Origin of the sequence: Streptomyces sp. NPDC046881 (assembly GCF_040645015.1) — a bacterium.
GTDB lineage: Bacteria > Actinomycetota > Actinomycetes > Streptomycetales > Streptomycetaceae > Streptomyces.
In genome coordinates, this window is the sequence record NZ_JBEYXJ010000038.1 from 1 (window position 1) to 57,671 (window position 57,671).

A 57,671-nucleotide genomic window follows, 5' to 3' on the forward strand; every position below is an offset into this window, starting at 1 on the left:
CTCGGCAGCGGGCTCCTCCGGGGCCTGCTCCAGGATCAGGTGGGCGTTGGTGCCGCTGACGCCGAACCCGGAGACGCCCACCCGGCGCGGCCGGTCGATCTCCGGCCAGAGGCTGGTGTGGTGGAGGAGCCGGACGGCGCCGGCGTCCCAGTCGACGCGGGTGCTGGGCTCGTCGGCGTGCAGGGTGGCGGGCAGGATGCCGTGGCGCAGGGCCTGGACCATCTTGATGACACCGGAAACGCCCGCGGCGGCCTGGGTGTGGCCGACGTTGGACTTCAACGAGCCGAGCCACAGCGGCTGTTCGCGATCCTGGCCGTAGGTAGCCAGCAGGGCCTGGGCCTCGATCGGGTCACCCAGGACCGTACCCGTGCCGTGGCCCTCCACGGCGTCCACGTCGGCCGGGGTGAGGCCGGCCGCGGCCAGGGCCTTGCGGATGACGCGCTGCTGCGAGGGGCCGTTCGGAGCGGTCAGGCCGTTCGAGGCACCGTCCTGGTTGACCGCGCTGCCCCGGATGACCGCCAGCACCCGGTGGCCCTTGCGCTGGGCCTCCGACAGCCGTTCCAGGACGACCACACCGGCGCCCTCGGCCCAGCCTGTGCCGTCGGCCGTGTCGGCGTACGACTTGCAGCGGCCGTCGGCGGCGAGGCCGCGCTGGCGGGAGAAGTCCACGAAGGTGTGGGGGGTCGCCATGACGGTGGCGCCGCCGGCGAGCGCCATGGAGCACTCGCCGCGCCGCAGGGCCTGGGCGGCGAGGTGGATGGCGACCAGGGACGAGGAGCAGGCGGTGTCCACGGTCACGGCCGGGCCCTCGAAGCCGAACACGTAGGAGATGCGGCCGGAGGCGACGCTGCCCGCGCCGCCGGTGCCGGCGTAGCCCTCCAGTTCCGGCGGGAGGTTGCCGCCGAAGAAGTAGTCGACGCCCATGATGCCGTTGAAGACGCCGACGTCCGCGCCCTTCAGGGAGAGCGGGTCGATGCCGGCCTGTTCGAGGGCCTCCCACGAGGTTTCCAGCAGCAGGCGCTGCTGCGGGTCCATCGCGAGCGCCTCACGCGGGGAGATGCCGAAGAACTCGGCGTCGAACAGGCCGGCGTCGCGCAGGAAGCCGCCCTGGCGGGCATAGGTGGTGCCCGTCGTGTCCGGGTCGTCGTCGAACAGTGCGTCCAGGTCCCAGCCGCGGTCGGCGGGGAAGTCGGACACGGCGTCCCGGCCCTCGGCGACCAGGCGCCACAGCTCCTCCGGCGTCGTCACACCGCCGGGCAGCCGGCAGGCCATGCCGACGATCGCGACCGGCTCGTCCGCGTTCCGCCGGACCTGCCGGCGCAGGTCGTGCAGTTCGGTCGTGACGCGCTTGAGGTACTTGAGGAGTTCCTGCTCTGTGGCCATCTTCCATTCCTCACCGAGGGTTTGACGGTCCGCGAAGGGGGGTCGGTCAGACGATTCCGAGTTCGTCGTTGATGAAGTCGAGGACTTCATCGGCGGAGGCGGATTCCAGTTGGTCCGCCACGGCGGAACCCTCTGTCTCCTCGACCGCTCCGTTGCACTTCGCGACCAGGCCCTGGAGACGAAGCACGATGTCGGCCTTCTTGGACTCGTCGGAAAGCAGTCCGGCGATCAGCGACTCGATGTCCTCGATCTTTTCGTGCACCAGCGACAGGGCGTCGTTGGTGGTGCCCAGTTCCGCGTGGAGGTGGCGGGCCAGAGCGAGCGGGTTCGGGTAGTCGAACACGACGGTGGCGGCGAGCTTGAGTCCGGTGGTCTCGCGGAGCCGGTTGCGCAGTTCGACGGAGGTGAGCGAGTCGAATCCGGCGTCCTTGAACGCCGTCTCGGGGCCGACGTGCTCCGCCCCGGCGTGGCCGAGGACGGTCGCGACGTGCCCGCGGACGAGGTCCAGGAGCAGGTTCTCCTGCTCGGCCGGGGCGAGTCCGGCGAGCCGGCGGGTGAGTCCGCCGGTGCTGTCCCCGGCCGTGGCGCGGGCCGGCTGGCGGCCGGTGCGGACCAGGCCGCGCAGCAGGGGCTGCACGGCGCGTCCCGCTGTCGCGTCGGCGCGCAGGGCCCTCAGGTCCAGCTTGATGGGGACCAGGAGCGCCTCGCCGGTGTCCAGGGCCGCGTCGAGGAGCCGCATGCCCTCGGCGGGGCCGATGGGCAGGACACCGCCCCGGCTCATCCGGGCCTGGTCGGCGGCGCCCAGGTGGGCGGTCATGCCGCTGGTCTGCTCCCACAGGCCCCAGGCGAGGGAGGTGGCGGGCAGGCCGGCCGCCCGGCGCCGGGTGGCGACCGCGTCGAGGTAGGCGTTGGCGGCCGCGTAGTTGCCCTGGCCGGCCGAGCCGAACAGGCCGGACGCCGAGGAGAAGACGGCGAACACCGTCAGGTCCCGGGTGCGGGTCAGTTCGTCCAGGTGCCGTACGGCGCTCACCTTGGGGGCGAAGACCGTGGCGAGGCGTTCGGGCGTCAACGCGCCGATCACGCCGTCGTCGAGGACACCGGCCGTGTGGATCACGCCCGTCAGCTCCGGGACGGAGTCCAGCAGCCGTGCCACCGCGGTGCGGTCGGACACGTCCGCGGCCACCAGGTCCACCGACTCCGCTCCCAGCTCGGCCAGTTCGGCCGCCAGCTCGGTGGCGCCCTCGGCCTCGGCACCGCGCCGGCCGGCCAGCACCAGGTGCCGTACGCCGTGGCGCTCGACCAGGTGCCGGGCCACCAGCGCGCCCAGCGAGCCGGTACCGCCGGTGACGAGCACCGTGCCCTCGGGCCGGAATGCGACGGCCGGCTCGCTCTCCGGCGCCCGGACCAGCCGCGGCACCGACAGCACCGGGCCGCGCACGGCCACCTGGGGCTCACCGGAGGCGAGGACCGCGGCGAGGAGGTCGTCGACGGGGGTGTCGGTGGCCGGGTCCAGGTCGAGCAGGACGATCCGGCCGGGGTTCTCGGCCTGGGCGGCGCGGACCAGGCCCCAGACGGCCGCGCCGGCCCCGTCGGTCAGCGTGGCGGCGTCGCCCGCGGGCACCGCGCCCCGGGTCACCACCAGCAGCCGCGCGTCCTCGAACTCGGGGTCGGCGAGCCAGGCCTGGACGACCTCCAGTGCGGCGGTGGTCCGGGCGAGCGCCTCCTCGTCGCCGTCGCCGGAGCCCTGGAGGTCCAGGACGGCGGCCTCGGGCACCTCGCCCTTCAGCGCGGTGACCTCGGCGGCGCCGGCGACCCGCGTCCAGGCGGGGGCCGTCGTCGGGGCCGGTGCCGCGAGTTGGGTCCAGGCGACGCCGAACAGGGCGTCGCGGCCCTGGTCCGCCGTCGCGGCGGCGTCGAGCTGGTCGACGTCCACCGGGCGGAAGGTGACCGAGTCGACGGTCAGGACGAGGCCGCCGTTCTCGTCGGTGGCGACGAGGGACAGCACGTCGGTTCCGCGCGGTGTGATCCGCACCCGCAGGGCGGCGGCGCCGGCGGCGTGCAGGGCCAGGCCGTTCCAGGAGAACGGCAGGACGTTGTGTCCGTCGTCGGGCTGGGCGAAGGCGTCGGTGTGCAGGGCCGCGTCCAGCAGGGCGGGGTGCAGGCCGAACCGGGCGGCCTCGTCGCGCTGCTCGTCGGGCAGGGCGACCTCGGCGTAGATCTCCTCGCCGCGCCGCCACACCGCGCGCAGCCCCTGGAAGGCGGGGCCGTAGGCGTAGCCGTGGCTCGCCAGGTCGGCGTAGAAGGCGGCGGGGTCGAGGTCGACCGGTTCGGCGCCGGCCGGCGGCCAGACCGTGGTGTCGAGGGCGGGGGTGTCCGCCGCCGACGTGGTCAGGGTGCCGGTGGCGTGGCGGTTCCAGGCGCCGGTGCCGATCTCGCCGGCGGTGTTCTCCCGGGCCGAGTAGACGGCCACGCTGCGCAGGCCGTCGTCGTCCGGTCCGCCGACGGCGACCTGGACGCGGACCCCGCCCTGCTCGGGAACGACGAGGGGGGCCTCGATGACGAGTTCGTCCAGCACTCCGCAGCCGGCCTCGTCACCGGCGCGTACGGCGAGTTCGACCAGGCCGGTGCCGGGTACCAGGACGACTCCGCCGACGGCGTGGTCGGCGAGCCAGGGGTGGGTGCGCAGGGACAGCCGGGAGGTGCAGAGCACCCCGCCGGTCTCGGGGACCTCCACGACCGCGCCGAGCAGCGGGTGGTCGGCCGTGCTCTGGCCGAGGGCGACCGCGTCGGTGGCGGGCGCCATGTGCAGCCAGTAGTGCTGGTGCTCGAAGGCGTACGTCGGCAGGTCCACGCGGGCCTCGGTGGCGCCCTCGGGCAGGGCGGCCGCCCAGTCGACCCGCGCGCCGCGGACGAACAGCTCGGCGACGGACAGCAGGAGCGTCTGGACCTCGCCGCGTTCGTCGCGCAGTGCGGGCACGCTCACCGCGTCCTCGCCCGCCGACTCGGCGATGGCGCCGGTCAGCGCGCCGCCGGGGCCCAGTTCCACGAACACCTGGCCGCCGGAAGCGGCGATCCCCTCGGCGAACCGCACGGGGCGGCGGACGTGGTCGACCCAGTAGGCCGGGTCCGTCAGGCGGCCCGGTTCGGCGATCCGGCCGGTCACGTTGGACACCACCGGGATAGTCGGCTCGTTCCAGGTCAGTCCGGACAGGGCCTGGGCGAAGCCGGCCAGCATCGGCTCCATCAGCGCCGAGTGGAAGGCGTGCGAGACGGTGAGCCGCTTGGTACGGCGGCCCTGCTCGCGCAGCTTCTCCACCACGGCCACGACGGCTCCCTCGTCACCGGAGAGGACCACCGAGCCGGGCGCGTTGACCGCGGCGAGGTCGACGCCCGCGCCGAGGTAGTCCTCGATCTCCGCCTCGGTGGCGGCGACCGCGACCATCGCGCCGCCCGGCGCCAGGGCCTGCATCAGCCGGCCGCGGGCCGCGACGAGCGCCGCCGCGTCCCGGAGCGACAGCACGCCGGCCACATGGGCCGCGACGACCTCGCCGATGGAGTGCCCGGCGACCACGTCGGGGCGTACGCCCCAGGACTCCACGAGCCGGAACAGGGCCGTCTCCAGCGCGAAGAGGCCGGCCTGGGTGAACACCGTCTGGTCCAGCAGGCCGCCGCCCGCGTTGCCGACCTCGCCGAAGACGACGTCCTTGACGGGGTGGTCCGCCCAGCCGGTGAGCTGCGCGTCCAGGGCGGCGCAGGCCTCGTCGAGGGCGTCGGCGAAGACCGGGTAGCGGTCGTACAACTCGCGGCCCATGCCGAGGCGTTGCGAGCCCTGGCCGGGGAAGACGAAGACCGTGCCGCCGGTGCTCTCGGAGCCGGTGACCACGGTCGGCGAGGGCTCGCCGGCGGCGAGCGCCGCCAGACCGGACACCGCCTCCTCGCGCGAGCCGGCGACGACCACCGCGCGTTCGGACAGCACCGCCCGCCGGGCGACGAGCGCTCCGGCGACGGCCGCCGGCGCGGCCTCGGTGTCCCGGACGAACGCGGCGAGCCGGGCGGCCTGTCCGGCGAGTGCGGCGGCGCTGCGGGCGGAGACCACCACCGGCAGCACGCCGTCGGCCGGCGCCGCGGGTGCCGCGGCCGGCTCCTCGGGGGCCTGCTCCAGGATGACGTGGGCGTTGGTGCCGCTGACGCCGAACGCGGAGACGCCGGCCCGGCGCGGGCGGCCGGTCTCGGGCCAGTCGCGTGCCGCGGTGAGCACCTCGACCGCGCCCGTCGACCAGTCCACCTCGGTGGACGGCCGGTCGACGTGCAGGGTGGGGGGCAGCACCGCGTGGCGCAGCGCCTCGACGGTCTTGATGACGCCGGCGACGCCGGCGGCGGCCTGGGCGTGGCCGATGTTGGACTTCACCGAGCCGATCCACAGCGGCTCGTCGCGGTCCTGGCCGTAGGTGGCGAGCAGGGCCTGCGCCTCGATCGGGTCGCCGAGGACGGTGCCCGTGCCGTGTGCCTCGACCGCGTCCACCTCGGACACCGACAGTCCGGCGCCGGCCAGCGCCTTGCGGATGACGCGCTGCTGCGAGGGACCGTTCGGGGCGGTCAGGCCGTTGGACGCGCCGTCCTGGTTGACGGCGCTGCCCCGGAGCACCGCGAGGACCCGGTGGCCCTTGCGGCGTGCCTCGGAGAGGCGTTCCAGGACGATGACGCCCGCGCCCTCGGCCCAGCCGGTGCCGTCGGCGGAGGAGGAGAAGGCCTTGCACCGGCCGTCGGGCGAGAGGGCCTGCTGACGGGAGAACTCCACGAAGGTGTACGGGTTGGCGAGGACGGTGGCGCCGCCGGCCAGGGCCATCGAGCACTCGCCGTTGCGCAGGGCCTGCGCGGCGAGGTGGATGGCGACCAGCGAGGAGGAGCAGGCGGTGTCCACGGTCACCGCGGGGCCTTCCAGGCCGAAGACGTAGGACACCCGGCCGGAGGCCACGCTGCCCGCGGAGCCGGTGGCGGTGAACCCGGCGAGTTCCGGCGGGAGTTCGCCGCCGAAGCCGTAGCCCTGGGTCATCACGCCGGAGAACACGCCGACGTCCGTGCCCTTCAGGGAGAGCGGGTCGATGCCGGCCCGCTCCAGCGCCTCCCAGGAGGTTTCCAGGAGCAGCCGCTGCTGCGGGTCCATGGCCAGCGCCTCGCGCGGGGAGATGCCGAAGAAGCCCGCGTCGAAGAGGCCGGCGTCGTAGAGGAAGCCGCCCTGGTCGACGTACGACGTCCCGACGCGTCCAGGGTCGGAGTCGAACAGGCCCTCCAGGTCCCAGCCGCGGTCGGACGGGAAGCCGGACATGGCGTCCCGGCCCTCGGCCACCAGCCGCCAGAGGTCCTCGGGGCTGCTGACACCGCCGGGCAGCCGGCAGGCCATGCCGACGATGGCGATCGGCTCGCCGGGGTCGGCCGCCGCGACGGCCGGTTCCGGGGCGGCCGGGACGGCGGTGACGTGCCCGAAGTGGCTGTGCAGGTGGCGGGCGAGGGCGAGCGGGGTCGGGTAGTCGAAGACGACGGTCGTCGGCAGGCTGAGGCCGGTGGCCTCACGGATGCGGTTGCGCAGTTCGACGGAGGTGAGGGAGTCGAAGCCGGCGTCCTTGAACGCCTTCTCCGCCCTGACCTGGTCGGCCCCGGCGTGGCCGAGGACGGTGGCGACCTGGCCGCGGACCACGTCCAGCAGCAGTGCCTCCTGCTCGTCCGGGGTGAGTCCGGCGAGCCGGTCGGCCAGGCCGCCGCCGCTGCGGTCCGCGGCGGCCGTCCGGGCGGCCTGCCGGGTGACCCGGATCAGGCCGCGCATCAGGGGCTGGACCGTGCCGCCGGAGGCGGCGTCGGCGCGGGCGGCCCGCAGGTCCAGCTTGATCGGGACGACGAGGGCCTGTTCGGCGCCGAGGGAGGTGTCGAAGAGGGCCAGGCCCTCCTCGGGGGTGAGGGCGCGGACCCCGCCCCGGCCCATGCGGGCCTGGTCGGCTGCGCTCAGGTGGGCGGTGAGGCCGGTGCTCTGCTCCCACAGGCCCCAGGCCAGCGACACGGCCGGGAGTCCGGCGGCGCGGCGGCGGGCCATGAGGCCGTCGAGGTAGGCGTTGGCGGCCGCGTAGTTGCCCTGGCCGGCCGAGCCGAACAGGCCGGCGCCGGAGGAGTAGACGGCGAACACCGTCAGGTCCCGGGTGCGGGTCAGTTCGTCCAGGTGGGCGGCGGCGTGGGCCTTCGGGCCGAAGACGTCCGCCATCCGTTCGGGGGTGAGGGCGCTGATGACGCCGTCGTCGAGGACACCGGCCGTGTGGATCACGCCCGTCAGCTCCGGGACGGAGTCCAGCAGCCGTGCCACCGCGGCGCGGTCGGACACGTCCACGGCCACCAGGTCCACCGACTCCGCTCCCAGCTCCGCCAGTTCGGCCGCCAGCTCGGTGGCACCCTCGGCCTCGGCACCGCGCCGGCCGGCCAGCACCAGGTGCCGTACGCCGTGGCGCTCGACCAGGTGCCGGGCCACCAGCGCGCCCAGCGAGCCGGTACCGCCGGTGACGAGCACCGTGCCCTCGGGCCGGAACGCGACGGCCGGCTCGCTCTCCGGCGCCCGGACCAGCCGCGGCACCGACAGCACCGGGCCGCGCACGGCCACCTGGGGCTCACCGGAGGCGAGGACCGCGGCGAGGAGCGGTTCGACGGCGGTGCCGTAGGCGATGTCCGGGTCGGTGTCGGTGTCGATCAGGACGATCCGGCCGGGGTTCTCGGCCTGGGCCGCGCGGACCAGGCCCCAGACGGCCGCGCCGGCCGGGTCGGTCACCGCGTCGTCACCGCCGGCGGGCACGGCCCCCCGGGTCAGCACGACCAGCCGGGACTCCTCCAGGCTGGGCGCGGCGAACCAGGCCTGGAGCATGGCCAGGATCCGGTTGGCCTGGGCCAGGGCGCCGTCGGCGCCGGCGTCCGGGCTGCCGTCGGGCGTCACGGCCTCGACCACGGCGACCAGGGGGCCGGTCGCCGCGCCGGCGAGGATGCCGACCTCGTCCGCCTGGAACAGCGGCACCCACTGCGGCACCTGTGCCTCGGCGGGGGCCGCGGGCAGCTCCGTCCACTCGACGCGGTACAGCGAGTGGCCGCTGTCGCCCCGGGCCGCCGTCAGCCGGTCGGCGGAGATTGGCAGGAAGCCGAGGGCGTCCAGGGTCACGACGAGCCCGCCGGTCTCGTCGGCGGCCTCCAGCGTGAGCCGGCCGGCGCCGGACGGCGCGAGCCGCACGCGGAGGGTGGTCGCGCCGGTGGCGTGCAGCGTGAGCCCCTGCCACGTGGCGGGCTGCCACAGCCGCTGTCCGGCACCGTCCGGGTCGGCCGTGGCCGCGTGCCGCAGGCCCGACTGCACGGCGGCGTCGAGCAGCGCGGGATGGATGCCGAACCGCTCGGCGCCGGCCCGCTGTTCCTCGGGCAGCGCGACCTCGGCGAAGACCTCGTCCCCGCGCCGCCACAGCGCCCGTACGCCGCGGAAGGCGGGGCCGAACGGGTGGCCGAGGCGGAGCAGGTCGTCGTAGAGCTCGTCGGTGTCGGCCGGGCGGGCGCCGGTGGGCGGCCACAGGGTCAGGTCGGCGCTCGCCTCCGCGGCGGTGAGCGGGGCGGGCGACAGCCGTCCGGTGGCGTGCCGGGTCCATGCGGCGGGCTCGGTGTCCTCGCCGGCCGCGTAGACGTCGACGGTGCGGGCGCCGCTGTCGTCGGGGCCGCCGACGGCGACCTGGACGCGTATGCCGCCCTCCTCGGGCAGCACCAGCGGGGTCTCGACGGTCAGCTCGTCCAGGGTGGCGGTGCCGGCCTCGTCGCCGGCGCGCAGGGCGAGTTCGGCCAGGGCGGAGGCGGGGACGACGATCGCGCCGCCGACGACGTGGTCGGCCAGCCAGGGGTGGGTGCGCGGGGAGAGACGGGAGGTGAAGACCAGCCCGTCGGACTGGGGCAGCGGGACGACCGCGCCCAGCAGGGGGTGGTCGGCGGCGGACTGGCCGAGCGAGGCGGCGTCCGTCGCGGGCGCGGTCTTCAGCCAGTAGTGCCGGTGGTCGAAGGCGTACGTCGGCAGGTCCACGGGGGTGTCGCCGGCGCCCTCGGGCAGCACACCGGTCCAGTCGACGGCGACGCCCCGGACGAACACCTCGGCCATCGACGTCAACAGCCGCCGCAGGCCGCCTTCTTCGCGGCGCAGTGAGCCGGTGGCCACCGCGTCCGCCCGTGTCTCGTCCACGATCTCGCTGACCGGCTGGACGAGGACCGGGTGGGCGCTGGACTCGACGAACACCGTGTGGCCCTCGGCGAGCAGCGCTTCGACGGCCGGGCCGAAGCGGACCTGCCGGCGCAGGTTCCGGTACCAGTAGTCGCCGTCGAGGACGCCCGCCTCGCGCACCCACTCGCCGGTGACCGTGGAGAAGAACGGCACCAGCGGTGCCTGGCTGCGGATGTCCGCGAAGGCCTCCGCCAACGCCCCTTCGATCGCCTCGACATGGCGGGTGTGGGAGGCGTAGTCCACCGCGACCCGGCGCACGCGCACACCGTCGGCCTCCAGCGCGGCCAGCGCCTCGTCCAGCGCCTCGGCGTCACCGGCGATCACCACGGAGGAGGGGCTGTTGACGGCGGCGACCTCGACCCGCCCGTCCCAGGCGGTGATCCGCTCGGCCGCTTCGGTCGCGGAGAGCGCCACCGAGGCCATGCCGCCCCGGCCGGCCAGCTCCCCGGCGATCACCTGACTGCGCACGGCCACGATCCGCGCCGCGTCCTCCAGCGACAGCGCACCGGCCACGCACGCGGCGGCGATCTCGCCCTGCGAGTGGCCGACCACCGCGTCCGGTACGACCCCGACGGACGCCCACACGGCGGCCAGGGCGACCATCACGGCGAAGCTCGCCGGCTGGACCACGTCGACGCGGGCGACGAGGCCGTCGTCGGCCTCGCCGCGGAGCACGGCCTCCAGGTCCCAGTCCACCCAGGGTTCCAGGGCCCGGGCGCACTCGGTGATCCGCTCGGCGAACACCGGGGAGGTCTCCAGCAGTTCCCGGCCCATGCCGGTCCACTGCGAGCCCTGCCCCGGGAAGACCAGGGCCGTCCGTCCGGCCGCTGCCCCGGCGCCGGTCAGCAGGCCGGCGGCCGACTCGCCGCGGGCCAGCGCGCCCAGCCCGGCAGCCGCCTCCTCGCGGGTCCCGGCGACGACCACGGCCCGCTCGGACAGGACGGCCCGGCGCGTCGCCAGGGCGGCCGCGACGTCCGTGAGGGACGCGTCCGTGCCGGCCGCGAACGCGGCCAGGCGCTCCGCCTGTGCGGCCAGCGAGCCCTCGGAGGCCGCCGACACCACCAGCGGCACCACACCGTCGTGCGGCGCCGGTGCGGCGGCCGGCTCCTCGGGTGCCTGCTCCAGGATGAGGTGGGCGTTGGTGCCGCTGATACCGAAGGAGGAGACGCCGGCCCGGCGCGGGCGGCCGGCGTCGGGCCACTCCCGCTCATCGGTCAGCAGCTCGACGGAGCCCGCCGACCAGTCGACCTGCGGGGTCGGCTCGCTGACGTTCAGGGTGGGCGGCAGGACGCCGTGGCGCAGCGCCTGCACCATCTTGATGACACCGGCGACACCGGCGGCGGCCTGGGTGTGCCCGATGTTGGACTTCAACGAGCCGAGCCAGAGCGGCTGTTCGCGGTCGCGGCCGTAGGTGGCCAGCAGGGCCTGCGCCTCGATCGGGTCGCCGAGCGCGGTGCCCGTGCCGTGCGCCTCGACGACGTCGACGTCCGTGGCGGCCAGCCCGGCGGCCGCCAGCGCCCGGCGGATCACCCGCTGCTGGGAGGGGCCGTTCGGGGCGGTCAGGCCGTTGGAGGCGCCGTCCTGGTTGACCGCGCTGCCGCGGACGACCGCCAGCACCTGGTGCCCGTTGCGGCGGGCCTCCGACAGACGCTCCAGGACGACGATGCCGACGCCCTCGGAGAGGATCGTGCCGTCGGCGCCGGCGGAGAAGGCCTTGACCCGGCCGTCGGCGGCCAGGCCGCGCTGCCGGGACATGCCGAGCACCCCGATGGGCGAGCCCATCACGGCGACACCGCCGGCCAGCGCCAGGGAGCACTCGCCCTGCCGCAGCGCCTGGGCCGCCAGGTGCATGGCGACCAGCGAGGAGGAGCAGGCGGTGTCCACGGTCACCGCGGGGCCCTCGAAGCCGAAGACGTACGACACCCGGCCCGAGGCCACGCTGCCGGCGGTCGCGGTGGTGACGTAGCCCTCCAGCTCGGGAGGCATGTTGCTGAGGGACTCCAGGTAGTCGTGGATGGAGACGCCGGAGAAGACGCCGACGTCGGCGCCGCGGGTCGAGCTGGGGTCGATGCCGGCGTTCTCCAGGGCCTCCCAGGTCGCCTCCAGCAGCAGCCGCTGCTGCGGGTCCATGGCCAGCGCCTCGCGGGGGGAGATGCCGAAGAACTCGGCGTCGAACTCGGCGGCGCCGTGCAGGAATCCGCTCTTGTGGACGTAGGCGGTGCCGGCCTTGTCGGGGTCGGCGTCGAACAGCTCGTCCAGGTTCCAGCCGCGGTCGTCGGGGAACTCCGTGATGCCGTCGCGGCGTTCGGTGACCAGCCGCCACAGGCCGGCCGGGTCGGTGACGCCGCCGGGCAGCCGGCAGGCCATGCCGACGATCGCGATCGGCTCGTCCGGGTCGGTCGTGACCACGGTGGGCGCGGCGGCGCCGGCCGCGCTCTCGCCGAGTTCCTCGCGCAGGTGGCGGGCGAGCGCCACCGGGGTCGGGTAGTCGAAGATGAGCGTGGCGGGCAGCTTGACGCCGGTGGCGGCGGAGAGCCTGTTACGCAGTTCGATCGCGGTGAGCGAGTCGAAGCCGATGTCGCCGAAACCGCGGGTGCCCGCGGCGAGTTCGGGTCCGCTGAAGCCGAGGACGCCGGTGGCCTCGGCCTGGATGATGCCCAGCAGGACGGCTTCCTGGTCGGCTTCGGCGAGGCCGGCGAGGCGGCGCAGCAGCCCGCTGCCGTCGCCGGCCGCGGCCCGGGCGGAGCGCCGGCCGGCCCGGACCAGGCCGCGCAGTAGGTGCGGCACGGCGGCGCCCGCGGCGGCGTCGGAGCGCAGGGCGCGCAGGTCCAGCTTGATCGGGACCAGCAGGGCGCGGTCGGCGCGCAGCCCGGTGTCGAGGAGGGCGAGGCCCTCCTCGGGGGTGAGGGCGAGGACACCGCCGCGGCTCATGCGGGCCTGGTCGGTCTCGCTGAGGTGGGCGGTGAGGCCCGTGCTCTGCTCCCACAGGCCCCAGGCGAGGGAGACGCCGGGCAGGCCGGCCGCGCGGCGGTGGGCCATCAGGGCGTCCAGGTAGGCGTTGGCGGCCGCGTAGTTGCCCTGGCCGGCGGAGCCGAGGAGGGCGGCGGCGGAGGAGAACACCACGAACGAGCGGAGACCGGGGGCGAGTTCGCGGGTCAGCTCGTCCAGGTGCCGTACGGCGGTGGCCTTGGGGGCGAAGACCCCGGCGATCCGCTCCTCGGTGAGCGCGCTGATCACACCGTCGTCCAGGATGCCGGCGAGGTGCACCAGACCGGTCAGCGGGTGCTCGGCCGGGACGGCGCGCAGCAGTCCGGCGACCGCGTCGCGGTCGGAGACGTCACAGGCGACGACGGAGACGGCCGCGCCGAGTCCGATCAGCTCGGCGGTGAGTTCGGCGGCGCCGTCGGCGTCGGGGCCGCGCCGGCCGGCCAGCACCAGGTGCCGTACGCCGTGCCGGCCGACCAGGTGCCGGGCGACGAGCGCGCCGAGCGAGCCGGTGCCGCCGGTGACGAGGACGGTGCCGTCGGGGTCGAAGGCGGCCGTGCCCTCGTCCGCGGGGTCCTCGGTGCCGGCCTGGGCGTCGGCCGCGGTCGGCTCGGTGCCGGTCGTACCGGCCGGGTCCGCCGTCTCGGCGCGGACCAGGCGGGGCGCGGACAGGGCGGTGCCGCGGACGGCGAGCTGGGGTTCGCCGGCGGCGAGGAGCTGGGCGAGGACGGGGCCGGCGCCGGTGGCGGCGGCCGGGTCGAGGTCGACCAGGATCACCCGGTCGGGGTTCTCGGCCTGGGCGGCGCGGACCAGGCCCCAGACGGCGGCGCCGGCCGGGTCGGTGACGGCGCTGTCGCCGCCCGCTGCCACCGCGCCCCGGGTGGCCACCACCAGCCGGGCGGCTTCCAGCCCGGGGGTGGCCAGCCAGGCCTGGAGGACGCGCAGGACGCGGGTGGTGAGGGTCTGGGCGTCGGCGCCGTCGCTGTCGGCGTCGAGGATCGCGGCGCCGGGGGCGCTGTCGCGGGCGGTGAGCGCGGTGACGTCGTCGGCGTCGGCGACGGTCACCCAGGCGGGCGCCGTGGTGACGCCCTCGGCGGCGGGCAGGTGCACCCAGTCGACGGCGAACAGGGCGTCCCGGTGGGCGCCGGCCGCGGCCCCGAGCTGCTCGGCGGAGACCGGCAGGGACACCAGGGAGTCCATGGTGAGGACGAGGGCGCCGGTCTCGTCGGCGGCCTGGAACGACAGGGCGTCGGGACCGGCGGGCGCGACCCGGACCCGCAGCGCGGAGGCGCCCTCGGCGTGCAGGACGAGCCCGTTCCAGGCGAACGGCAGGACGTTGCGGTCGTCGTCCGGGTTGGCGAAGGCGTTGGTGTGCAGGGCGGCGTCGAGGAGGGCCGGGTGGATGGCGAACTTGTCGGCGTTCTCCCGGTGGTCCTGCGGCAGGGACGCCTCGGCGAAGAGTTCCTCGCCGCGCCGCCACACTCCGCGCAGGCCCTGGAAGGCGGGGCCGTAGGAGTAGCCGCGGGCGACGAGGGCGGCGTAGAAGTCGTCGATGGCGACGGGTTCGGCGCCGGGCGGCGGCCAGGCGGCGTAGTCGACGGCGGGCGTGGTGAACTGCGCGGGGCTGCCGGACAGCAGGCCGGTGGCGTGCCGGGTCCACTCGCCGTGGCCGTCGTCGTCGGTGGCGTCCTCGCGCAGCGAGTACACGTCGACGGTGCGCGAGCCGTTCGGGGTGGCGCCGCCGACGGCGACCTGGACGCGGACGCCGCCCTGCGGGGGCAGGACCAGGGGCGCCTCGATGACGAGTTCTTCGAGGGTGCCGCAGCCGAACTCGTCGCCGGCGCGGACGGCGAGGTCGACGTAGACGGTGCCGGGGACGATGACCACGCCCTGCATGGCGTGGTCGGCGAGCCAGGGGTGGGTGCGCAGGGAGAGGCGGGAGGTGAAGACCAGCCCGTCGGTCTGGGGCAGCGGGACGACCGCGCCGAGCAGCGGGTGGTCGCTGCCGGTCACGCCGAGGGAGGCGGCGTCACCGCCGTTCGCGGTGAGCTGGATCCAGTAGTGGCGGCGGTCGAAGGCGTACGTCGGCAGGTCGACGTGGGCGGTGCGGGCGGCCTCGGGCAGGACGCCCCGCCAGTCGACGGGGAGGCCGGCCGCGAACACCTCGGCCATGGAGGTGAGCAGCCGGCGCAGGCCGCCGTCGTCGCGGCGCAGGGAGCCGGTGACCACGGCGTCGGCGGTGTCGGTGGCGTCGGCGATCCCGGTGACGGGCTGGACGAGGACGGGGTGGGCGCTGGACTCGACGAACACCGTGTGGCCCTCGGCGAGGAGCGTCTCGACGGCCGGGCCGAACCGGACCTGCCGGCGCAGGTTCCGGTACCAGTAGCCGCCGTCCAGGACACCGGCCTCGCGGACCCACTCGCCGGTCACGGTCGACAGGAACGGGATCGCCGGCGCCGCGCCGCGGATGTCCGCGAAGGCCTCGGTCAGGGCCTCCTGCACGGCCTGGACGTGCCGGCTGTGCGAGGCGTAGTCGACGGCGATGCGGCGCACCCGCACGCCCTGGTCCTCGAAGGCGTCCAGGACCTCGTCGAGGGCCTCGGCGTCACCGGCGACGACGACGGAGGCCGGCCCGTTGACGGCGGCGACCTCGACGCGGTCGGCCCACCGCTCCAGCCGGGCGGTGACGTCGTCCTCGGCGAGCGCGACGGACGCCATGCCGCCGAGCCCGGCGAGCCGGCCGCGGATGACCTGGCTGCGGACGGCGACGATGCGGGCGGCGTCGTCCAGGGTGAGCGCGCCGGCCACGCAGGCGGCGGCGATCTCGCCCTGCGAGTGGCCGACCACCGCGTCCGGTACGACCCCGACGGAGGCCCACACGGCGGCCAGGCCCACCATCACGGCGAAGCTCGCGGGCTGGACGACGTCCACGCGGGTCAGCAGGTCGGGGTCGGCCTCGCCGCGCAGCACGGCCTCCAGGTCCCAGTCGACCCAGCGGTCCAGGGCCCGGGCGCACTCCTCGACGCGGGCGGCGAAGACCGGTGAGGTGTCGAGCAGTTCGCGGCCCATGCCGATCCACTGGGTGCCCTGGCCGGGGAAGACCAGGACGGTCTTGCCGGCGCCGGCCGCGCCGGCGGCGCCCCGGACGGTGCCGGGGGCCTGCTCGTCGCGGGCGAGGGCGGTGAGCGCGGCCAGGGCCTCGTCACGGGTCCCGGCGACCACGACCGCGCGTTCGCCGAGGACGGCGCGCCGGGTGGCGAGGGTGCCGGCGACGGCCGCGAGCGGGGTGTCCGGGTCGGCCTCCAGGAAGGCGGCGAGACGGCCGGCCTGCCCGGTGAGGGAGGCGGCGGAGGCCGCGGACACGACCAGCGGCACGACACCGCCGTCCGTCGCGGAGGGCTCCGGTGCCTCCTCGTCGGGGGCCTGTTCCAGGATCAGGTGGGCGTTGGTGCCGCTGGCGCCGAACGAGGACACGCCGGCGCGGCGCGGGCGGCCGGTGGCGGGCCACTCCCGGGCGTCGGTGAGCAGTTCCACGGCGCCGGAGGACCAGTCGACCTGCGGGGTGGGGGCGTCGATGTGCCGGGTGGCCGGCATCAGGCCGTGGCGCAGCGCCTGGACCATGTTGATGACGCCGGCGACACCGGAGGCGGCCTGGGTGTGGCCGATGACGGACTTGACGGAGCCCAGCCGCAGCGGCTGTCCGGCGGGGCGGTCCTGGCCGTAGGTGGCGAGGATGGCCTGGGCCTCGATGGGGTCGCCGAGGACGGTGCCGGTGCCGTGGCCCTCGACCATGTCGACGTCGGCGGTGGTCAGTCCGGCGCCAGCCAGCGCCTTGCGGATGACCCGCTGCTGCGAGGGGCCGTTGGGGGCGGTCAGGCCGTTGGAGGCGCCGTCCTGGTTGACGGCGGAGCCGCGGATGACGGCGAGGACGCGGTGGCCGCGCTCGCGGGCCTGGGACAGCGTTTCGAGGAGGACGACACCGACGCCCTCGGCCCAGCTGGAGCCGTCGGCCGCGGCGGCGTAGGACTTGCAGCGGCCGTCGAAGGCGAGGCCGCGCTGGCGGGCGAAGCCGACGAAGCCGCCGGGGGTGGACATCACGGTGGAGCCGCCGGCGAGCGCCATGGAGCACTCGCCGCGGCGCAGCGCCTGCATGGCGAGGTGGATGGCGACCAGGGAGGAGGAGCACATGGTGTCGACGGTGACCGCGGGCCCCTCCAGGCCCAGGGTGTAGGCGACCCGGCCGGAGGCGACGCCGCCCGCGGTGCCGAGGGCCCGCTCCAGGCTGAGGAAGTCCTCGTGGCCGCTCAGGTCGGGGGCGTAGTCCTGGTGGACGATGCCGGCGAACACCCCGGTGTCGCTGCCGCGCACGGAGTGCGGGTCGATGCCGGCGCGTTCCAGGGTCTCCCAGGACACTTCGAGCAGCTGGCGCTGCTGGGGGTCCATGGCGAGGGCCTCGCGGGGCGAGATGCCGAAGAACGCGGCGTCGAACTCGCCGGCGTCGTGCAGGAAGGCGCCCTCGCGGACGTACGTGGTGCCGGGGTTGTCCGGGTCGGGGTGGTAGAGCCCCTCCAGGTCCCAGCCGCGGTCCTCCGGGAACGTCGTGTAGACGTCGGTGCCGTCGGTCACCACCCGCCACAGGTCCTCGGGGGTGCGGATGCCCCCCGCGTACCGGCAGGCCATGGAGACGATGGCGATGGGCTCGGCAGCGACCGCCGCGAGTTTGCTGTTCTCCTGCTGCAGGCGCGCGTTCTCCTTGAGGGAGGCGCGCAGCGCGTTGACGATCTGGTCGTCCGGGCCCGACATATCCGTCCTCCGTGGTGCGTCCGCTGTCATGGGGTCAGCTCGTCCTGCCCAGAGCACGCTGCACGAGATCGGCAACGTCCATGGCGTCGATCAGGGTCTCGTCGTCCTCGGCCGGGGCCGCCGCTGCGGGCTCCCCGGACGCCGGGGCGTCCTCGGTGTCCACGAGGCCGAGCAGGGTGTCCAGGACGCCGGCGTCCCTGAACCGGGCGAGGGGGACGGTGGCGAGGGCCCGCCTGAGGTCGTCCTCCCGCCCGTCGAGCCCGTCGTCGGCGTCCCGCAGGAGTTCGGAGCGCAGGTAGCCGACGAGGGCGTCCGGCGTGGGGTAGTCGAAGATGAGGGTGGCGGGCAGCCGCAGGCCGGTCGCCACGTGCAGGCTGTTGCGCAGGTTGACGGCGGCGAGCGAGTCGAAGCCGACCTCCTGGAAGGCCTGGAGTGCTCCGATGCTCTCGGCGCCGCTGTGGCCGAGGACCGTGGCGGCGTGGCCGCACACCAGCCGGAGCAGGATGCGGTTCTGCTCGGCCTCGGGGACGTCGCGCAGGGAGTCCACGAGGCCGGCGGTGGTGTCACCGTTCTCGGTGTCCGGCTGGGTGGCCCGCAGTGCGGCCTGCGCTTCGGGCAGGTCGGCGAAGAGCGGGCCGGGCCGTACCGAGGTGAACGCCGGGATGAAGGCGTCCCAGTCCATGTCGACGACCGTGACGGCCTTCTCCTGGGCCTGGACGGCCTGTTCGAAGGCGGTGACGGCGATCGGCGGCGCCATCGGCAGCACACCGCGCCGGCGCAGCTGGGTGAGGGTGTCCTCGTCCATGCCGACGCCGATCTCGTCCAGGGCGCCCCAGGCGATCGCGGTGGCCGGGTGTCCCTGGCCGCGGCGCCACTCCACGAGGGCGTCGAGGACGGCGTTGGCCGCGCCGGACAGTCCCTGCCCGCCACCGCCCCAGATGCCGGCGATGGAGGAGAACACCACGAACGCGTCGAGGGGGGTGTCGGCGAACCGTTCGGCGAGCCAGCGGGCGGTGTCGACCTTGGCGGCGAACACCTCGGTGAGTTCGGGTACGCCGGTGTCGTCCACGGAGCTGGTCCGGGCGATGTCGGCGCTGTGCACGACGGCGGTCAGCGGCTGGTCCGCCGGGGTGTCGGCGAGGAGGCGTTCGATCGCGGTCCGGTCGGTGTCGGCGCACGCCTCGACGGTGGTGCCGGTGCCGAGCGCGGCCACGTCGGCGGTGAGCGAGGCGAGGGCGTCCTCGGGTGCGCCGGCCGTGGTGGTGACGAGGAGCCGGCGGGCGCCGGACCGGGCGAGCCACAGGGAGGCGTGCCGGCCGAGGCCCTCGGCGCCGCCGGTCACCAGGACGGTGCCGGCGGGCTGCCAGCCGGTGCCGGCGGCCGGGTCGGGGGCGGCCTTGCGCAGCAGCCTGCGGGTGTGCACACCGGACCGGCGCACGGCCAGCTGGTCGTCGTCACCGGGGTGGCCGAGCGCGCCGAGCAGATGGCGGACGGCGCGGCTGTCGAGGGTGGCGGGCAGGTCGATCAGCCCGCCCCAGCGGTCGCCGCGCTCCAGTGCGGCGGCCCGGCCGATGCCCCACACGGCGGCCTGGGCCGGTGCGGTGACGGTGTCCTGGATGCCGGTGTTCACGGCGCCGCGGGTCAGGCACCACAGGGGCTGTGCGGCCCCGGCGTCGCCCAGCGCCTGCACCAGCGCGAGGGTGGCCGCGGTCAGCGGGACGGGGTCCTGCGGGCCGTGTGCGCCGCCCGGGTCGAGCGCGAGCAGCGACAGCACGCCGGTCACGTCGTGTTCGGCGAGGAGGGCCGACAGGCGTTCGCCGAGCCGGGCGCGGCCGGCGTCGGCCGCGGCGACCTCCAGCAGGACCAGGTCGAGGCCCTGTGCGGTGAGTTCGCGCAGCAGCGCGTCCGGCGGCGAGTCCGCGGGCCGGTCGGCCGGTACGACGGCCAGCCAGGTGCCGCCGGGGACGCCGGTGCCCTCCTGGTCGAGGGGGCGCCAGGTGACGTGGTAGCGCAGTTTCCCGGCCGCCGACCGCTCGCGCCGCCGGCCCCGCCAGTCGGCGAGCACGGGGACGACCGTGCGCAGCGCCTCGCGCTGCTCGGCCGCGGCCAGGTCGAGGAGGTGGGCGAGGGAGTCGGCGTCGGCCTGTTCGACGGCGGTCCAGAAGTCCGTCTCGGCGCCCTCGGCGGCGGGCGCGGTGTCCGTGCCGGTCTCCGCCTCCCGCAGCCAGTAGTGCTGCCGGTCGAAGGCGTACGTCGGCAGGTCCACCGGGGCGTCCTGGGCCTCGGCGGGCAGGACGCCCGTCCAGTCGACGGCCACGCCCCTGACGAACAGTTCGGCCATCGAGGCGAGCAGCCGCCGCGGTCCGCCCTCCTCGCGCCGCAGCGAACCGGTGGCGACGGCACGGAGCCGGACGCTGTCGTCCGCGGCCTGGTCGAAGATCTCGTTCACGGGCTGGAGGAGGACGGGGTGGGCGCTGGACTCGACGAACACCGTGTGGCCTTCGGCGAGCAGGGCGGAGATCGCCGGGCCGAAGCGGACCTGGCCGCGCAGGTTGCGGTACCAGTAGTCGCCGTCGAGGACGCCCGCCTCGCGCACCCACTCCCCGGTGACCGTGGAGAAGAACGGCACCAGCGGTGCCTGGCTGCGGATGTCGGCGAACGCCTTCCCCAACGCCTGCTCGATCGCCTCGACATGGCGGGTGTGGGAGGCGTAGTCCACCGCGACCCGGCGCACGCGCACACCGTCGACCTCCAGCCCGGCGAGCGCCTCGTCCAGCGCCTCGGCGTCACCGGCGACCACGACGGACGACGGCCCGTTGACGGCGGCCACCTCCACTCGGCCGTCCCAGGCGGTGATCCGCTCGGCCGCTTCGGTCGCGGAGAGCGCCACCGAGGCCATGCCGCCCCGGCCCGCCAGCTCCCCGGCGATCACCTGGCTGCGCACGGCCACGATCCGCGCCGCGTCCTCCAGCGACAGCGCACCGGCCACACACGCGGCCGCGATCTCGCCCTGCGAGTGGCCGACCACCGCGTCCGGCACGACACCGACGGACGCCCACACGGCGGCCAGGGCCACGTTCACGGCGAAGCTCGCCGGCTGCACGACGTCCACCCGGTCCAGCAGGTCGACGTCCCCGCGCAGGACGGCCCCCAGGTCCCAGTCCACCCAGGGCTCCAGGGCCCGGGCGCACTCGGTGATCCGCTCGGCGAACACCGGGGAGGACTCCAGCAGCTCCCGGCCCATTCCGCGCCACTGCGAGCCCTGGCCGGGGAAGACGAGCACGGTCTTGCCGGGGCCGCCGGAACCGGCGACGGTTCCGGTCACCAGCAGCGGGCTGCTCTCGCCCCGGGCCAGCGCGCCCAGCCCGGCCTGCGCCTCCTCACGGGAACCGGCGACGACCACGGCCCGCTCGGACAGCAGGGCCCGCCGGGCGACGAGCGCGCCCGCGACCTCGGCCGGGGCGGCCGGCGTGGCACCGGCGAACGCGGCCAGGCGCCCGGCCTGCGCGGCGAGGGCGGCCGTACTGCGGGCCGACACCACCAGCGGTACGACACCGGCGGGCACCGTCGGCCGGGCCGCCGGTCCGGCGTCGGGCGCCTCCTCCAGGATGACGTGCGCGTTGGTGCCGCTCGCGCCGAACGAGGAGACGGCGGCCCGGCGGGGCCGGCCGGCCCGGGTCCACTCACGGGCCTCGGTGAGAAGTTCGACCGCGCCCGCGGACCAGTCCGCCTGCGGGGTGGGCTCGGCGACGTTCAGGGTGGGCGGCAGGACGCCGTGCCGCATCGCCTCCACCATCTTGATGACACCGGCGACACCGGCGGCGGCCTGCGTGTGCCCGATGTTCGACTTCACCGAGCCCAGCCACAGCGGCTCCTCGCGGTCCTGGCCGTAGGTGGCCAGCAGCGCCTGGATCTCGATCGGGTCGCCGAGGACGGTGCCGGTGCCGTGGCCCTCCACCGCGTCCACGTCGGCGGGCCGCAGTCCGGCGGAGGCCAGCGCGCTCAGGATCACCCGCTGCTGGGACGGGCCGTTGGGGGCGGTCAGGCCGTTGGAGGCGCCGTCCTGGTTGACCGCGCTGCCGCGCAGCACCGCGAGCACCCGGTGGCCGTTGCGCCGCGCCTCGGACAGCCGCTCCAGCAGGACCACGCCGACGCCCTCGGCCCAGCCGGTGCCGTCGGCGGTGGACGAGTACGCCTTGCAGCGGCCGTCGGCGGACAGGCCGCGCTGCCGGGAGAACTCCAGGAAGGCGTCCGGGGTGGCCATGACGGTGGCGCCGCCGGCGAGCGCGAGGGAGCACTCGCCGCCCCGCAGCGCCTGCGCCGCGAGGTGCATGGCGACCAGGGAGGAGGAGCAGGCGGTGTCCACGGTCACCGCGGGGCCCTCGAAGCCGAAGACGTACGACACCCGGCCCGAGGCCACGCTGGCGGCCGTACCGGTCATGGTGTAGCCCTGCACGTCCTCGGGGACCTGGCGCAGCCGGGTCACGTAATCGTGGTGGACGATGCCGGTGAACACGCCGACGTCCTGGCCGCGGGTGGACAGCGGGTCGATGCCGGCCCGTTCCATGGCCTCCCAGGAGGTCTCCAGCAGCAGCCGCTGCTGCGGGTCCATGGCGAGGGCCTCGCGCGGCGAGATGCCGAACAGCTGGGCGTCGAACCGGGCGGCGTCGTGCAGGAAGCCGCCCGCCCGGGTGTAGCTGGTGCCGGGGTGGGCCGGGTCGGGGTGGTAGAGCCGGTCGATGTCCCAGTCGCGGTCGGTGGGGAACCCGGAGATGGCGTCGCGCCGGTCCATCACGAGCTGCCAGAGGTCCTCGGGGCTGTTGACGCCGCCGGGCAGCCTGCTGCTCATGGCGATGATGGCGATCGGCTCGTCGGGGTCCGCCGTGCCGCGCCGGACCGGTGCGGGCGCCTGACGGCGGGTGCCGAGGAGTTCGCCGCGCAGGTGGTCGGCGAGCAGCGCCGGGGTGGGATGGTCGAAGACCAGGCTGCTGGGCAGGCTGACGCCGGTGAAGTCGTGGAGCCGGTTGCGGAGTTTGACGGCGGTGAGCGAGTCGAAGCCGAGGTTCTTGAACGGCTGGGCCTCGTCGAAGTCGTCGGTGTCCCGGTGGCCGAGGACGACCGCGGCGCTCTCCCGGACCATGTCCAGCAGGATCCGGCGCTGTTCGGCGTCGGCGAGGCCGGTCAGCCGGGCCGCCAGTTCGTTTCCGTCGGCGGCCGGTTCCCGGCGGATGACGCGCCGGGCGGGGGCGGAGCCGGGGGTGGTCGCGAGGGGAGCGGCCTGCGGGACGGTGTCCTCGCCGGCGGTGAACGCGACCGGGCCGAGCAGGGCCACGGGCCGGCCCTCGGGGTCGGCCAGCTCGACCAGGTGCCGTCCGCCGCCGGCCGGGGTGACGCGCACCCGCAGCTCGGTGGCGCCCACCGCGTAAACGGCGAGGGTGGCGCACTCGGTCGGCGAGACGCCGCCCGAGGCCTCGGCCGCGATCCGCAGGGCGGTGTCGAGGAGCACCGGGTGCACGGTGAACCCCTCGGCCTGGTCGGCGAGGTCGGCGGGCAGGGCGAGGTCGGCGAGGATGTGGCCGTCCTGCCGCCACAGGCCGCGCACCCCGTCCGGGGCGCCGGCTTCGGCGGGCTCCTCCGGCCAGGCGCGCAGGTCGACGGCGTGCCGCGGGACGCCGGGCACCAGGGCGGCCCGGGCGTGCCGGAGCCACGGTTCGCCTTCCTGCCCGGCCGGCCGGCTGTGCACGGTGACGGCGCGTGTCCCGTCGGGGCCGGGCGCGTCCACGAAGACGCGGAGCTGGAGGTCGCCGTGCGCGGGGACGGCGAGGGGCGCGTCGACGGTGATCCGCTCGACGGTGCCGCCGCCGGCCTCGTCGCCGGCCCGGACCAGCAGCTCCAGCAGGACACCGGCCGGGAGGGGCCCCTCGGTGCCGGGGAGCAGGCCGGGGCCGCGGCCGGACAGCCGGCCGGTGAGGACGACGCCGGTGCCGCCGTGCTCGCCGGGGACCTCCACGACGCCGCCCAGCAGCGGGTGGCCGGCGGACCGGGCGCCGAGCGCCTCGGCGTCGGTGGCGGTGCCGCCGTCCACCCAGTACCGCTGGTGCTGGAAGGCGTAGGTGGGCAGTTCGGGGCCGACGGCCGGGCCGGGGCGGCCGAGGACGGCGGTCCAGTCGACCGGGACGCCCCGCACGTGCAGTTCGGCGAGCGCGGTGCGCACGGCGGTGTCCTCGGAGGTGTCGCGGCGCAGGGTGGTGACGCAGCCGCGGGTGTCCGGGCCGAGCGTGCCGAGGGCCATGGCGCTCAGCACGCCGCCGGGGCCGAGTTCGAGGTGGGTGACGGCGCCCTGGTCGCGCAGGGTGGTGACGGCGTCGGCGAACCGCACGGCGTGCCGGGCCTGGTCGACCCAGTACTCGGGGGTGGCGAGCAGCCCGTCCTCGGCGAGTTCGCCGGTGAGCGTGGAGACGACCGGGATCGTGCCGGGCCGGTAGCGGAGCCGGGCGGCGACGGCGCGCAGCTCGTCGAGCATCGGCTCCATCAGCGCGGAGTGGAAGGCGTGGCTGACGGACAGCCGGCGGGTGCGGTGGCCGTCCCCGGCGAGGCGCCCGGCGACGGCGACGACGGCGTCCTCGGCGCCGGACAGGACCAGGGCCCGCGGCCCGTTGACCGCCGCGATCCCGACGACGCCCGGGGTCTGGGCGAGCAGCGGCGCCACCTCGTCCTCGGCCGCCTCCACGGCGATCATCGCGCCGCCCTCGGGCAGGGCCTGCATCAACCGGCCGCGGGCGGCGACCAGTTCACCGGCGTCCGCGAGGTCCAGGATGCCGGCGGCGTGCGCGGCGGCGATCTCGCCCACCGAGTGGCCGGCGAGCAGGCCGGGCCGGACACCCCAGGAGGCGAACAGCCGGAACAGCGCGGTCTCCAGGGCGAACAGCGCGGCCTGGGTGTAGAGGGTCTGGTCGAGCAGGGCGGCCGGTGCGGTGCCGGGCTCGGCGAACACCACGTCCTTCAGGGGGTGTTCGAGGCCGTCCAGGTGCCGTTCCACGGCGGCGCAGGCGGCGTCGAACGCGTCGCGGAACACCGGGTGGTCGGCGGCGAGTTCGCGGCCCATGCCGGCCCACTGGCTGCCCTGCCCGGTGAACAGGAAGGCGAGCTTGCCGTCGGCGGGGCCGCCGGTGACGGTGTCCGCGCCGGCGGTGCCCTCGGCGAGCGCGCGCAGGGCCTCGGTGAGCGCCTCCCGGCCGGCGGCCAGGACGACCGCGCGGTGGTCGAGGTGGGCGCGGGCGGTGCCCAGCGCGTACGCCGTGGCGGCGAGCGGGGTGCCGGTGCGGTCCGTCACCCAGTCCGCGAGCCGGGCGGCCTGTCCGCGCAGCCCGGCGGCGGTGCGGGCGGAGAGGGGGAAGAGGAGGGGGGTGCCGTCGTCGGCGGCCGGACCGGTGCCGTCCGTCCGCGCGGCCTCGGGGGCCGGCGCGGCCTCGGGGGCCTGTTCCAGGACCAGGTGGGCGTTGGTGCCGCCGATGCCGAAGGCGGAGACGCCGGCCCGGCGCGGGCGGCCGGTCTCGGGCCAGTCGCGTGCCGCGGTGAGCACCTCGACCGCGCCCGCCGACCAGTCGACGTGGGTGGAAGGCCGGTCGACGTGCAGGGTGCGGGGCAGCAGGCCGTGTCGCATCGCCATGACCATCTTGATGACGCCGGCGACGCCGGCCGCGGCCTGGGTGTGCCCGAGGTTGGACTTCACCGAGCCGATCCAGAGCGGCTCGTCGCGGTCCTGGCCGTAGGTGGCGAGCAGGGCCTGCGCTTCGATCGGGTCGCCGAGGACCGTGCCCGTGCCGTGCGCCTCGACCGCGTCGACGTCCGCCGGTGCCAGCCCGGCGCCGGCCAGCGCCTTGCGGATGACCCGCTGCTGCGAGGGACCGTTCGGGGCGGTCAGGCCGTTGGACGCGCCGTCCTGGTTGACCGCGCTGCCCCGGATCACGGCGAGCACCTGGTGCCCCTGCCGCTCGGCCTCCGAGAGCCGTTCGACGAGGAGCACGCCCACGCCCTCGGACCAGCCGGTGCCGTCCGCGCCGTCCGCGAACGCCTTGCACCGCCCGTCGGGGGCCAGTCCGCGCTGCCGGGAGAACTCGACGAACGTCTCCACGTTGCCCATCACCATCACACCGCCGGCGAGCGCCATGGAGCACTCCCCGTTGCGCAGCGCCTGCGCGGCCAGGTGCAGGGCGACCAGGGAGGAGGAGCAGGCGGTGTCGATGGTGACGGCCGGGCCCTCGAAGCCGAAGTGGTAGGCGACGCGGCCCGACACGACGCTGCCGGAGCCGCCGGTGAGGCGGAAGCCCTCGGTGTCGGTCGCGTGGTGCATCCGTACGGTGTAGTCGTGGCTGTTGACGCCGACGAAGACGCCGACGTCCCGGCCGCCCAGACCGGTGGGGTCGATCGCGGCGCGTTCGAACGCCTCCCAGGACGTCTCCAGCAGCAGCCGCTGCTGCGGGTCCATGGCGAGGGCCTCGTTCGGGGAGATGCCGAAGAAGGCGGCGTCGAAGCCGGGCGCGTCGTCGAGGAACGCGCCGTGCCGCACATAGGTGGTGCCGGCCTTGTCGGGGTCGGCGTCGTAGAGCCGGTCGATGTCCCAGCCGCGGTCGTCGGGGAACTCGGTGACGGCGTCGACCCCGTCGGCCACGACCCGCCACAGGTCCTCGGGGCTGTGCACCCCGGCGGGGAAGCGGCAGGCCATCGCGACGATCGCGATCGGCTCGTCGGCCGCGGCGGGACCCGAGGCGGGCACGGGCGCGGCGGCCGCGGGGGCGGTGTCGCCGGTGAGCCGGGCCCGCAGGTGCTCGGCGAGCGCGGTCGGCTTCGGGTAGTCGAAGACGACGGCCGAGGGCAGCGTGAGACCGGTGGCGGTCGCCAGCCGGTTGCGCAGCTCCACCGCGGTCAGCGAGTCGAACCCGGCGTCCTTGAAGGCCCGGTCGGCGCGGACGGCGTCGGCGGTGCCGTGGCCGAGCACGTCGGCGGCGTTGCGCCGGACCAGGTCCAGCAGCAGCGCCGACTGGGCGGCCGGGTCCAGGGTGGTCACGCGGTCGCGCAGGCTGCCCTGGTCGGCGGTGCCGGCGGCGCGGGCCAGCGAGCGCGGCGCGGGCGCCAGGCCCCGCAGCAGCGGTGCCACGGGCGCGGTGCGGGCCGCCGCGCGCAGCGCCGGCAGGTCCAGTTTGGCGGCCACCAGGGCGGCGGGCAGTGTGGTACCGGGCCGCAGGGCGAGGTCCAGCAGCGCCATGCCCTCGGCCTCCGACAGCGCGGCCATGCCGAGCCGCCGGTTGCGGTGCAGGTCGGCGGCGCCCAGGTGCCGGGTCATCCCGCTGGCCCGCTCCCAGTAGCCCCAGGCCAGCGAGGTCCCGGGCAGCCCCTGGGTGCGGCGCCGCAGGGCGAGCGCGTCCAGGGCGGCGTTGGCGGCGGCGTAGTTGGCCTGGCCCGGGTTGCCGAAGACGTTCGCGGCCGAGGAGAACAGGACGAACGCGGCGAGGTCGCGGTCCCGGGTCAGCTCGTCCAGCAGCAGGGCCGCGTCCAGCTTGGGCCGCAGGACGGCGTCGACGCGGTCCGGGGTGAGCGCGGTGACCACGCCGTCGTCCAGGACACCGGCGGTGTGCAGGACGGCGGTCAGCGGATGCGCGTCGGGTACGGCGTCCAGGACGGCCGTCAGCTGGTCGCGGTCGGCGGTGTCGCAGGCGACGACCGTGACGGTGGCGCCCAGCGCGGTCAGTTCCTCGGTCAGCGGGGCCGCGCCGTCCGCCGCGGGGCCCTGCCGGCTGACCAGGAGCAGCCGGCGGACGCCGTGCCCGGTGACCAGGTGCCGGGCGGTCAGCGCGCCGAGCGTGCCGGTGCCGCCGGTGATCAGCACGGTCCCGTCGGGATCGAGTGCCCGGCCCGGCCGCGCGCCACCGCTCTCCCCCGCCGGCACCGCGGCCCGGGCCAGCCGCGGCACGTGGGCGCCCGCGGCCCCGACGCGCACCACCGGTTCGCCGCAGGCGAGCAGGCCGGGCAGCGCGGCCCGGACCACCGCGCCGGCGTCCTGCCCCTCGCCAGGGTCCGCGCACTCGGCCAGCACGATCCGGCCGGGATGCTCGGACTGCGCGGACCGCACCAGCCCCCGTACGGCGGCGGTGGCGAGGTCCGTGCCGTCAGCGCCGGCCGCCACGACCAACCGGGTGCGCTCCAGGGCGGGTTCGGCCAGCCACGCCTGGAGGACGGCGAGCGCGGCGGCGAGCGCGGAACGCGGCTCGGTCACCGCGGGGTCGAGGACGTACAGCAGCGCTTCCGCGTCCGCCGCACCGGCGGTGACGTCCCGCGCGGTCCGCACGGTGACGACGGACGGCGTACCGTCACCCGTCGGCAGCGGCAGCTCCGTCCAGTCGACCTGGAACAGCGCGTCGTGGGTGAGCGCCTCGGCGAGTCCGGCGCGCACCGGGTCGAACGGTGCGGCCAGCACCGCGTCGACGGAGAGCACGGGCCGCCCCGCCGGGTCGGTCAGATCGAGCCGGGTGCCCTCTCTCTGCGCCCCCGCCGAGCGCACGGTGACGGCACTCGCGCCGGCCGCGTGCAGACCGACCCCGCGCCAGGTGGCCGCCAGCGTCCCGGCGGGCAGCGCCGTCCGCACGGCCGCGTCGAGCAGGGTGGGGTGGAGGCCGTACCGGTCGGCGTCCCCGGCGGCCTCGCCGAGGGCCACCTCGACGCCGGGCCCGTCGGCCGGCCGGTCGTCCCCGGCCTCGGGCGAGGGCGCGAGCGTGCCGTGCGCGTGCCGCGTCCAGGCGGCGTCCAGCGCGGAGTCGTCCGCCCGCGAGTACACCTCGACCGTACGCCGCCCGGTGCCGTCGGCCGCACCGACGACGGTCTGCACGCCCCGGCCGCCCCGCACCGGCAGCACCACCGGCCGGTCGACGGTCAGCTCCTCCACGACCGGCACGCCGGCCTCGTCACCGAGCCGGACCGCCAGCTCCACCAGGGCCGCGTTCGGCACCAGCACCGCGTCGTCCCCGACGAGGTGCTCGGCCAGCCACGGCTGCGACCGCAGGGACCACCGCGAGGTCGCCATGAACCCGCCGGAGTCGGGCCGCCCGACGACCGCACCGAGCAGGGGATGATCGGCGCCGGCCTGCCCGAGGGCGGCCGCGTCCGCCGCGGGGGCCGGCTCCAGCCAGTAGTGCCGGCGGTCGAAGGCGTACGTCGGCAGGTCCAGGTGAGCATCGCCGGCACCCTGGGGAAGCACGCCGGTCCAGTCGACGGGGACGCCCTTGACGAAGACCTCGGCGATGGACGTCAACAGCCTGCGCAGGCCGCCTTCTTCGCGGCGCAGGGAACCGGTGACGACGGCCTCGGATCCGGTCTCGTCCACGATCTCGTTGACCGGCTGGACGAGGACCGGATGGGCGCTGGACTCGACGAACACCGAGTGGCCCTCGGCAAGGAGAGCGGCGATGGCCGGTCCGAAGCGGACCTGGCTGCGGAGGTTGCGATACCAGTAACCGCCGTCCAGGACGCCCGCCTCGCGCACCCACTCCCCGGTGACCGTGGAGAAGAACGGCACCATGGGCGCCTGGCTGCGGATGTCCGCGAACGCCTCGCCCAGCGCGCCCTCGATCGCCTCGACATGGCGGGTGTGGGAGGCGTAGTCCACCGCGACCCGGCGCACGCGCACCCCGTCGGCCTCCAGCGCGGCCAGCGCCTCGTCCAACGCCTCGGCATCACCGGCAATCACCACGGAAGAGGGACTGTTGACGGCGGCGACCTCAACTCGGCCGTCCCACCTAGTGATCCGCTCAGCAGCCTCCCCTTCAGGCAGCGCCACCGAGGCCATACCACCCCGGCCCGCAAGCCCACCCGCGATCACCTGACTGCGCACGGCCACGATCCGCGCCGCATCCTCCAGCGACAGCGCACCGGCCACACACGCAGCAGCGATCTCGCCCTGCGAGTGCCCGACCACCGCATCCGGCACGACCCCGACGGACGCCCACACCGCGGCCAGACCCACCATCACCGCGAAACTCGCCGGCTGCACCACATCGACCCGCGCCAGCAGATCGACGTCACCGCGCAGGACGGCCATCAAGTCCCAGTCCACCCATGGCTCCAGAGCCCGGGCACACTCGGCGATCCGCTCCGAGAACACCGGCGAGGACTCCAGCAACTCCCGGCCCATGCCCAGCCACTGCGAACCCTGCCCCGGAAACACCAGCACCGTCCGCCCAGACACCCCCGCGGACCCGACCACCAGCCCGGCGGCCGACTCATCCCGGGCGAGCGCCCCGAGCCCCGCCACCGCCTCCTCCCGGGACCCGGCGACGATCACGGCCCGCTCGGACAGCACCGCCCGCCGGGCCAGCGTCCCCGCGATCTCGGCCGGCAACGCGTCCGTGTCCCCTGCGAAGGCCGCCAGTCGCTCCGCCTGCGCGGTCAGCGAGCCCGGCGACGCCGCCGACACCACCAGCGGGACCACACCGTCGTACGCCTCGGGCGCGGTGGCCGGCTCCTCCGGCACCTGTTCGAGGATCACGTGGGCGTTGGTGCCGCTGACGCCGAACGAGGACACGCCGGCCCGGCGCGGTCGCCCGGTCTCCGGCCACTGCCGGGACTCCGTGAGGAGTTCGACCGCGCCCGCGGACCAGTCGACCTGGGAGGAGGGCGCGTCGACGTGCAGGGTGGCGGGCAGGACGCCGTGCCGCAGCGCCTGGACCATCTTGATGACGCCGGCGACACCGGCGGCGGCCTGTGTGTGGCCGATGTTGGACTTCAAGGAGCCCAGCCAGAGCGGCTGTTGGCGGTCGCGGCCGTAGGTGGCGAGGAGGGCCTGCGCCTCGATCGGGTCGCCGAGCGTGGTTCCGGTGCCGTGGCCCTCCACGGCGTCGACGTCGGCCGGGGTCAGCCCGGCGTCGGCCAGGGCCTTGCGGATGACGCGCTGCTGGGAGGGGCCGCTCGGGGCGGTGAGGCCGTTGGAGGCGCCGTCCTGGTTGACCGCGCTGCCCCGGACCACGGCGAGCACGCGGTGCCCGTGGCGCCGGGCCTCCGAGAGCCGCTCCAGGACGAGTACGCCCGCGCCCTCGGCCCAGCCGGTGCCGTCGGCGGCGTCGGCGTACGACTTGCAGCGGCCGTCGGCGGCCAGCGCCCGCTGCCGGGAGAACTCCACGAAGGTGCCCGGGGTGGCCATGACGGTGGCACCGCCGGCCAGCGCCATCGAGCACTCCCCGCGGCGCAGGGCCTGGGCGGCCAGGTGGAGCGCGACCAGGGAGGAGGAGCAGGCGGTGTCCACGGTCACCGCGGGGCCTTCGAGGCCGAAGACGTAGGAGATCCGGCCGGAGGCCACGCTGGAGGCGGTGCCGGTGGTGACGAAGCCTTCGAGCTCCGCGGGGAGCCGGCCCCCGGAGCCGTAGCCCTGGCCCATGACTCCGGCGAACACGCCGACGTCCGTGCCCTTCAGGGCGTGCGGGTCGATGCCCGCGCGTTCCAGGGCCTCCCAGGAGGTTTCGAGGAGCAGTCGCTGCTGGGGGTCCATGGCCAGCGCCTCGCGCGGCGAGATGCCGAAGAAGCCCGCGTCGAACCGGCCGGCGTCCGGCAGGAATCCGCCCTGGTCGACGTAGGAGGTGCCGGGCTTCTCCGGGTCGGGGTCGAACAGGCCGTCGAGGTCCCAGCCGCGGTCGGTCGGGAAGTCCGAGACGGCGTCCCGGCCCGCGGCCAGCAACCGCCACAGTTCGTCCGGGGTGTCGACACCGCCGGGGAGCCGGCAGGCCATGCCGACGATGGCGATGGGTTCCTGCGGGTCCGTGTCCGCGGCCGGCCGTTCGGGGGCGGCCGTGGTGTCGGCCAGGCCGAGGACGGCGGCGCGCAGGTGGGCGGCCAGCTCCCGCGGGGTCGGGTGGTCGAAGGTGACGGTGGTGGGCAGGCGCAGCCCGGTGTGCTCGGTCAGCCGGTCGCGCAGGGCGACCACGGCGACGGAGGTCAGGCCCAGGTCGCGGAAGGCGCGGTCGGCCGGGAGCGGGGCCGCGTCGGGGCCGTGCAGGACGGTGGCCGCCTGTTCGCTGACCAGGCCTTCCAGGAGGGCTCGTTGGGCTCGCTCGTCCAGGTCGGCGAGGCGGGCGCGCAGGGCGGCGGTGACGGTCGCGTCGGGGCGGACCTGCCGGGCCGGCGGTTCGGCCAGGGCGCGGAGGAGCGCGGGGACCGGCCGGGACGGGTCGGGCAGGGCCGGGCGCGGGGCGAAGAGGGCCGGGGCCCCGCCGGCGAGGAGCACGTCGAACGCGGCGAGCAGGTCGGCGAGTCGGTCCGCGTCCCCGTCGGGCGCCCAGGTCAGGGTGGCGGCGGCCGGGCCCCGCAGCCGGCGGGTGTGCGTGACCGCCTCGGTGACGGCGGCGCGCACCGCGCGGTCCGGGTCGCCGGGGGCGCCCAGGGTCGCGGAGCCGTCGGTGACGGTGATGAACTCGTCGGTTTCGTCAAGGAGTTCGTCCAGGGTGCGGGCCAGGGCCGGGTCGTCGGCGGTGTGCACCACGGCGCCGATCGGGTGGGCGTCCGCCAGGGCGGCGGCCAGGCCGGGCCCGTCGGCGGCGACGCCGCGGGTCTCGGTGCCGGCGGGCCAGGCGTCGGGGTCGGTGCGGTCGTCCGTGCCGGGCGCGTGGACGAGGAGCAGGCGGGCGACCCCGTGCACGCCGGCGAGGTGGTGGGCGAGCGCGGCACCGGCGGGCGTGTCCGTGCCGGTGACGACGACGGTTCCGGTGCCGGTGAGGGCGGCGGCGGGGCGGGGCCGGCCGTCCACGGGGGTGCGCAGCAGCCTGGGGACCAGCAACCGACCGTCACGGACGGCGAGTTGGGGTTCGCCGGAGCTGACGGCGGCGAGCAGGGTCTGCGGGTCCGGGCCGTCGGTGTCGAGGTCGACGACGGTCAGTTCCCGGTGCCCGTCCGCCTGGAGCGACCGTACGGCGGCCCACAGCGCGGCGCCGACCGGGTCGGGCGCGGTGTCGCCGGCGGGTGTGGCGTGCCGGGTGAGGACGACCAGCGGTCCGGGGGTGTCGCCGCCGGTCACGTGCTCGGTGAGGAGGCGGGCCTGGACGAGGGGGTCGGCGGAGGCGGGCGGCGGCAGCAGGACGGTGAGCCCGGGGGCGGTGCCGGCAGCGGACGCCAGGTCGGGGTGGTTTTCCGCGGGGACCCCGGCGGCGCGCAGGGCGGCGGCGAGTCGGGTGGTGTCCTCGCCGGCCACGGCGCACCCGGCCGGGCGGGCGCCGTCGCCGGTGCCGGCCGGTGCCGGGAGCCACGCGGGGGTCAGCAGGGCGTCGTGGTGGCCGTCGGCCGTGTGGAGCGGCCAGTACGGCTGGGCGGCGAGCAGCCGGCGGACGATCTTCCCGGAGGCGGTGCGCGGGACGGCGGCGACCTCGTGGATCCGCTCGGGGATCTTGTAGGCGGAGAGCCGGGCGCGGCAGTGGGCGAGGACGGCGGCGAGGTCGATGCCGTCGGGTCCGGGGACCAGCCAGGCGACCGGCACCTCGCCCAGGGTGTCGTGGGCGGCCCCGGCCACGCCCGCGTCGGCGACCCCGGGCGCGGTGCGCAGGACCGCCTCGACCTCGTCGGGGTGGATGTTCTCGCCGCCGCGGATGATCAGGTCCTTGAGCCGGCCGCAGACGGTGAAGTAGCCGGCCTCGTCCCGGCGGGCCAGGTCGCCGGTGCGGAACCAGCCGTCGCGCAGCGCGGCCCGGGTGGCCTCGGGGCTGTTGTGGTAGCCGACCATGACGTTGGGGCCGCTGACCCAGACCTCGCCCTCCTGTCCGGCGGGCACGTCGCGTCCGGTCTCCGGGTCGACGATGCGGACGTCGACACCCGGTACGGGCAGCCCGCAGGAGCCCTCGACGCGGGCGCCGTCCGGCGGGTTCATGGTGATCGCGCCGCAGGTCTCGGTGGAGCCGTAGGCGTCGACCAGCGGGACGCCGAAGGTCTCCTCGAAGGAGCGGCGCAGCTCGGAGCCGGTGACGGCGCCGCCGACGAGTCCGATGCGCAGGTCGGGCAGGGACAGGCCGGTGCGGCGGGCGGTGGCGACGAGGTGGTGGTAGGTGGTGGGGACGCCGGCGAGGAAGGTGGCCCGCTCGGTGCGGAGCAGGTCGAGGACGTCGTCGGCGGAGCTGCCGTCCGTGAGGCGGGCGGTGGCGCCGACGGAGGTCACGGACAGCACGCAGGCGATGTGGGACAGGCTGTGGAAGAGCGGCAGCGGCCACAGCACCCGGTCGTCGGGGCGCAGGTCCGGGATGGGGACGTAGCTGGCGGCGACCGACCAGAGGCAGTTGCGCTGGGTGGACAGCACGCCCTTGGGGCGCCCGGTGGTGCCGGACGTGTAGAACATCCAGGCCACCTCGTCCAGGCCGAGGTCGTCGGGGGCGGGCGTGCCGGGGTCGGTGGCCGCGAGGTCCTCGTAGGCGTGGGCGCCCGGCGGCACCTCAGTGGTGCCGGCGACCACGACGGTGGTGTCCGGGGCGGTGTCCGACACCACCTGAAGAAACGTCACTGCGCTGCTTGCCTCGGCGAGCACGAACCGCGCCCCGCTGTCGGCGAGGAGGTACTCCAGCTCGGCGGGCGCGGACCGCGGGTTCACCGGCACGCCGACGCCGCCGGCCCGCACGACCGCGAGGTACCCCTCCACCATCGCGACGGAGTTGCCGAGGCAGAGCGCCACCCGGTCGCCGCGGCGCAGCCCGAGGCGGACGAGGTGGCCGGCGAGCCGCCGCGTCCGCACCTCCAGCCCCGCGTAGGTGACCGCGCGCCGGCCGTCGGCGAAGGCGACCTTCTCCGGGATGCGGAGAGCGTGCTCGTGCAGCGTGACCGCAAGCGGTGTGACCAGGTCGGAACGCACGCCTCGGACTCCTTCCACAGGGCGGCAGCGGGTACGGGGAGCAGCAGGTCGGGGGGGTTTCCGGGCGCGGCGCAGACGGCCGTACGACGCTGTACGGCCGGCCGTCGTCCGGAACGACGGAAGCAGACATCCCTCCGCCGCGGCCGTGCGCGGCGGTCAGGCGCCCGGAAAGGGCGGGAGCGGCCGGTCCCGCCGCCGGGGCGGGCGGGGAGCCGTTCCCACCGCCGCGGACGGCCGGGAGGCCGGTCCGGGGCGGCCGGAGCAGGCGGTCGCGGCCGGACCGCGCGGGTTCGCGCGGCGGGCCGCCGTACCGCCGGGCGTGGTCGGTAAGGGGGCGGACGTACGGTCAGGGCACCCGGAGGCTCACCAGGAGCCGGGGGTCACCAGGAGACCGGGAGGCTCTTCAGGCCGAAGACGGACCCGCGGGTGCGCAGCGGGACCTCCTCGGCCGGCGTGGCCGCCCTCAGGTCGGGGAAGGCCTGCAGCAACGCGCGCAGGCCGGTGCGGAGTTCGAGGCGGGCCAGGTTCTGGCCGACGCACTGGTGGATGCCGTGGCCGAACGCCAGGTGTCCGGCGGTGTCCCGGTCGAGGTCGAGGTGGGCGGGGCAGCCGTACTTGGCCGGGTCCCGGTTGGCGGCCGGCAGGGACACCGTGACGGTCTCCCCCTTCTTCACCAGCTGGCCGTCCAGTTCGAGGTCCTCCAGCGCGGTGCGGAAGATCTCGTACTGGTTGACGGTGACGTAGCGGAGGATCTCCTCCACCGCCGCGTCGACGCGGGACGGGTCGGCGCGCAGGGCGGCGAGTTGCTCGGGGTGGTGCAGCAGCGCCATGACGCCGACACTGAGAGCGCTCTCGGTGGTCTCGTAGCCCGCGAACAGCAACAGGGCCACGATGTTGCCGAGTTCCTCGTCGGTCAGCTCGCCGGCGGCCAGCAGCCGGCTGATGATGTCGTCGCCGGGCTCCTTGCGCTTGCGCGCGATGGTCTCCCCGATGAGCGCGCCGACCTGCTGGAAGACCGCCATCGACTCCTCGGCGTCGCCGTCCGGGTCGTGGGTGATCGCGGGCGCGTCGGCGTACCGCTCGCGCTCCTCCCACGGCAGGCCGACCAGGTCGGACAGGACCCGCAGCACGAGCGGCTTGGCGAAGGTGGTGATCAGGTCGGCGGGCGCGCCCTGCTCGCGCATCGCCTCGATCTGCTCGGCGGCCACCGACTCGACGTGCGGGGCGAGTTCGGCGATCCGCCGCACGGTGAACTCCCGTGCCAGCATCCGGCGGAACCGGGTGTGGTCCGGCGGGTCCATGTGGATGAACATGCCGGGCATCGCCGGGAACTGCGGTACGGGAGCACCGTACTTGGTGACGGGGAAGTGCCCGATCTCCAGGCTGTGGCTGAAACGGGGGTCGCTCAGGACCTCCCGGACGATCCGGTGGCTGGTGGCGAACCAGCCGATGTGACCGTCCGGGTAGGCCATCCTCGCGAGCGGGCGTTCGTCCCGCAGCTTGTCGAAGATCGCGGGAGGGTCGAAGTGATGGGTGCGTGACCAGACGTCTTCGTAGGACAGCATCTCGCTCATGAAGCACCTTCCCCACAGTGTGTGCGAACGTATCCGTCCGCGGAAATCCGCACCCGTGCCCGGGGTGCGCCCGCCCGCGATGTGGTGCCGTAGGTCAGACGGCCAGCTTGCGCAGGGTCTCCCGGGCGTCGGCGAGGGACTTCTCGCCCAGCGGCTTCAGCTGCGCCATGGCGGGCACGATCGCCGCGAAGGTCAGCTCGGCGTGCACGAACTTCAGGTTGTCGGCGAGGCCGATGGCGCTCAGCACGGCCCGCAGGTAGGGCTCCTGGTAGTCCCAGCCCTCACGCGGGGTGCCGGGGGCGTAGGAGCCGCCGCGGGCGGTGACGACGATGACGTTCTTGCCGCTCAGCGCGCCGGACTCGGCACCCGGGGGCAGCATGTGCGCCGGGGTGACCAGGCGGTCGATCCAGGTCTTGACGGACGACGGGATCGTGTAGTTGTACATCGGGATGCCGAAGACGATCGTGGTCGCCTCGCGGACCTCGGCGTGCAGCGCCTCGGTGAGCGCCTGCTCCTCGGGGCTGACGCCGTGCAGGTCGCCGGTCGGGTCGAAGAGCCACTCCCGGATCTCGTGCGTGATGTGCGGAATCGGTTCGGCGCCGAGGTCGCGGTAGGTGTAACCGGCGTCGGGGTGGTTCTGCCGCCACTGGGTGACGAACTCGGCGGTGAGCTGCCGCGTCACGGACTCGCCGGAGCGGATGCTCGCGTCGATGTGCAGAAGATGGGTCATGGCGTGACTCCTGGCCAGTCGGTACGTCTGTTTCGGCAACCCGCCCGGTCCCGCCCGGCCGGCGCTCGCCGGCGGACGGCAACAACACGGTGAGGAACGGTGCTTCCCTTGCTGGAGGCTACGTGGGGGGACCGCCGCGGCGGCATCCCTCAGGTTGGTAGGGCGCGGGTGGTGGGGGTGGCGCGGAGCCGTCACCTGCGCTGACGGACCCGCGCCGGAGGGTGGCTACCCGGCCTGCCGGGCGGCCACGGCGGGCCGTACCAGGAAGTCGGGCCCGGACTCGCGCGCGTGGTCGCCGCGTTCCTCCACCAGGATCCGGTTCCAGGAGCGGGCCAGTTCCACCCGGGAGGTCACGTCGAGCTTGCGGAATATCTTCTTCAGGTGGAACGCCACCGTGTGCGGGGAGATGTAGAGCTGGCTGCCCACCCTGCCGTTGGTGAGCCCCTGGCTGACCAGTTCGGCCACCGCGAACTCGGTGTCGGTGAGCCGGCTGACCCTCGTCCGGCTGCGGGTGGGCCGGCCGCCGTGGTCGTCCAGCTCCCGCAGCCGGCTCTGCACCCGCGCGAGGTCCCGGGGCGCCCCGGCGCCCAGGTAGGCCTCGGCCGCGCGCCGCAGCAGGTCCACCGCCCGGTCCCGTTCCGCGACGCGCGCGGAACGCACCCGGCTCGCGTCCTCCAGGGCGGACGCGCGTGCCCAGGGGTCCAGGTGCCGCTCCGAGGCGGCCTCCAGGGCGTCCGCGTCGCGGGCGAACAGCCCCGTGGCGTGCTCGGCGGCCGCCTGCACACTGCGGAAAGTGCGGTTCGTCAGCGCGAGCCGGCCCATCGTGCGGACGGTGCGCTCGGCGAGGTCGGCGTCGCCGAGTCGCTGGCCGGCCCGGACCAGCCAGGGGGCCGCCGCCGGCTGGGAGACCAGCAGGTCGCGGATGAGCACCTCGTCGTGGACGATGCCCTTCAGCAGGTGCGCCACGCTCTCCATGCCGTCGCGCGCCTCCAGGGCCTGGGCGGCGGCCCAGACGCACTGCCCCGGTATGAGGTTCTCCTGCCCGAGCAGCGCCGCGTCCCGCAGCCGGTTGGCGTAGAGCAGGCCGGTCGTCAGGTCCATGGCGCGTACCGAGCACACGGCCATGACCACGTGCCCCCGTGGGGGGAGCCCCCGGTTCCCGGCCTGGGCGGCCAGCCGCAGACCGGCCTCGGCCGCGGTCGTCGCCTCGGTCAGCCTGCCCCCGGCGAGATGGATCTCCGCCTCGCACAGCCGCAGCGCGGCCTGCGCCTCGGGCCGGTGCGGTCCGCGGTCGACGGACTCCGTACCGGGCTCCCCACGGGACTGCTCGCCGGACTGCTCGCCGGCGAGGAGGCGTTCCGCCGGCCCGAGGCCACGGACACGAGTCAACAGCGTGGCGTACCAGATGCGCGCCTCCAGCGGCGCCTCGTGGGCGGGGCGGTCTCCTCCGGCCGGTTCCGACGCGGCGGCGGCTAACTCCATGCTTTTGCCGAGCCGTCCGTCGAGCCAGAAGAGTGCTGATTGTGCGACAGAACGGCCTGGCTCGGAAGAAGATTCCAGAAGAGTTTGCTCGGTGATGACTGAATATCGCGGGGGCACTACAAACCTCTGACATGTAATCGGGTGGCGTTCTGAACTCGTGGGGTGTCGCTCTGACCCGTCGATCGTTTCTTCCGGAATCGCGCACACGCTGCTCCCTCATCCCCCGTCGCGCATGTGGTCCGGCCGCCCGGCGCCGCCGGTGGTGACCTGCCTTCTGGCACGATTGCGCACCTCACCGCTCGTGCGTCGGCGCCCCGGCACAGCACGGTGTGCTGAAGGACATCAACCAAACCCCCCTGGCCCGTGACCCAGTTGTCCGTGTTGCCTACACGTGTGGTGAAACGCAGTCGCGCACGAACGTCACAAGGCTGGCGAGAAATTACTCTCTCGCCACCTACTCATCGATCCCTTCGCACAACGATACGTATTCGTTGGGTGAAGCACCACGAATCGCTGTGACGCTGCCGTTAACGCTCCTCGACGACTGACCCCGAGCACGTCCGGCCACAACCCGCGTTCACCAATCCCCCACACAAGTCCCACCCGTGCCCCTGCGGCAAGGCGGCTCGCCGCCCCGCGCGTCCCGGGGACTAGCCCTGCCCCTTCCGGCAGCGCCGTGAACGTGACCAACGACACGCAGGGCGGGTACCGTTCACCCCGTGACGGCGGGCCGGAGTTCGGCCACCATGGCCGAAGGGGTACGCCCGTTCGACGGTCGTATACCCTTACGGGGCCGTCCCGGGCCCGCTCAGCGCACCCGGCCCGCCGCACGGCCGGCCAACAGGTCCCGCAGTTCCCGGGCGTTGCGCCGGCTCACGGCGAGCACCCGGTCGCCGATCCGGACCGTCAGGTTGCCGCCGTCCACCCGCAGTTCCTCGATCCGGCCGAGGGCGACGAGCCGGCTGCGGTGGATCCGCACGAAGCCGCGCGAACGCCACTGCTCCTCCAGGGTGGACAGCGGTATCCGCACCAGATGGCTGCCCCGCCCGGTGTGCAGCCGCGCGTAGTCGCCCTGCGCCTCCACGTAGGTGATGTCGGCGAGGGGCACGAACCGGGTGACCCCGCCCAGCTCCACGGGCACCTGGTCGCCGAGGGCGGGTACCGGCGGCCCGGGCGCCGCGGGGGCCGCCGGGCGGGGGCCCTGCCCGGCCCGGACCAGCTCGGCGACCCGCCGTACCGCCTCGGCGAAGCGCTCCTTGCGGAGCGGCTTGAGCAGGTAGTCGACGGCCTTCAGGTCGAAGGCGCGCACGGCGAAGTCCTCGTACGCGGTGACGAAGACGATCAGCGGCGGGGCGGGCAACGCGCCGAGCAGCCGGGCCAGTTCGAGACCGCTCAGACCGGGCATGTCGATGTCGAGGAAGACGACGTCGAAACCCTCCCCACCGTCCCCGTTCAGCCGGCGCAGCGCCTCGCCCGCCGTGGAGGCGGGGGCGACGGCGCCGACCCGGGGGTCCTCCCCCAGCAGGTACAGCAGCTCCGCGAGCGCGGGTTCCTCGTCGTCCACGGCCAGGACGCGCAGGGGCCCGTCGGTCACCCTCATGTCCGGCAGCTCCTTCCGTCCTCGGCCGCTCCCCCATGGTGGTCCCGGCGGCCGGGCGGCGTCGAGATCGCGGACGGCGGTGTGTCCGTGCCGTGACCCGGTCATGATCCTCTCGTCCGCACATCGACCGGCACGAGGAGGCACGGTGACCCAGCCGAACCCCGGGGAGTGGGACACGCACCGAACGGGCGGGGGCCGGTTCCGGCCGCCGGGCCCCGCCGAGCGCCGGCTGCTCGCCGCGCACGTCCCGGCGCCGGCGGGTGGGCGCTGCCTCGACGTCGGCTGCGGCACCGGTGAACTCGCCCGCCACCTGGCCGCGTCCGGGTACCTGGTGGACGCCGTCGACCGGTCCTCCGGAGCACTCTCCGAGGCCCGGCGCGCCGCCGGGGCCGGGGTGACGTACCGGCGGCTGGACGTCGAGCACGACAGCCTCGACCGGCTCCCGCACGCGTCCTACGACCTGGTCACCGTCCGGCTGGGCTGGGCGTTCGTCCGCGACCGGACCCGGGTGCTGAACCGGCTGCGGGAGCGGCTGCGCCCCGGCGGCGCGCTCTGCGTGATCACTCCGGTGGCGGACGCCGTACCGGAGCACGAGCGGGGCACGGCCCTGGACGAGGAGGAGATCGGGCTGCTGAGCGCGGGCTGGGAGTCCGCGCGGCGGTACGACGCCGACGGCCTGGCCCTGCTCGTCCTGCGCGGCCCCGCCCCCGCCCCGCCGGTCTGCGCCGGCAAGGGCCGGCCCGCCCCGCACGCCCTGACCGGTGCCGGTGTCGTCGTCACGGATCCGGCGGGACGGGTGCTGCTGGGCTGGTCGGTGCGGGGCGTGTGGGAGCTGCCCGGCGGCAAGAACGACCCGGGCGAGGACTTCGCCGCCGCGGCCGTGCGGGAGCTGGCGGAGGAGACGTCGCTCAGGGCCGACCCCCGCGCGGCGCGGGTGCGGGCCGTCCTGATGGACTCGGTGCACGGCATCCCCCGGGTGACGGCCGCCGTGCGGGTGACCCGGTACACCGGCGAACCGGTCGTGACCGAGCCGCAGTTGATCCGCCGCTGGGAGTGGCACGAGGTCACCGACCTGCCCGTCCTGGGCCGGCCGCTGTTCACACCGAGCGCCCATGTCCTGGACACGGTCTGGCCGGGACTGCTGCCGGACCTGCCGCCGGTGCACCGGTACCCGGTCGCCGAGGGCTGACGGCGTCAGTCGGGCAGCACCAGCCGGGCCGTCTCCCCCGGCCCGACCGGGACCACCCTGTCGCGCAGGCGGACGTCGATGGGCGGCTGGTCGGACTCCGGCACGGCGATCTCCAGCAGGCTGCTGCGCAGCCGCAGCCGCACGCCCCAGTGGCCGTGGTAGCGGATCGCGAAGCCGTAGGAGGACAGCTCGGGCAGCGGCACGGGATCGAGGCACAGTCCGCTGCCGCGGGCCTCCAGGCCGGTCAGCCCGCGCTGCACGAGGTCGAGGGTGCCGGCCATCGCGCCGAGGTGGATGCCCTCGCCGGTGGTGCCGCCCTGCAGGTCGGCGATGTCGCCGCGCAGCGCCTCCTGGACGAAGCTCCAGGCGTCGGCGCGGCGGGCGCGGGCCAGGATCCAGCCGTGGACCAGGCCGCTCAGGGTCGAGCCGTGGGTGGTGCGGTGCAGATAGTGGTCCACGGTGACGAGCCAGCCGTGTTCGTCCAGGTGGTGTCCCAACTGCTGGAACAGCGACCGGAGTTCGAGCGGCGAGAAGAGGTAGCCGAGCATCAGCACGTCGGCCTGCTTGGACGCCTTGTAGCGGTTGACGGTGTCGCCCTCCGCCTCCAGGATCCGGTCCAGGCGCCGGATGTCGTGGTACCGCCTGCGGTAACCCTCCCAGTCCAGCTCGGCGAGGTCGCCGTAGCCGTCGAACTGGCTGATCACCCCGTCGTGGAAGGGGACGTGCAGCCCCCGGGAGACCTCGCTCCAGCGGGCGGGCTCGTCCGCGGCCAGCCCGATGTGCTCGGCGAGTTCACGGCGGCGCGGCTCGGGCAGGCCGTCCAGCAGCTCCAGGGCGCGGGTGAGCACCCAGGCGGCGGTGACGTTGGTGTACGCGTTGTCGTCCAGGCCGGGCCGGTCCGCGCCGGGGTAGGCGTCGTGGTACTCGTCGGGGCCGACCACGCCCCGGATGCGGTACCGGCCGAGGTGGTCGTCCCAGTGCGCCGACTGCCCCCAGAAGCGGGCGATCTGGAGGAACATCTCGGCGCCCTCGCCGTGCCGGAACTCGGTGTCGCCGGTGGCCTCGCAGTACCGCCAGACGTTGTAGGCCACGGCCGAGCCGACGTGGTGCTGGAGCCGGGAGTGGTCCGGCAGCCAGCGGCCCGAGCGCGGGTTGAGGTGCACCTGCTGGGTCTCCTCGCGGCCGTCGCTGCCGCTCTGCCACGGGTACAGGGCGCCGCACCGGCCGAGGTCGCGGGCCGCGCGGCAGGCCGCGTCCAGGCGGCGGTGACGGTAGTGCAGCAGGGCGCGGGAGACCTCCGGGAGGTGCAGGTCGAGGTAGGGCAGGACGAAGAGTTCGTCCCAGAAGACGTGCCCGCGGTAGGCCTCGCCGTGCAGTCCGCGGGCGGGCACGCCGACGTCCAGATCCGCGGTGTGCGGGGAGAGGGTCTGCAGCACGTGGAACAGGTGCAGGCGCAGGATGCTGCCGGCCTCGCCGGGCACGTCGAGCGCGGTGCGCCGCCACAGCTGCTCCCAGGCCGAGCGGTGCGTCTCGCGCAGCTCGTCGAAGCCGGGCGCGGCGCCGACCCGGTCCACGGCCGCGCGCAGCGGGTCGCTGATCGCCGGGTCGTGGGAGGTGTGCAGGGCGACGGTCTTGTCGACGGTGGCGGTCCCGCCGGGCGGCAGCCGCAGCAGCAGCCGCTGTACCGCGCGGTGGGCCTCGTTGGCGTGGGTGACCGGCGCCCGGGCGGTCAGCCGGGCGGCCAGGCCGAAGCCGATCTCCGAGGTGCGGGTACGGCAGCGCAGCCAGACCGTGCCGGGTGCGGCGGTGCCGACGGTGACGTGGCTGAGGTGCCGGCCGTCCAGCTCCCGGTAGCGGCCGACCCCGGAGTTGGTGACGCCCCCGTCCAGCGCGGCCTCGACGTCCAGTTCGACGGCATCGCCCTCGGCGGTGAACTCGGTGCGCAGCGCGGCGAGATGTGGGTCGGCCAGGTGGACCAGGCGCTCCTGCCGGACCAGCAGGCTGGCGTCGGCGCCGAGCGGGTAGCGGGTACGGCGTTCCAGAAGGCCGGGGTCGAGGACGAGCATCTGGTGGTGCTCGGCGACGGGGGTGGTGTCCGGGGTGAGCCAGTCGCCGCCGGCCGGCCGGAACCGCAGCGGCAGCCAGTTGGGCAGGTTGACCATGTCCTCGTTCTCGACCCGGCGCCCGGCGACCTCGGAGGTGAGCCGGTTGTAGCAGCCGGCCGCGTAGGTGCCGGGGTAGTGGACGTCGTCCGCGGTGCACTCGGGCAGGGCCCCGCGCGTGGCGAAGTAGCCGTTGCCCAGGGTGCACAGCGACTCCCGCAGGCGTTCCTCCGCTGGCCGGTACCCCTCGTACTCCCAGGTGGGCCCGTCCACCGTCAGCCTTCGGACAGCAGGCCGGCGAGGATCCGGTCGGGGGTGAGGGGCAGTTCGCGGAAGCGGATGCCGGTGGCGTGGTGGACGGCGTTGCCGATGGCGGCCGCGGTGCCGACGATGCCGATCTCGCCGATGCCCTTGCTGCCCATGGGGTTGAGGTGGGGGTCGTCCTCGTCGATCCAGTCGGCCTCGATGTCGGCGATGTCGGCGTGCACGGGCACGTGGTAGGAGGCGAGGTCGGACTCGGGGAAGTCGCCGAACGCCGGGTCCAGGGTGCTGCTCTCGGTGAGGGCCATGCCGAGGCCCATGATCATGGCGCCGGTGAACTGGGAGCGCGCGGTGCGGGCGTTGAGGATCCGTCCGGCGGCGTAGACGCCGAGCAGCCGGCGCACCCGGGTCTCGCCGGTGACGGTGTCGACGGCGACCTCGGCGAAGTGCGCGCCGAACGCGTGCCGCGCCCAGGGGCTGTCGGCGTCGGCCTTTCCGGTGGTGTCCGCGCGGGTCTCGATGCCCTCGGCGGGCAGCGGTCCGGTGTGCGCGGCCAGCCGGGACGCCAGTGCGGCGCAGGCCTCGTGGACGGCCCAGCCCCAGGAGGCGGTGCCCATGGAGCCGCCGGCCAGCGGGGCCGGGGGCAGGTCGCTGTGGCCGATCTCGGTGCGCACCCGGTCCAGGGGCACGCCGAGGGCGTCGGCGGCCACCTGGGCGAGGACGGTACGGGCCCCGGTGCCGATGTCCGCCGCGTTGATCCGGACCACGAAGCCGCCGTCGGGCAGCGCCTGGGCGGTGGCGGTGGACGGGGAGACCTGCACGGGGTAGGTGGCGGCGGCCACGCCGGTGCCGAGCAGGAAGGGGCCCTCGCGGCGGATGCCGGGGCGCGGGTCCCGGTCCTCCCAGCCGAAGCGGCGGGCGCCCTCGCGCAGGCACTCCACGACGTGCCGGCTGCTGAACGGTTTGCCGCTGCCCGGTTCCTCCGCCGGTTCGTTGCGGACCCGCAGCTCCACCGGGTCCAGGCCGAGCACGTCGGCGAGTTCGTCCACGGCGGACTCCAGGGCGTACATGCCGGGTGCCTCGCCGGGGGCTCGCATCCAGGACGGTGTGGGCACGTCCAGCGGCACCACGCGGTGGGAGCTGAGGAGGTTCGGGACGGCGTACATGACGCGGGAGACGACCGCGGCGTACTCCACGAACTCCTTCACCCGGGAGATGGGGCTGGTCGTCTCGTGCAGCAGGGCGGTGAGCCGGCCGTCCCGGCCGGCCCCGAGCCGCAGCCGCTGCACGGTGGGGGCGCGATGACCGACGACGGTCGGCAGGTGCCGGCGGGCGTAGGCGAGGGTGACGGGCCGCCCGGTGTGCCGGGCGGCCATGGCGGCCAGGACGACGTCCGGGCGCGGGGTGCCCTTGGAGCCGAAGCCGCCGCCGACGTGCTCGGCGACGACGGTGATCCGCTCCTCGGGCAGCCGGAACAGCTGGGCGAGCGTGGCCCGCACCGTCGTACCGCCCTGGCTGGAGGTGTACACGGTGAGCCGGTCGCCGTCCCAGTGGGCGGTGCTGGCGTGCGGCTCCATGGGGTGGTTGTGCAGGGGCGGCACCCGGTAGGTGACGTCGACGCGGACCTCGGCCCCGGCGAAGGCGGCCTCGGGGTCGCCGTGCTCGACGCGGCCGGGCTCACCGCCCGCCTCCTGCGGTGCGTAGCCGTCCCGGTGGTGCTCGGTGAACGCGGCGTCGTGGGATGCGGTGTCGTAGGTGACCCGGACGGCCCGGGCGGCGGCGCGGGCGGCCTCCGGGGTCTCGGCGACGGCCAGGGCCACGCACCAGCCGCGGTGCGGCACGTCCGGGCCCTGCAGCACGGCGAGGGTGTGGTCCTCGGGCTCGGCGAGCCGGGGCGCGTCGGCGGGGGTGAGGACGGCGAGGACGCCGGGCAGGGCGAGGGCGGCCGAGGTGTCGACGGCGCGGACCCGGCCGCGGGCCACCGCGGCGGGCACCGGCCAGGCGTGGGCGCGGCCGGGCAGGGTGTACTCGGCGGCGTAGCGGGCGGCGCCGGTGACCTTCTGGCGCCCCTCGCGGCGCTCGGCGGGGGCGCCCAGGGCGGTGCCGGTCGTGCCGGTCGTGCCGGTCATGGGGATCCTCCTGCTCCTGCGGGGGCGGCTCAGGCCGGGGCGGGGGCCGGGGCCAGACGGTTCAGGACGTCCAGCGCCAGGTTGCGGGCGAGGGACACCTTGTAGGCGTTGTCCCGCAGCGGCTCGGCGTGCGCGAGTTCGAGGGCCACGGCGCCCTCGAAGGCGGCGGGGGTGGCGTGGGCGCCCAGCAGGGCGAGCTCGGTGTGCCGGGCCCGCCAGGGGCGGTGCGCGAGCCCGCCGAAGGCGATGCCCGCCTGGTCGACGACGCCGTCCGTGACCCGCAGCCGCACGGCCACGGAGGCGAGGGCGAAGGCGTACGACGCCCGGTCCCGGGCCTTGCGGTAGGCGGACGGGACGCCGGCCGTGGCGGCCGGGAGCACGATGCCGGTGATCAGTTCGCCGGGGCGGATCCAGGTGTCCCGTTCGGGGTGCTCGCCGGGCAGCCGGTGGAAGTCGGCCGCCGGCAGGCGCCGGGGGCCCTCGGTGCCGTACAGCTCGACCTGGGCGTCCAGGGCGGCCAGGGCGACGGCCATGTCGGACGGGTTCGTGGCGATGCACTGCGCGGAGTGGCCGAGGACGGCGTGGTCGCGGTGGACGCCGTCCCGGGCGCCGCAGCCGCTGCCCGGCTCCCGTTTGTTGCAGGGTTTGTCCAGGTCCTGGAAGTAGGGGCAGCGGGTGCGCTGGAGCAGGTTGCCGCCGGTGGTGGCGGCGTTGCGCAGCTGTGCGGAGGCGCCCGCGAGGAGCGCCTGGGACAGCGCCGGCCAGCGTGCGCGGACCCGCGGGTCGGCGGCCAGGTCGCTGTTGCGGACGGTGGCGCCGACCCGCAGGGAGCCGTCGGGCAGCTCCTCGATGCCGTCCAGCGGCAGCCGGCCGACGTCGATGAGGGCGGTGGGCCGTTCCACGCCGAGTTTCATCAGGTCGACCAGGTTGGTGCCGCCGGCGAGGTAGCGGGCGCCGGGGTGGGCGGCGTACGCCTCGACGGCCTCCTGGACGCCGGCGGGCCTGAGGTATCCGAAGCCGTTCACTCAGATCACGTCCTCGATCGCCTCGACGATGCGCGGGTAGGCGCCGCAGCGGCACAGGTTGCCGCTCATCCGCTCGCGGATCTCGGTCCGGTCCAGCGGTACGGGCGGCCCTGCGGGGGTCCGCGGGTCGGTGACGTGGGAGGGGTGGCCGGCCGCGGCCTCGGCGAGCATGCCCACGGCGGAGCAGAGCTGGCCGGGGGTGCAGTAGCCGCACTGGAAGGCGTCGCGGTCCAGGAAGGCCCGCTGCAGCGGGTGCGGCTCCTCGCCGTCGCCGCCCAGGCCCTCGACGGTGGTGATCTCGCTGCCGTCGAGGGTCACGGCGAGCAGCAGGCAGCTGTTGATGCGGCGGCCGTCGACCAGCACGGTGCAGGCACCGCACTGGCCGTGGTCGCAGCCCTTTTTGGACCCGGTGAGGTCGAGGTCCTCACGCAGCAGGTCGAGCAGGACCCGCCGGTGGTCGACGCGCAGCGTGTGCGGTTTGCCGTTGACCCGGAGGGTGACCTCGGAGTGGTGGCCGGGGCGGGATGAGCTGGTCATGGCAGGGGTGACCTTCCGGACGGACGGTGCAGCCGTGCAGACCGCGTATCCAGGACCGGCCGGGCTCACACGTCCGGAAGGCCACCTTTCCGATCACGGGTAGCGGACGAGGTTCGCGACGTTGGTCGTCGCGTTCGAGGGTCCTCCGGTGCTGTTGACGACGTGGCTGATGGTGCCGGTGCCGCCGAGGGAGACGGTGACCATGCTGGTGAAGCGGACGTTCGGGTTGTTCGGCGCCTCGATGGCGCGGGCCGCCGTGACGCCAGGATCGACGTTGAAATAGCAGTAGCTGCCGAGGCCGTACGCCTGGTGGCTGGTGACGGAGTCGGCGACCTTGTAGGCGGCGTAGCCCTGGGTGGAGCCGTTCATCCAGGCGGCCTGGTTCGGCGGGTCGTACGGCATCTCGTTCTGGAAGAAGTAGGTGCGGCCGCCGTTGCCGTTCCAGACGGTCTGGTACTTCTGGAAGTGCTCCACGAACAGCCCGTAGATGGTCACGTCGTCGCCGTTGACGACCAGGCCGGTGTCGGCGGTGTTGCTGGTCCAGCCGACGCCGCTGCCGTGGTCGGCGCGCCAGATCCACATGTGGTCGCCGATGACGTTCCTGCTGTTGACGACGAGGCTGGTGGCCGCCTTGCCGACGCCGGCGCCGCCGATGCGGAAGTAGACGTCGTGCAGGGAGGTCGGGTCGGCCGCGTGGGAGGCGGTGGAGCCGGCCGGCCCGACCTCGACGAGGGTCTTCGAGCTGGTGGTGCCGGCGTCGAAGAGCAGGCCCGCGATCTTCACGCCGTCGACGTCGGCGACGGACAGCGCGGTGACGCCGTTGTCCGGGACGAAGGTGGCGAGGCCCAGGCCGAGGACGACCGTGTCCGGGCGGGTCACCTTGAGCGTCTGGTCGAGGTGGTAGACGCCGGGGGTGACCAGCAGGTTCTGGCCGGCCGCCAGGGCCGCGTTGATCTGGGTGGCGGTGGCGCCGGGCTTGACGACGTAGAACCGGCTGAGCGGCAGCGAGGATCCGGCCGGGGTGCCGCCCGCCCAGCTGGTCGCGGTGGAGTTGGTGCGCACGGAGGGCACGAAGACCTGGTAGTTCCCGGAGCCGTCGACGTACAGGAACGGCTTCTCCCGGGTGACGGGGCTCTGCGCGACGGTGGTGTGCGGCGGGTTCGGGAAGCTGGTGGCCGGGACGCCCTGGCTGCCGACGAACACCATGTTCCAGTTGGACCCGGTCCAGCTGCCGAGCTGGGAGTTGCGGGTCAGCCACTGCTGCTGGCTGCCGGAGTTCACGTGCCCGTCGATCTTGCTGTCGGCGAGGTAGCCGCCGGACGACCAGCCGCCGTCGTCCAGGGCGAGGCTGCCGCGCAGGTGCATCCGGCGGTAGGCCGCCGCCTGGGAGACCGCCCAGCGGTCGCCGCCGCCGGCGGGGTTGACGGAGAGGTTCTCGGCGCCGCGCCAGAAGTTCTGGGTGGCGTTGCCCTGGAACCAGTCGGCCTCGGCGTGCACGGCACCGTTGACGGTCACCGCGTCCGGGGTCAGGCCCAGGCCGAGCACCTGGGTGTAGAAGCCGACGTTGACGTTCGCGTCGTAGGCGCCGGGCTTGAAGAGGACGGCGTAGCGCTGGGAGCCGAACTGGTTGGTCTCCTGCTGCTTGAAGATCGTGTCCAGCTTGCCCTGGATGGCCGAGGAGGACATCGACGGGTCGAAGACGACGACGTTGGGACCGAGGTCCGGGTCGGCCGCCGACTGGGTCACCGGGACCACCTGGAAGCGCTGGGCGGCGGTGCCGTTGCAGGTGTACTGCACCAACTGCACGCTGTCGGCGAGCGAGGCGCCGGGGTCGTCCAGGCACTTGCCGCTGTTGCGGTTGACGAAGTGGAAGGCGCCGCCGCCGTCGTCCACGGGCAGCCACTGCTGGTTGGCGCCGCCGCCGTAACTCCACAGGTGCACCGGCGCGTTGTCGGCCGTGGACACGTCGGCGACATCGGCCACCCGGCTGGTGTCGTTGCGGGTCGCGATGCGGACGTAGCCGTCGCCGGCGTCGGTGAGGCTCCACTGCTGGGCCGTGGTGCCGTTGCAGGCGTACTGCTGCACGACGGTGCCGTCGGCGGTGCCGGCCGCCCGGGCGTCCAGGCACCTGCCGCTCGCGGCGTTCATCACCGTGGCGAACCCGGTGGGCAGGGCGGCGGCCCCGGCGGCCGCCGCCGGGGCGGGTGCCGCCGTGAGCAGGGCGGCGGCGAGGGAGAGTGCGGCGAGGGACCCGGCCGCGGGGAGGGGTCTGGCCATGTGCGCGGGCGGCCTTTCGTGGGGGGGCAGGCCGCAGGCCCAACAGCGGGGGGACATACGGCCGTTGGGACCTGCGGGGCTTTGTTTAAGTCGTGAAGCTAAAGGTACGGACCACTGGCGTCAAGTGGCGCACGGCAAACCGCGCCAGGAGTCCGCGGCGCGACCTGCTCGGCGCCCCCGAGGCCTGGCTCCGGCCGGCCGCGGTGCACGCCCTCGCCCCGGCCGGCCCGGGGCTGCCCGCGCGCCGGGATCCCGCACCGCCGGGGTTTCGTCCGGGACGAGGAGATCCGGGAGGCCGTCGCCGCGCTGCTCGGCGAGGGGCGTGCGGATCACCGGTGACCCGCACCCGCGCGCGACTCCTGCGGCGCGACCGGCGGGCAACGGTGGCGTGACCGGCGGGCGCCCGTGGCGTGACCGGCGGGCGTCACCCTGCCGTCGGCGCCCCCGCCGTCGGCACCCCCGCCTCCACGGTTCCCGCCTCCGTGGCGCCCGGCTCGGCCGCCCCCGGCTCGGCCGCCCTCGGAGCCGCCGCCTCCGCCGGCTCCCCCGGCTCGCCGCGCCCCGCGAACTGGGTGCGGTACAGCTCGGCGTAGCGGCCCTCCGCCGCCAGGAGTTCCTCGTGGGTGCCGCGTTCCACGATGCGGCCGGCCTCCACGACCAGGATCTGGTCGGCGGCCCGGACCGTGGACAGGCGGTGGGCGATGACCACGGCGGTGCGGCCCTCCAGGGCCTCGGTGAGCGCCTCCTGGACGGCCGCCTCCGAGGTGTTGTCCAGGTGGGCGGTGGCCTCGTCCAGGATGACCACCCGCTGGCGGGCCAGCAGCAGCCGGGCGATGGTCATGCGCTGGCGCTCGCCGCCGGAGAGCCGGTAGCCGCGCTCGCCGACGACCGTGTCCAGCCCGTCGGGCAGGGACCGTACGACGTCGGCGAGGCGGGCGCGGCCGAGGGCGTCCCACAGCTCGTCGTCCCCCGCGTCCGGGCGGGCCAGCAGCAGGTTGGCGCGGACGGTGTCATGGAAGAGGTGGCCGTCCTGGGTGACCATGCCGAGGGTGGCCCGCAGGGACGCGGCGGTCAGCTCCCGCACGTCGGTCCCGCCGATGCGGACCGCGCCCGCGTCGACGTCGTACAGGCGCGGCAGGAGCTGGGCGATGGTCGACTTGCCGGCGCCGGAGGAGCCGACCAGGGCGACGGTCCGGCCGGGTTCGGCACGGAAGGAGATGCCGTGCAGCACCTCGGAGCCGCCACGGGTGTCGAGCGCGGCGACCTCCTCCAGGGAGGCGAGGGAGACCTGGTCGGCGGACGGGTACGAGAAGCGGACGTCCTCGAACTCGACGGCGACCGGCCCCTCGGGGACCTCGCGGGCGTCCGGCCTCTCCGCGATGAGCGGCTCCAGGTCGAGCACCTCGAAGACCCGCTCGAAGCTGACGAGCGCGCTCATCACCTCCACCCGGGCCCCGGCGAGCGCGGTCAGCGGGGCGTACAGCCGGGTCAGCAGCAGGGCGAGCGAGACCACCGCGCCGGGCTCCAGGGTGCCGCGCAGCGCGAACCAGCCGCCGAGGCCGTAGACGAGGGCCAGGGCGAGGGCGGAGACCAGGGTCAGGGAGGTGATGAACACCGACTGGGCCGTGGCCGTGCGCACGCCGATGTCCCGGACCTGGGCGGCCCGCGCCGCGAACTCCGCCGACTCCTCCTCCGGGCGCCCGAACAGCTTGACCAGGGTGGCGCCGGGCGCGGAGAACCGTTCGGTCATCCGGGTGCCCATGGCCGCGTTCAGCGCCGCCGCCTCCCGCTGCATACGGGCCATCCGGCGGCCCATGCGGCGGGCGGGCAGCACGAACACCGGCAGCAGCACCAGGGCGAGCAGGGTGATCTGCCAGGACAGGGTGAGCATGACCGCGAGCGTGAGCAGCAGGGTGACCAGGTTGCTGACGACGCCGGAGAGGGTGTTGGCGAAGGCCCGCTGGGCGCCGATCACGTCGTTGTTGAGACGGCTGACGAGCGCGCCCGTACGCGTACGTGTGAAGAACGCGACGGGCATGCGCTGCACATGATCGAACACAGCCGTCCGGAGGTCGAGGATGAGTCCCTCCCCGAGCGTCGCCGACAGCCGGCGGCCGAGGATGCCGAGGCCCGCTTCCGCGAGCGCCACGAGCGCGATGAGCAGGGCCAGCCGGACCACCGTGCCGGAGTCGTGCCCCGCCACGATCGCGTCGACGACGCGGCCGGCGAGCACGGGCGTCGCCACGGCGAGCAGGGCCGTCACCACCCCGAGCAGCACGAACCGGACGATCCCGGCGCGGTGCGGGCGGGCGAAGGCGGCGATGCGGCGCAGCGTGGCGCGGGCGAACGGGCGGCGCTCGGACTGCGCGTTCATCACGCTGTGCAGCTGCGTCCAGGCAGTGGTCTCCATGCTCATGGGAAAGAACCTAGAACCTCAAGCTTCGTTGAGGTCAAGGTCCCGGGGTTTTCACCCGCTGTTCCGGCGGCTCGGAAAGCCTGTGCGGATGTGACTGCCGTCCCGCACACCCCGGGGCGCCCTCCCCGGCGCCTCCCGGTCCGCCAGGCGCTGTGCCTGGTGCCGCTCGTGCTCGTCGCCGTGGCCGCCGCACGGCACCGCTCGGTGCTCGCCGAGGGCTTCGGGCACCTGCGGACCGCCTCCTGGCCGTGGCTGCTCGCGGCGGCCGCGGCCACCTGTCTGTCCTGGGGGGCCGCCGCCCTCACCCGGCAGGGCGCGGTGCTGCAGCCGCTGCCCAAGGGGCGGCTGCTGGCCACCCAGTTCGCGGCGGCCGCGGCCAACCACCTGCTGCCGAGCGGGCTCGGCGCCGGCGCCGTGAACCTGCGCTTCATGACCGTGTGCGGGGTGCCCCTGGCCCGTTCCTCGGCCGCGCTCGCCCTGTTCCTGCTGGCCGAGTGCGTGGGCCGGCTCGGCCTGCTGGCCGCGCTGCTGATCGCGTTCCCGGACGCGCTGCGGCCCGGCACCCTGCTGCCGGCCGGCTCGGCACTGCCGCTGCTGCTGGGCGGCGCGGGCCTGCTGCTCGTCGCGGGCGCCGTCCCGGCGCTCGTACGACCGCTGCGCCGGCGCGTGTGCGCGTTCGCGCGGGACGCCCTCGGCGAGGCGCGGTCGGTGCACACCCGGCCGGCCCGCGCGCTGGCGCTGTGGGGCGGCTCGCTGGCCTTCCCGGCGCTCCAGGCGGCCGGGCTGGCCGCGGTCGCGCAGGCGCTGCGGCTGCCGGTGCCGCCCGCGCACACGGTGCTGGCCTACCTGGCGGCGACGGTCGCGGTGGCCCTGGTGCCCACGCCCGGCGGGCTGGGCTCCGTGGAGGCGGCGCTGATCGTGGCGCTGGTCGCGGTGGGCGGCCCGGCGGCGGTGGCCACGGCGGTCGTGCTGGCCTACCGGATCATCACCGTGTGGCTGCCGCTGCTGCCGGGCGCGCTGACGCTCGGCGCGCTGGTGCGCCTGAAGGTCATCTGACGGCTGCGACAGCCCCCTCGACTCCCGGGCGAAACGCGGTACGCCCGCGGCCCACCCGCCCCGCCGCAACACCGCTCCCGCGTCGCCCCGCTCCAGCCCCCGCCGCAGCTCACCCGACGGCGAGACCACGCCGCCGGGTCCCGGGCGAAAGGCGATACGCCCGCGGCCCGCTCGCCCCGCCGCAACCCCGCTCCCGCGTCGCCCCGCTCCAACGCCCGCCGCAGCTCACCTGACGGCGTGACCACGCCGCCGGGCCCCGGGCGAAAGGCGATACGCCCGCGACCCGCCCGCCCCGCCGGAAGGCGGTGCACGCGCGGCCGGCCCGGCGGTTCCCGGGGACCGTCCCGCCCCGCCGCTACCCCGCTCCCGCGTTGTCCCGGTCCAGTGCCGTGCGCAGCCAGTCGTCCGTGGAGCCCGGGGTCGGTTCCGGGCGGCCGCCCGGCGGGGTGAGCAGGACGGCCGTCAGCTCCCAGTAGCGGTCCAGGCGCGGGCCGGCCGCGAGCCGGGCGGACAGCAGGCGGCGGAACTCCCGGGTGTCCCGGCTGCCGTACGCGCTCGCGTACGCCGCCACGTAGGCGTCCAGCGCCTCGCCCGGGTACGGATCCCGTGCTCGGCGCAGCTGCGGGCCCGCGAGCTCGTACGCCTCGGCGAGGCCCGCGTACAGTACGGCCGCGCCGCGGGCCCCGGCCACCCGGTGCACCTCGGGCTGGGGCCGCCGGCCGCCGGAGCAGGGAGCCGTCGTCATCGCGTGCAGCCGGGCGAAGGCGAGCACCTGCGCCGGGTCCGGCTCGTCGGGCGGCTGCGGAACGGCCACCTCCAGGAACGCCGCCGTCGCCCGGGCCGGCATCCGCGGCGGCAGCCAGGCGCGCCAGAACCGGGCCAGCGGCGCCGTGCTCGGCGGGACGCCCACCGCGCCGACCAGCCGCAGCCGCTCGGCGCGCTCCGCGGGCGGGCACTCCGCGACCAGCCGCAGCGCCGCCTCCCGCCAGCGCAGCGCCTTCAGTTCGCTGCCCAGGTCGCGCAGCCGGCCCGCGACGGCGTCCTCCAGCACCCGGCCCGCCGCGCCCTCGTCCTGGAGCACCCGGCGCACCTCGGGCAGCGGCAGGTCGAGGGCGCGCAGGGAGCGGATCAGCCGCAGCCGCTCCAGCGCCTCGGGGCCGTACCGGCGGTGCCCGCCGCCGCTGCGGGAGGCCTCGGGCAGCAGACCCCGGTCGGAGTAGAAACGGACAGCCTTCACGGTGGCACCCGCGCGCTCGGCGAGCTCGCCGATGCTCCACAGGACCTCGTGGGACGTGGACAGTTGAACCTCCCTCCGGGGGAGTTCCTACGGTACCGGCGCGCGGGCCGGGCGAAGGCGCCCGGTGCCGCGGACCACGGCGTACGCGACCGGCGTGACGTCATGCGACGGACCCGAGGAGAGGGCCATGACCGTGTTCATCATGGTGGCGGGCGTGTTCACCGGCGCCCCCGTGTGGAGGGAGACGGCCGAACTGCTGGCCGCGGCGGGCGGCGAGGTGCACCCGGTCCCGCTCACCGGAGTCGACGCGGGCCGCCCCGCCGCACCGGACCGGGTCGACCTGGAGACGCACATCGCGGACGTGACCGCGGCGATCGACGCGGTGGACACGGCGTCCGGCCGGGAGATCGTGCTCGTCGGCCACGACTACGGCATCCACCCGGTGCTCGGTGCCGCCGACCGCCGGGCACAGCGCGTCGCCCGGGTCGTGTACCTGGATGCCGGGATGCCACGGGACGGCGTCCCGCCCCTGGCCGCCGTGCCGGACCAGGACCTGCGCGCGCAGCTGGCCGAGCGGGCGGAACGCGGGGAGACGGAGGGCGCGCTGGCGCCGCCGGCCCGTGACGGGTGGCAGCGCTGGGGCAGTACGGCCGGCCTCTCCGACGCGGCACTGGACCGGCTCACCGCCCTGGCCGCGCCGCAGCCGCTGGGCACCCTGCTCCAGCCGCTGCGGCTGACCGGAGCGGCGGCCGCCGTACCCGTCACCGGGATCCTGTGCACCGGGAACGGCGTCGGCATCGACCTGGTGCAACGGCTCGTCGACTTCGGCGACCCCGACCTGGCGGCCCTGGCCGGCCCCCACGTCACCTTCTTCGAACTGCCCACCGGGCACTGGCCGATGCTGTCCTGCCCCGCCGAACTGGCCGACGTCCTGCGGCGTGCCGCGGCCGGCGAGGGGCGCCGCCTCCGACCGGCCGACGGCGCCGGCGAACCGCCCGCCCACCTGCGCCCGTTCCCACTGGACCTGCCCGAGGTCCCCCGGGACCGCAAGGGGCACGTCGACTTCTACGTCCCCGAAGCCGAAGGCCCGCGGCCGGCCGTGGTCCTGGTGCACGGCGGGCCCGTCCCCGCCGGGTCCCGGCCGACCCCGCGCGACTGGCCGACCCTGGTGGGGTACGCCCGTCTCGCGGCCGCCGAGGGCCTGGTCGGGGTGACCTTCGACCACCGGCTGCACGACGTCACCGACTACGAGCGCGCCGCCGACGACGTAGCCGCCGCGGTGGAGCTGGTGCGGGCCGATCCCCGGGTGGACGCCGACCGGGTGGCCCTGTGGTTCCTCTCCGGTGGCGGCCTGCTCGCCGCGGACTGGCTGACGGAGCCCCCGGCCTGGCTGCGCTGCCTGGCCGCCTCCTACCCGATCCTGGCGCCGCTGCCCAACTGGGGGCTGACCGGCGGCCGGTTCCACCCGGCCCGGGCGGTCGAGCAGGCGGGCACCCTGCCCGTCGTCCTGCTCCGTGCGGGACGCGAGACACCGGAGATCGCCGCCACCGTGGCGGCGTTCGTGACCGCGGCCGAGGACTGCGGGACGCACCTGGAACTGGTCGACGTCCCGAACGGCCACCACGGCTTCGAGACCGTCGACGCCCCCGAGGAAACCCGCCCCGCCCTGCTCCGCGCCATGCGCTCGGTGGCGGCCCGCCTGACCGCCTGACAGGCTACGGACGGATCACCGTCCCGCCCCGGGCGCCGGGGCCGATGAAAGAGGGTGCCGCATGCCGGTGCGGATCGAACGGCAGGAGTACGTCACCACGGTCGTCCTCTCCCGGCCGGAGGCCCGCAACGCGGTGGACGGCCCCACGGCCGCCGAACTCGCCGACGCGTTCCGGGCGTTCGAGGCGGACGACACCGCCCGGGTGGCGGTGCTGTGGGGCGAGGGCGGCACCTTCTGCGCGGGCGCGGATCTGAAGGCGATCGGCACCGGGCGCGGCAACCGGGTGGCGCAGGACGGTGACGGGCCGATGGGGCCGACGCGGATGCGGCTGTCCAAGCCGGTGATCGCGGCGGTGTCCGGGCACGCGGTCGCGGGCGGCCTCGAACTCGCCCTGTGGTGCGACCTCAGGGTCGCGGAGGAGGACGCCGTGTTCGGGGTGTTCTGCCGCCGCTGGGGCGTGCCCCTGATCGACGGCGGTACGGTACGGCTGCCCCGGCTGATCGGCACCGGCCGCGCCCTGGACATGATCCTGACCGGCCGGCCGGTCCCGGCCCGTGAGGCGTACGAGATCGGGCTCGTGAACCGCCTGGTCCCGGCCGGACGCGCCCGCGCCGAGGCCGAGGCCCTCGCCGCGTCCGTCGCCCGCTTCCCGCAGGCCTGCCTGCGCAGCGACCGCGCCTCGGTCCTGGACCAGGAGGGCCTGGACGAGCGGACGGCGATGCTCGGTGAACTCCGCCACGGCCAGGGCGTCCTGGCGGAGAGCGCGGAGGGCGCCGCGCGGTTCGCCTCGGGGGCCGGGCGGCACGGCGCGTTCGACACGCCCTGAGCGCGCCCTGAGCGCGCGGGGCGCCCGCTCAGCCGGTGCTCACCCGTACCGGCCCGCCGTCGGGATCGACGCGTTCGTGCCAGCGGGCGGTGAGGGTCAGCGTGCGGTCGGGTGACGCGGTGCCGGCGGTGAGCCGCCGGCGGTGCAGGAGCCGGCCGTCCTGGTGGACGTACAGGACCGGGCGGGACAGCGGGACGCCGGTGCGCAGGACGTGGCGGGCGGGTACGGCGCCCGGGGTGACGCGGTTCGGGGCGATCCAGCGCAGCGGCGCCTCGACGGTCACGGGCACGCCCGGGTCCGGCCAGGGCGCGCCCGCCAGGAAGTCCAGGACCGCGCCGGCCGCCCGGGCGCCCTCGCGGGCCGCGGTGCCGGCGGGCTCCACGGCGTGCAGCAGGTTGCCGGCGGCGAAGACGCCGGGGCGCGAGGTGTGCAGGGTGGTGCCGACGGCGGGGCCGCGGGTGCCCGGGTCCAGGGTGAGGCCGCCGCGCCGGGCCAGTTCGTGCTCGGGCACGAAGTCGCCGGTGAACACCACGGTGTCGCAGGGGAGTACGGCCGTACGTCCGTCCCGGTGGCGGACGCGGACGCCGGACAGCCGTCCGTGGCCGAGGAGTTCGGTGACCGTGGTGTCGGTGAGCAGCGGGGTGCCGTGGCCCAGCCGGGCCGCCCGGGCGCGGGCCCTGCCGGTCTGGGCGCGCGGGTGCTCCGTGACCAGGGCGACGACCTCGGCGCCGGCCGCGCGGACGGTGGCCGCCGCCGCGTAGGAGACGTCCGCCGCGCCGACGACGACCGCGCGGGTGCCGATGTGCTGCCCGAACAGGTGGACCGCCTGCTGGAGTTCACCGGTGGTCCAGACGCCGGCGGGGCGGGTGCCGGGCACCAGCCGGGCGGCGCGCGGGCGTTCGCGGGCACCGGTGGCGAGGACGACGGCCCGTGCCCCGACGGTCTCCGGTCCGCCGGGCCCGACGGTGGTGAGGACGGGACCGGCCGGCGCCCAGTCCAGCGCCGTCACGCCGGTGCGGAGCGTGGCGCCGGCCCGTTCGGCGGCCTCGGTGAGCAGGCGGGCGTAGCGGGGGCCGGTGAGCGGCCGGGTCCAGGTGCCGAAGCCGCCGTGCGCGCAGTGCCGGGGCACCCCGCCGGGCTGCGCCTCCCGCTCCAGCACCTCCACGCGTCCGGCGCCGGCGGCGGCCAGCCGCGCGGCGGCGGCGAGCC

At 75.6% G+C, this 57,671-nt stretch carries 19 protein-coding genes (1 of these 19 running past the window's edge); 4 read left to right on the top strand and 15 right to left on the bottom strand.

All coding sequences use genetic code 11. The annotated features are described in order from the left end of the window. The 7 genes from ABZ923_RS19830 to ABZ923_RS19860 form a co-directional block, all read right to left on the bottom strand. Positions 1–1,383 (bottom strand): beta-ketoacyl synthase N-terminal-like domain-containing protein (locus ABZ923_RS19830; protein ID WP_361473232.1); only part of this gene is annotated, 1,383 nt, incomplete at its 3' end. A gap of 46 nt (positions 1,384–1,429) precedes the next feature. Further along, the gene (locus ABZ923_RS19835; RefSeq protein ID WP_361473235.1) at positions 1,430–17,446 is read right to left on the bottom strand and encodes an SDR family NAD(P)-dependent oxidoreductase; all 16,017 of its coding nucleotides are present in this window, start codon (positions 17,444–17,446) and stop codon (positions 1,430–1,432) included. A 34-nt stretch (positions 17,447–17,480) separates the two neighbouring features. Continuing rightward, positions 17,481–34,310 carry a type I polyketide synthase gene (locus ABZ923_RS19840; RefSeq protein ID WP_361473238.1) on the bottom strand — a complete coding sequence of 5,610 codons (16,830 nt, stop codon included), beginning with the start codon at positions 34,308–34,310 and terminating at the stop codon, positions 17,481–17,483. 380 nt (positions 34,311–34,690) lie between these two features. After that, a complete protein-coding gene (locus tag ABZ923_RS19845; RefSeq protein ID WP_361473241.1) occupies positions 34,691–35,884 on the bottom strand; it encodes a cytochrome P450 in 1,194 nt (397 codons plus the stop codon). 94 nt (positions 35,885–35,978) lie between these two features. Then, complete coding sequence (locus ABZ923_RS19850; protein ID WP_361473244.1) at positions 35,979–36,614, bottom strand: NAD(P)H-dependent oxidoreductase; 636 nt, start codon at positions 36,612–36,614, stop codon at positions 35,979–35,981. A 225-nt stretch (positions 36,615–36,839) separates the two neighbouring features. After that, entirely contained in the window at positions 36,840–38,096 is a 1,257-nt protein-coding gene (locus tag ABZ923_RS19855; RefSeq protein WP_361473247.1) for a LuxR C-terminal-related transcriptional regulator, read from the bottom strand. A gap of 808 nt (positions 38,097–38,904) precedes the next feature. Next, the gene (locus tag ABZ923_RS19860; protein WP_361473250.1) at positions 38,905–39,696 is read right to left on the bottom strand and encodes a LytTR family DNA-binding domain-containing protein; all 792 of its coding nucleotides are present in this window, start codon (positions 39,694–39,696) and stop codon (positions 38,905–38,907) included. A 145-nt stretch (positions 39,697–39,841) separates the two neighbouring features. Here ABZ923_RS19860 and ABZ923_RS19865 point away from each other — a divergent pair, with 145 nt between their 5' ends. After that, positions 39,842–40,885, top strand: coding sequence for a bifunctional class I SAM-dependent methyltransferase/NUDIX hydrolase (locus ABZ923_RS19865; protein ID WP_361473252.1), 1,044 nt, complete (start codon positions 39,842–39,844; stop codon positions 40,883–40,885). A 5-nt stretch (positions 40,886–40,890) separates the two neighbouring features. On the opposite strand, the gene ABZ923_RS19870 is transcribed toward ABZ923_RS19865, so the two are convergent. The 6 genes from ABZ923_RS19870 to ABZ923_RS19895 all read right to left on the bottom strand — a co-directional run bounded on the left by ABZ923_RS19870 (position 40,891) and on the right by ABZ923_RS19895 (position 51,626). Then, entirely contained in the window at positions 40,891–43,260 is a 2,370-nt protein-coding gene (locus tag ABZ923_RS19870; RefSeq protein WP_361473255.1) for a glycosyl hydrolase family 65 protein, read from the bottom strand. 2 nt (positions 43,261–43,262) lie between these two features. After that, on the bottom strand, positions 43,263–45,377 hold the full coding sequence (locus ABZ923_RS19875; RefSeq protein WP_361473257.1) for a xanthine dehydrogenase family protein molybdopterin-binding subunit: 2,115 nt from the start codon (positions 45,375–45,377) through the stop codon (positions 43,263–43,265). A 29-nt stretch (positions 45,378–45,406) separates the two neighbouring features. Beyond that, a complete protein-coding gene (locus tag ABZ923_RS19880; protein ID WP_361473260.1) occupies positions 45,407–46,402 on the bottom strand; it encodes a xanthine dehydrogenase family protein subunit M in 996 nt (331 codons plus the stop codon). Beyond that, the gene (locus ABZ923_RS19885) at positions 46,403–46,939 is read right to left on the bottom strand and encodes a 2Fe-2S iron-sulfur cluster-binding protein (protein WP_361473263.1); all 537 of its coding nucleotides are present in this window, start codon (positions 46,937–46,939) and stop codon (positions 46,403–46,405) included. 93 nt (positions 46,940–47,032) lie between these two features. Further along, on the bottom strand, positions 47,033–49,216 hold the full coding sequence (locus ABZ923_RS19890; RefSeq protein ID WP_361473266.1) for an RICIN domain-containing protein: 2,184 nt from the start codon (positions 49,214–49,216) through the stop codon (positions 47,033–47,035). 424 nt (positions 49,217–49,640) lie between these two features. Beyond that, entirely contained in the window at positions 49,641–51,626 is a 1,986-nt protein-coding gene (locus tag ABZ923_RS19895) for an ABC transporter ATP-binding protein (protein ID WP_361473300.1), read from the bottom strand. A 96-nt stretch (positions 51,627–51,722) separates the two neighbouring features. Between ABZ923_RS19895 and ABZ923_RS19900 the strand changes: the two genes are divergently transcribed. Then, the gene (locus ABZ923_RS19900; RefSeq protein WP_361473269.1) at positions 51,723–52,688 is read left to right on the top strand and encodes a lysylphosphatidylglycerol synthase domain-containing protein; all 966 of its coding nucleotides are present in this window, start codon (positions 51,723–51,725) and stop codon (positions 52,686–52,688) included. A gap of 355 nt (positions 52,689–53,043) precedes the next feature. Here the strand turns inward: ABZ923_RS19900 and ABZ923_RS19905 are convergent, their stop codons facing one another. Next, complete coding sequence (locus ABZ923_RS19905) at positions 53,044–53,988, bottom strand: MerR family transcriptional regulator (protein WP_361473303.1); 945 nt, start codon at positions 53,986–53,988, stop codon at positions 53,044–53,046. 124 nt (positions 53,989–54,112) lie between these two features. Here ABZ923_RS19905 and ABZ923_RS19910 point away from each other — a divergent pair, with 124 nt between their 5' ends. Both ABZ923_RS19910 and ABZ923_RS19915 read left to right on the top strand, forming a co-directional pair. Further along, positions 54,113–55,636, top strand: coding sequence for an alpha/beta fold hydrolase (locus tag ABZ923_RS19910; RefSeq protein WP_361473272.1), 1,524 nt, complete (start codon positions 54,113–54,115; stop codon positions 55,634–55,636). 61 nt (positions 55,637–55,697) lie between these two features. Beyond that, positions 55,698–56,462 (top strand): crotonase/enoyl-CoA hydratase family protein, encoded by a 765-nt coding sequence (locus ABZ923_RS19915; RefSeq protein ID WP_361473275.1) that lies wholly within the window; start codon positions 55,698–55,700, stop codon positions 56,460–56,462. Positions 56,463–56,490: 28 nt separating this feature from the next. On the opposite strand, the gene ABZ923_RS19920 is transcribed toward ABZ923_RS19915, so the two are convergent. After that, on the bottom strand, positions 56,491–57,671 hold the 3' portion of the coding sequence (locus tag ABZ923_RS19920) for an FAD-dependent oxidoreductase (protein ID WP_361473277.1). Its footprint extends 52 nt past the window's final position; 1,181 of the gene's 1,233 nt are visible here — the last part of the coding sequence; its start codon lies beyond the right edge, outside the window; its stop codon occupies positions 56,491–56,493.

Excerpts from the sequence above, each read along its gene's own strand:
- ABZ923_RS19890 (WP_361473266.1), bottom strand. The coding sequence starts at position 49,216 with ATGGCCAGACCCCTCCCCGCGGCCGGGTCCCTCGCCGCACTCTCCCTC.
- ABZ923_RS19855 (WP_361473247.1), bottom strand. The coding sequence starts at position 38,096 with ATGGAGTTAGCCGCCGCCGCGTCGGAACCGGCCGGAGGAGACCGCCCC.
- ABZ923_RS19885 (WP_361473263.1), bottom strand. The coding sequence starts at position 46,939 with ATGACCAGCTCATCCCGCCCCGGCCACCACTCCGAGGTCACCCTCCGG.
- ABZ923_RS19895 (WP_361473300.1), bottom strand. The coding sequence starts at position 51,626 with ATGGAGACCACTGCCTGGACGCAGCTGCACAGCGTGATGAACGCGCAG.
- ABZ923_RS19875 (WP_361473257.1), bottom strand. The coding sequence starts at position 45,377 with ATGACCGGCACGACCGGCACGACCGGCACCGCCCTGGGCGCCCCCGCC.
- ABZ923_RS19910 (WP_361473272.1), top strand. The coding sequence starts at position 54,113 with ATGACCGTGTTCATCATGGTGGCGGGCGTGTTCACCGGCGCCCCCGTG.
- ABZ923_RS19860 (WP_361473250.1), bottom strand. The coding sequence starts at position 39,696 with ATGAGGGTGACCGACGGGCCCCTGCGCGTCCTGGCCGTGGACGACGAG.
- ABZ923_RS19835 (WP_361473235.1), bottom strand. The coding sequence starts at position 17,446 with ATGTCGGGCCCGGACGACCAGATCGTCAACGCGCTGCGCGCCTCCCTC.
- ABZ923_RS19845 (WP_361473241.1), bottom strand. The coding sequence starts at position 35,884 with ATGAGCGAGATGCTGTCCTACGAAGACGTCTGGTCACGCACCCATCAC.
- ABZ923_RS19850 (WP_361473244.1), bottom strand. The coding sequence starts at position 36,614 with ATGACCCATCTTCTGCACATCGACGCGAGCATCCGCTCCGGCGAGTCC.
- ABZ923_RS19915 (WP_361473275.1), top strand. The coding sequence starts at position 55,698 with ATGCCGGTGCGGATCGAACGGCAGGAGTACGTCACCACGGTCGTCCTC.